The following is a 44359-nucleotide window of genomic DNA, read 5'->3' as shown; positions in this document are numbered from 1 at the left end:
CTCCACGTTCACCAGTAGCTCCAGTCACCCCAGTAGAGCCAGTAGCCCCAGTAACACCGGTAGCGCCAGTAGCTCCGGTAACTCCAGTAGCCCCAGTAGCCCCAGTAGCCCCAGTCACCCCAGTAGCTCCAGTAGCTCCAGTAGCTCCACGTTCACCAGTAGCTCCAGTCACCCCAGTAGAGCCAGTAGCCCCAGTAACACCGGTAGCGCCAGTAGCTCCGGTAACTCCAGTAGCCCCAGTCACCCCAGTCACCCCAGTAGCCCCACGTTCACCAGTAGCTCCAGTCACCCCAGTAGAGCCAGTAGCCCCAGTAACACCGGTAGCGCCAGTAGTTCCAGTAGCCCCAGTAACACCGGTAGCGCCAGTAGTTCCAGTAGCTCCGGTAACTCCAGTAGCCCCAGTAGCCCCAGTCACCCCAGTAGCTCCAGTCACCCCAGTAGAGCCAGTAGCCCCAGTAACACCGGTAGCGCCAGTAGTTCCAGTAACACCAGTCACCCCAGTAGCACCAGTAGTTCCAGTAACACCAGTAGAGCCGGTAGCGCCAGTAACACCAGTCGCACCAGTAACGCCGGTAGAGCCAGTAGAGCCAGTAGATCCAGCCACCCCAGTGGCGCCAGTAATACCGGTAGCTCCAGTAGCTCCAGTAACACCAGTAACACCAGTAACGCCGGTAGAGCCAGTAGCGCCGGTAGCCCCAGTAACACCAGTAGCCCCAGTTTCACCAGTAATGCCGGTAGCCCCAGTCACCCCAGTAGCGCCAGTAACACCAGTAGTCCCAGTAACACCAGTAACGCCGGTAGAGCCAGTAGCCCCAGTAGCCCCAGTAGCTCCAGTCGCACCAGTAACACCGGTAGCCCCAGTTTCACCAGTAGCGCCAGTTTCACCGGTAGTCCCAGTAACACCAGTAACGCCGGTAGAGCCAGTAGCCCCAGTAGCGCCAGTTTCACCAGTAGTCCCAGTAACACCAGTAACACCAGTAACACCAGTAACACCAGTAACGCCGGTAAAGCCAGTAGCGCCAGTAGCGCCAGTCGCACCAGTAACACCGGTAGCCCCAGTTTCACCAGTAGTCCCAGTAGTCCCAGTAGTCCCAGTAGTCCCAGTAGTCCCAGTAGCCCCAGTAACACCAGTAGCTCCAGTTTCACCGGTAGTCCCAGTAACACCAGTAACGCCGGTAGCGCCAGTAGCGCCAGTCGCACCAGTAACACCGGTAGCGCCGGTAGAGCCAGTAGCCCCAAGTCCACCAGTAACGCCAGTAGCGCCAGTAGAGCCAGTAGCCCCAAGTCCACCAGTAACACCAGTAACGCCGGTAAAGCCAGTAGCGCCAGTAGCGCCAGTCGCACCAGTAACACCGGTAGCCCCAGTTTCACCAGTAGTCCCAGTAGTCCCAGTAGCCCCAGTAACACCAGTAGCTCCAGTTTCACCGGTAGTCCCAGTAACACCAGTAACGCTGGTAGCGCCAGTCGCGCCAGTCGCACCAGTAACACCGGTAGCGCCGGTAGAGCCAGTAGCCCCAAGTCCACCAGTAACGCCAGTCGCGCCAGTCGCGCCAGTCGCACCAGTAACACCGGTAGTCCCAGTAACACCAGTAACGCCGGTAGCGCCGGTAGAGCCAGTAGCCCCAAGTCCACCAGTAACACCAGTAACGCCGGTAAAGCCAGTAGCGCCAGTCGCGCCAGTCGCACCAGTAACACCGGTAGCCCCAGTTTCACCAGTAGTCCCAGTAGTCCCAGTAGCGCCAGTAACACCAGTAGCTCCAGTCACCCCAGTAGCGCCAGTTTCACCGGTAGTCCCAGTAACACCAGTAACGCCGGTAGCGCCAGTCGCGCCAGTCGCACCAGTAACACCGGTAGCGCCGGTAGAGCCAGTGGCCCCAAGTCCACCAGTAACACCAGTAACGCCGGTAAAGCCAGTAGCCCCAGTCGCGCCAGTCGCACCAGTAGTCCCAGTAGCCCCAGTAACACCAGTAGCCCCAGTAACACCAGTAGCGCCAGTTTCACCGGTAGCGCCAGTAGCGCCAGTAACACCAGTAACACCAGTAACACCAGTAACACCAGTAACGCCGGTAGAGCCAGTAGAGCCGGTAGCGCCAGTAGCGCCAGTAGCGCCAGTAACACCAGTAGCGCCAGTAGAGCCGGTAGCGCCAGTCGCCCCAGTAGATCCAGTAGCCCCGGTAGCTCCTGTTGGGCCAGTTCTTCCAGGTTTAATAGGCCGAACAGGACAGCTTGGAGCACAAGGATTACAACAACACGGGAATGTATTACATTTGCTGCAAATTCTATTGTTAAATTGTCCGAAATGCATTGTTTCACCTCCTCTCTCAAATAGCGTATTCATAGAGGGAAAAGATGAAATAGACAGTTAACTACTTGTTTAATCTAAAAATATCAATAGCGATGAAAGTATTTTTTCATCACGTTTTAATAACAACCCATTAGTATAGAAGTTATTTAAGATGTTTCATTTTCTTTATTTAAAATACGATCAAAATATGTTTTATTGTGCAGTATTTTTTCGTCATTTGGTAAAAAGGATCTGGCTAATTCATTATGTGCGTTGGCAGTTTCATAGTGTTGTAACCGATCAAAGAGGACACATAGTTGTAAGTGGGGTAACCATGTTGTAAAGGATTTATTTTGAAAAGGGGCGTTAGAAATTTGTTTGATGTTAAGCGCTTGTTCATACCAAAAGATTGCTTCATAGGTTTTGGCTTGTTCCATAAAAATAAAACCAAGTCTACAACACGCTTCAGGACGTGGAATACCGTATTCAAAGCTTCTTAGAATGGAACTCAAATTATTTTCGGGATCATTTAAATGAGAATAACAGTCTGCTAATTTGAAACAGGCTGTAATATTATCTTCTACCCAGCCTAATTTTGAAGTTAAAAACGTTTCATAGTAAAATATTGCGTCCTCAAATTGTCCGTGATCTAGTAATTCATTTGCGTAATAAAATGTATCTCGTGGAGTGAGCGGTTCTCCTGAGTCAACTAATTGCTTATAGATATTAATATTTCGTGAATGATCGTGACTAAGTGGTAAATGACTGACAGCGATATTACTATCCAATAGTTTTCCACCGACTGCTAAATATTCGTGTACGGCACCTATCCATTGGAATTGTTTATCTCTTCTTACTAAGCGATATCTTCTTAATAGAGAACTTACATTTCCTTCATTATCAAAACTTAAATTATAATTCATTGAAATGGCATCTATATCAAGGGTCAGGGATTCTTTTAGTGCTTTAAATTTTTCCTGATCCTCCTCTAATAATACGTCATCTGCATCTAGCCATAAAATGTACTCCTTTGTTGCTTGTTGGAATGAAAAATTTCTTGCAGCTGCAAAATGATGAATCCACTCAAAATCAAAAATACGATCTGTAAACTCTTTAACAATTTGCTTTGTATTGTCGGTAGAGCCAGTATCGATGATATTAATCTCATCGACTAAGTCTTTTACAGATGTTAGACATCTACCGATGACAGCTTCTTCATTTTTCACAATCATACATAAGCTAATGGATACCATAAAGTTGATTCCTCCTTACCATAATCTATGTAGTATATGTGCTACTATAATTTTGGATTGGATAAATGCTCGTAAATGTAAGTATTACATAATAATAATTGTGAAATTTGCTTGTTTTCTTTGTCATAAATTTACCTCTCAAGTTTCACGTGAATTTCACAATTGTGAAGTATAGTTAAGAAACAGAGGTGATGATGTTGAAAAAATGGGCAATTTTCATTTTTTCTTTAGTACAGCTAGTATTGCTAGTAGGGTGTACGGAGAAATCGTTTGAGCCTATTGAACGCGATCAGAATTTTGTAGCATCCTTAAATATACAAGAGCCTTCTCTAGATTTTATCGATGAACAAGGTAATGTGAAAGCAACATGGTTATTAGATAAAGCTTACTCGGGGGCAATTCTCCTCGGAAACGATCGTGTGTTATTGTATGGTCATCAATTAAATGAATTTGACATCTATACATTATCAACTGGAAAGAAGCTCTATTCCAAAAAAGTACAGCTTGGCTCAACGAATGCGTATTATGCTGAAAATAGAAAACAGTTTTTTATTGCGAATAGCAAAACGAATACAGTGACAAGCTTTGATGAAGAGGGCAACGAACTGGCAACTCAGAAGCTTGGTAATTATCCTATGTCAATGGCGGCCTATAAAGATAAGCTATATGTGATTAATTATAAAGATACGAAATTATCGGTGTTAAATATTGAGAATCTAGAAATTGAACAAGAGTGGCCGATTCAAAAATCATCACATGGCATAGCAATTCTTGAAGAGAAAAATGAACTATGGATTGGTGGCCATGGAGAAGGAAGTAAACCGAATAGCTCTGTTAAAAAATATGATCTTATAACAGGCGTCAAACATGGGGAGATAGCAATGCCTTTAATGCCTGTTGGATTAACCAAAACAAAGGATGCTGTTCTCGTTGTTAGTCATGGCCGTAATGCATTATATGTTGCCGACTTTGATGGAAATGTGAGATGGCAGCAAGAGGTAGGAGCTAATCCGTTTGTCGTAAATCAGTTTAAAGATTATATTGTTGTCGCTGGTTATGATGACCATACTTTGTATTTTATAAAAGAAGGTCAGGTGAAAAAAACAGTTGATGTGGGGAAAGGTGCATTTCAATTGTTAGTGAGGGAGGAAAAAATGTGACAACTGTATTAATTGTTGATGATGAGCAAGATATGCGTAATTTAATAGAAATGATGCTCCATAATGCAAAAGTTGAGACCGTAACAGCAGCAAGTGGTACAGAAGCCTACGATATAATTGTACGCGAAAAAATTGATTTAGTTCTACTTGATGTGATGATGCCGCACGAAGATGGCTTTGCGGTTTGTCAAAGTATACGTGCGATGTCGAATATACCAATTATTTTTCTAACAGCACGTGATGCAAATGAGGATAAGGTAAAAGGCTTAACAATTGGCGGAGATGATTATATTGTAAAACCCTTTACAAATGATGAACTAGTTGCGCGAATCCATGCTGTGCTAAGAAGAAGTGGTACTAATATTGAAGACTTGCAGCAAAAATATGTGATATTTGGACCTATTAAAATAGATGAGATTGCACGCAAGGTATCTGTAGATGGAAAGAGTGTTCCACTTACGTTGAAGGAATTTGAACTATTACATTTATTTATGAATAATCCTGGAAATGCTTATACGAGGGAGCAATTACTAGAACGCATTTGGGATATTGATTATGTAGGGGGGACAAGAACTGTTGACACTCATATAAAAACCTTACGTCTAAAGCTTGGAAAGGAAGCGGCGGGGCATATTCAAACCGTCTGGGGAGTGGGCTATCGCTTTGATCCTGGCGAATGAAAAAAATTTCAACACGCATTTGGCTATTAATCTTTGCATTTTTGATCATTACCGTTGTCTTTATGTATGTCCTGACAGATTATTTATATGAAAGACTTTATGTAGAAGACACAGAAGAGATGATGGTAGAAGTAGGGACAAAGCTACAAACGATGTATACCGGTAGTAAGGTAACGGATGAATTTATTGCAGATATTGAACATTATGCCAATTATTCGAATTTGAATATTTTTGCAGTAAGAAATCCGCGAGAACTAAGTGCCTGTGTGCCGTTTGATATAGATTTCGAAACATTAATTGGTCCAGAAGAACGACAGCAATTACTTGCGGGTGAATATGTACAAAAAATTGGATATGAACCCCGATTTGATAGACAGCTAATTTCTGTAGTACTGCCGCTAGTGGATCAAAATAGGCTCGAAGGGATTATTTATATATACTTCCCTCTAGCAAAAATTAGTGAGTTAGCGAATAATGAAGTTATTTTCTTATTTGTCAGCGCCTTTATATTTTTACTTGTCATCAGCTATTTAATTTATAAAGGAATTCGACATATTATGCGACCATTAAGTAATTTACAAAGAGCTGTTGAGCAAATGTCATACGGAAACTATGGAACGCGTGTGCCAGTTCATTCGAAAGATGAAATCGGAAGGCTATCGAGCACCTTTAATCAAATGGCAGAGGCAATCCAACAAGAGGATGAGGCTCAAAAGACGTTTTTGGCGACAGTTTCACATGAATTACGGACACCTATTAGCTATGTAAAAGGTTATAGCGAAGCGATGCAGAAAGGTATTATTCCAGAACATCAAAAAGAGGAAACGATCCAGCTCATAGTACGTGAGGCAAATCGTATGGAACGTTTAACGAATGAATTGCTTCAACTTGCTCGTATGGAAAATGAACAAGCAGAAATTACTTTATATCCAATTCCTCTTGCCGAAACATTACGTGAGGTTCAAAAAATATTAACTCATCAGGCAGAGAAGAAGAACATTGTACTCCATTTAGATGCTGATGATGCATTAATCATCCAAGCGGATGAAGTAAAGCTGAAACAAATTTTTATTAATATTATTGAAAATGCCATTAATTACTCGTATGAACAGTCAAAGGTTGAAATTACTGCCTTAGAGAAGGATGCTAGTGCACAAATTATCATTAAGGATTATGGAATGGGTATTCCTCAAGAGGATTTATCGCATGTAACCGAGCGTTTTTATCGTGTTAACAAAGCGCGGAGCCGAGCAGATGGTGGTAGTGGACTAGGCTTGTCAATTGTTGAACAATTGTTGAAGCAGTTACATGGCAAGATTGAGATTGAAAGTGAAGTTGAAAAAGGCACAGTTGTAAAAATCACATTACCGTTAATGGAGGAATAAAACATGAAAAAATGGTTATTGGCATTAGTTGCAGTATCTGCACTATTAGTAGGTTGCGGAGAAAAGAAAGAGCCAGCAGCTCTACCAGAGCCTGAAGTGGCTCCAATACCAGAAGTTGAAATTTTAACACCGAAAGAAGTAGCGATCAATAAAACAATTGATCTTGCGGCGCAAGTTGTACAAGGTGGCAAAAAAGTTGATGATGCAGTTGTACAATTTGAGGTTTGGGAATCTGGTAAACGTGATCAAGGGCAAATGATTGACGGTAAATTAGAGAAAGATGGCGTTTATAAAGCGACGACTACATTTGACCACGATGGGGTATATTATATGTATGCTCATACTACTACAGGCAATGGTGTTCATAGTATGCCGAAGCAACAAATTACTGCTGGTAGCCCTGATATGACGAAAGTTTTACCAGAGGATGAAAAAGCAAATAACAATAGTATGGATCATAACATGATGAATCACGGTAATGATACTTCTGAGCATAGTGATCATGAAAAAAAGTGAAAAAAATCACAATTAATGCTTGCATTATTTTTAAAATAGGAATATGATAATGACCAGATGACCGGAATGGTTTTCTGGTCATTATCATTTTCGTGTACAAAGGCATGTACATAATATAACAGGAAAGGATGTTACTAATGGATCGTAGACAGGAAATTCTTGAAGCAGCTGCAAAATCCTTTACATTGTTTGGTTACAAGGCAACAACAATGGAGCAAGTGGCTAAAATTGCTAACGTCGGTAAAGGGACGATTTACACATTCTTTGCAAATAAAGAAATTTTATTTCAAGAGATAGCTATGTCACTTGTACGAGAGATGCAAGCTGAAGCAGATGCAGTGTTGGATGCATCCGCTAGCTTTATGGACAATGCGCATAATGCTTTAATGAAAATGCTACAGTTCCGTGAAAAACATCTTTTATTTGCGAAGTTATTAGAGGAAGAAAAGGAGCTACGAACGCCAGTAGTTAAACAAGCTTTAGTTCGCATTGAGACTGAAATTTTATCCTACGTTACAGAATTAATTCAAAGACGTATCGATAAAGGAGAAATTAGAGATTGTGATGCAGAATTAGTAAGCTTTCTGTTGTTAAAGGCGTATCTAGCATTTGTCGTTGATTGGCATGAGCTACATGGCGACATTATTCCTGAAGAAAAGATATTAAATCTTTTCAAGGAAACAATCTTCCGTGGGCTAATTCTAACTTGATTCGGCTGAGCTAAAGGTGAATCAATGATAGTCTAGTGAGGATTTAGTTTTTTTTTTGAATAAAAATGACCGACGGACGTTTTCGGTCAAATATTATAGGAGTGAAGAAAACTTATGATTAAAGCTGAGTGGCTTAAAATCTTAAAGACAAGAAAAATGCTTGTTTCAATAATCGCTGTATTATTTATCCCAGTCATGTACGCAGGCATGTTCTTATGGGCGTTCTGGGATCCGTATGAAGGCTTGCCTAATTTACCAGTAGCTGTTGTCAATGAAGATAAGGGCGCAGAAATGGAAGGGGTTAAATTAGATCTAGGGAAAGAATTAGTCGATAAGCTTGTCGATAGTAACGAGTTTAAGTTTATTGACGTTTCCAAAGAAGAAGCTGAAAAAGGCTTACATGGTCGAGACTATTATATGATTCTAGAAATTCCAACAAATTTCTCAGAGCATGCGACTACGTTATTAGATGACAAACCTTCTAAACTAGTTATGAATTATATTCCGAATGAAGGATTGAACTTCCTTGGTGCACAAATTGGTGAAACAGCAATGGACCGTGTACGTGCGGAAGTGAATTCAAAAGTATCTGCTACTTATGCAGAAAAATTATTTGATTCTATTACAACACTTGGAGATGGCTTTACAGAGGCTGCAGATGGCTCAAGTAAGCTAGATGAAGGTGCTAAAACTTTAGCGAATGGTGCAAAAGATTTAAAAGGTTATCTTGAGAAACTAGCATCAAGTACAGTTGAATTGTCAAACGGTGCAGATAAAATTACTAAAGGTGCTGGAGATGCTGCAAAAGGTGCAAATGACTTATCTACTGGTCTAGTAAAATTACAAGACGGTACAGTACAGTTACAAAATGGTGCACAGCAAGCAGCAACAGGAGCATCAAGTCTTTCACAAGGTGTATCACAATATACACAAGGTGTAGCGCAAGTTCAAGCAGGTTTAGCTACACTTAGCGATAAACAAAAACAAATTAGTACAGGCGCAGCTTCAATCGCTGATAATGCAGGTAAATTAAATGGTGCAGCAGGCCAATTAACAGCGGGTTCTGCAAAAGTAGCAGAAGGCATCACAGCTTTATCTAATCAATTACAAGGCATGATGGCTTCATTGCCTGAAGAGCAAGCGGCAGTATTAAAACAAACATTAGCAGAGCTACAAGCAGGAAGTGCAAGCGTGCATAATGGTTTAGGTTCTTTAACTGCTGGTACAGGTCAATTACAAGCTGGTGCTAATCAATTAAGTTCTGGTGCATCGCAAATTGCAGCAGGTCAATCACAAGTGTTAGCGGGCGCTAATGCATTAACATCAAAAAGTGGTGCATTAATCGAAGGAGCAAAAGGTCTCCAAGCTGGTAATGCAACACTTGCTCAAAAATTAGGTGAATTAAATGCTGGTGTTAAGACAGCCGTAACAGGTTCTAAAACATTGGCTTCAGGTTTAAATCAGCTAGCAAGTGGTTCAACAACATTGAATCAAGGTACATCAACACTTGCCTCTAAATCAGGTGAATTAGCAGAAGGTTCTAAAACGCTTGCTGATGGTACTACTGAACTTGTAGATGGTACATCAACTTTATCTAGCAAACTAGGTGAAGCAAGTGAAAAAGCAAAAGAAGTTCATTCAAGTAAAGACACATATGATATGGTAGGTAGCCCAGTAGAGGTTGATAAAGAATCTGTTAACCATGTACCTAACTATGGAACAGGATTCTCACCATACTTTATTTCTCTTGGTTTATTCGTTGGTGCGTTATTAATCTCTATCGTTTTCCCACTTGTGGAACCAGCAATTCGTCCAAAAAATGGAGCAGCTTGGTTTGCAAGTAAAGCTTCAGTTTTAGCAATAGTCGGCTTAATTCAAACTATATTAACAGTGGTTATTGTAAAATGGGGCTTAGGCCTTGAAGTAAACAATTTCGGATACTTCTTCCTAACAGCATTATTAACAAGTTATGTTTTCTTAGCTTTAATTCAAATGTTAGTATCTATTTTCGGTGATCCAGGACGCTTCATGGCGATTGTTGTATTAATTTTACAACTTACAACAAGCGCGGGTACATTCCCACTTGAGTTAATCCCATCACCATTGCAAGTATTTAATAAACTATTACCAATGACATATACTGTTTCAGCATTTAAAGCAAGTATCTCAACTGGTGATACATCATTCTTAATGCAAAACTACGGAATTCTAGCAGGCTTCCTAGTAGCATTCTTAGCTATTACTTTCGGTTATTTCATGTTACTACACACGAAACGTTACTCAAAAGTAGCTGAAGAAAACTAAAAATAGGAATTTTTTACACCCACCAATATTGGTGGGTGTTTTTTTGGTTGAATGATTGCTTTAAATAGGGGGAGGAAGAGCTACTCGGGTACGGGTGAAAATCGCTCATATGTAAAAAAATACACAAAAAACAGCAGCTGATATGAGCGTATCAGCTGCTGTTTTGTAAGTGTAAGAGATTTAATTAAGGGTTCATCAAAATATGATGAGGGTTGTCATTATTAGTACGTGTGGGGCACGTATATGACGACTTTACAGAATAGGCAAATGCTTATAGGTGGTTACAGTTTTCACAAGTGTTGCTGTAGCATTCACTTTGTTCTTCAATTTTTTCACCGCATTCTGTGCATTGCTTTGCAGGTAGGTTCTTGAAAAATTCAACTACATTTTCTAACATTGTGGACTCCTCCTTTAATTCATCTGTACTATTACTGTTTTGATATTTTATAGTGTATTATAACAGATGCTTTTCGTCAACACAAAATGCCTAATTTACGATAAAATAAATATGGATATTCTGTGAAGGAGGAAACGTAATTTATGATATTCGTTGATAATAAAGGGATTCATGACCCACGCATTAACCTTGCCATTGAGGAGTATTTATTAAAAACGATGGATGTTGAGAAGGAGCCAGTGTTACTTTTTTACATTAATCAACCTTCAATCATCATTGGTAAAAATCAAAATACTATAGAAGAGATTAATACGGATTATGTAGAGGATAATGGCATTATCGTTGTGCGACGTCTTTCTGGTGGGGGCGCGGTGTATCATGATTTAGGGAATCTTAACTTCAGTTTTATCACGAAAGACGACGGCGATAGCTTTATGAATTATAAAAAGTTTACTCAGCCTGTTGTAGATGCACTTGCAAAAATGGGCGTTCATGCTGAGCTTTCTGGCCGTAACGACATTTTAGCGGAAGGGCGTAAAGTTTCTGGTAACGCACAGTTTTCTACAAAGGGCCGTATGTTTAGCCACGGTACTTTAATGTTTGATACAGAAATTGATGCTGTTGTATCCGCATTAAAGGTGAAGAAAGATAAAATTGAATCAAAGGGCATTAAATCGATCCGTTCACGAGTAGCTAATATTTCGGAGTTCTTAAAGGACAAGTTGACAGTCGAAGAATTCCGCCTAGAAATTTTAAAATCCATTTTCGGTGGTGAAGAAAAGATTCGCTATTATGAGTTAACGGAGGAAGATTGGGCAAATATCCATAAGCTATCTGCTGAGCGTTATCAAACATGGGAATGGAACTATGGGAAATCACCACGCTTTAACATTCAAAAAACACATCGTTTCCCAACAGGAGGCATTGATATTCGCTTAGAGGTGAATCACGGAATTATTGAAGAAGTGCATATTTTTGGTGATTTCTTCGGCGTGGGCGACATGGCAGATGTTGAACAACGATTAGTTGGGACAAACTATGATCGAACTGCAATTGCTGAGGCGTTAACAAATATTGATATTCCAACATACTTTGGTGGAATTACGACAGAAGAGTTTTTACAATTAATTTATTAAGAAAAGCTTGCGTAGAAAATTGAGGATTCGAGTTTGACATAATAAAGTAAAAGGATTCACGCACAATTTTGTGGATGAATCCTTTTTGGATGTCGATAAAAATTAAAAGTTGGGCGATAAAACGTGAAAATTAGTCGATAAAATTCAAAAGTTGGGTGATAAAACGTAAAAGTGTTTCGATAAACAAAGGTAGATGACACGTATCATGCGGATAAGTTGATGGGTGTGGAAGCTAGGCGACTCATTGGGAATTAGCAATAGAGAAACGAAGGCTAAAGGCATTACATCCTGTGATGGACGGATGCATGTTTTAGCGGCGATCCTTGCTTGGTTAGCGGCGGAATTTCGTGTTTTAGCGGCGTTCCTCCTTTGGTTAGCGGCGCAACGCACACTTTTAGCGGCGAATTCCAACATAAGCTGGACAATTTGACTAAACTAAAGTCAGAGTTGAAGAACATTGTATAAAATTTTACACAATATTAAGGACTTGACTGGAAAGAGAAAGAGAATGAATCGACGGATGAAAGAGTCAAAGAAAGCGGCACACGGACGCCCGTAGCGGAAATCAGAGCCTTCTAATTGATTAGAGTGGATAAAAATGGTTAATTAGCACACCTGCTACAAAAGGTTCGCTGACAGTTATGTCATCGAACCTTTTTTTGATACAATATAGGATAGAAAGGAGTGTTGGTATGGAGAAGCATCGAATATTTATTGTCGAAGATGATGTAAAGATTGCGTCATTGCTTGCAGAAACGCTTAGAAAATATCAATACGAAGTTGAAACGATCAAAGAATTTGATCATCTTGTTGAAGAATTTACAGCATTTAATCCACATATGGTGTTGCTTGATATAAATTTACCTTCGTACGATGGCTACTATTGGTGTCGCCAGCTACGTCAACATACAACTTGTCCAATTATTTTCATTTCCGCTCGTTCTGGCGAAATGGATCAAATTTTTGCGCTTGAAAATGGGGGCGACGATTTCATTACGAAGCCATTTAATTATGAAATTGTACTGGCTAAAATCCGCAGTCACTTGCGTCGTACATATGGTGAATATGCAGCAAGACAAGAGGAGCGGACAATTAAACAAGGACAGCTTATTCTTCATTTAGAAAGAATGGAGCTTCATAAAAATGCTTTAGAGATTCCACTTCAGAAAAAAGAATGTATCATTTTAGAACTGTTAATGGGAAATGCTCCGAAAGTAGTGACACGTGAGCAATTGTTAGAAGAGCTTTGGGACGATCAGGCATTTGTCGATGAGAATACGTTGAACGTCAATATGACACGAGTGCGGAAAAAGTTGGCTGATTATCATATTGCGTCTTCTATAGAAACTGTACGTGGAGCAGGCTATCGCTTTATTTTAAGTGCAGGTGAGTTATAGTGGGCTGGAAATTATTTCTGCGTGATTACGCATCGTTCATTGTATTCCAGATCATATTAGTCGGCTTCATCATGGTCTTATATTGGTTGGACGGCTTTCGAAATGTTGATACTGCTATTTATTCCTTCTGTATTAGTTTAGTGTTATTAGCTTCGTTTTTACTTATCCGTTATTTAATGCGCCAACGTTATTTATTAAAAATATCACTGCTTCCTAAAACAATGGAGGATGTGTTGCAAAAAAATGCTAAAACACCTGAGGCGATACAGGTTGAGAAATATATGCATGAACTATATCGACAATATAAGCATGAGCTTCAAACGTTATATGCAGGCCAAAAACGGCATGATCAGTTTATTAATCAATGGGTGCATCAGATGAAAACGCCAATTTCTGTTATTGAGCTTTTATTGCAGGATGAACGTCCTCTCGATAAAAAGAATGTGCAGGAGGAAATTGACCGTTTGCGAAGAGGCTTGGATATGGTGTTGGTGAATGCTCGATTAGAAAATTTTGAAGAGGATATGCAAGTAGAACAGGTTGCTTTAAAAACGATTGTGACTGCAACTGTAAATGAAAATAAACGTTTATTTATTACAAAGCGTGTTTTCCCAGAAATTCATATTGAAGATGATATTATCGTAGCAAGTGATTCAAAATGGCTGCGCTTTATTCTCGGACAATTTGTAACGAATGCGGTTAAATATACGTTTGAATCAAATAAAAAAATAGTCATTTCCGCCATTAAAAAGGATGACTACGTACAATTAGCCATTCGTGATGAAGGCATCGGTATTCCAGCTTCCGATCTTTCTCGTGTCACTAAAGCCTTTTTTACTGGTGAGAATGGGCGTAAAACTGGGGAATCCACAGGGATGGGCTTATATTTAGCAAAAGAAATCTGTGAAAAACTCGGTCACGAATTACACATTACATCAGAGGTAGGAAAAGGAACAATTGTTACAGTGACATTTACGAATTAGGGGGATCGGAAATGATAGAAGTACGTTTGGATGAATGGGTTTTACATGTAGAGACAGAAAAAACAGAGACATTATACGAATCGCAAAACGATGTTTGTGATTGTTTATCCTGTGAAAATTTCCGTAAAGCTAGTCTTTTGTTTAATGAAGAAGTAATGCATTTTTCGAATAAGCTTGGGCTAGACTTACATAAACCAACTTTACTTAACGCTTTTCCAGTAGAAGGTGAGCAAGTGATGTACAGTGGGCATTATACGATTTGTGGAGAAATCATGGAAGGCGAAATGGATGCCTGGGATGTAATTGTTGGGTCGCATTGCTTTAGTCTAGTGGAGGAGGATGGTAATCAGTTAGCTGAATCATTAACAGGGCCGCATTTTCAAATTGGCTTTGAGGTAGTATTGCAATGGCTGTTACCAGAATCTATGGAATTAAACAAGAAATAAGGTGAACAAGGTATGCCTATTTTACAAATAAAAGACGTGACAAAGGTGTATGAAGGCAAAGTAACTCATCGTGCGTTAAATCAACTAAGCTTTGATGTTGAGGAAGGTGAGTTTTTAGCAGTCATGGGTCCATCAGGAAGTGGAAAAACAACATTATTGAATATCATTTCTACGATTGATGAACCAACGAGTGGAGAAATCATTTTAGATGGCATGAATCCTCATACGCTGAAAGCAACTGAGCTAGCTTACTTTAGAAGAAGACAGCTTGGTTTTGTTTTTCAGGATTTTAATCTTTTGCATATGCTGACAGTGGAAGAGAATATTGTGCTGCCACTTACATTAGATCAACAACCATTAGAAGTAATGGAGGAGCGTCTTGCAAGCATTGTGGAAAAGCTCGATTTAACTTCGTTCTTGCATAAACGCCCAAATGAAATATCAGGTGGACAAGCACAAAGAACTGCCATTGGGCGGGCACTTATTCATAATCCAAGTCTCATTTTAGCAGATGAGCCAACAGGAAATTTGGATTCGAATTCTTCACGTGATGTACTTGAACTTTTAACAAAAATTAATCAGGAAAAACGAACAACGATTGTAATGGTAACACATGATCCAATTGCAGCTAGTTACTGCGATCGCGTGTTATTTATTAAAGATGGTGAATTTTTCAATGAAATTTACAAAGATGATCGTCGTCAAATGTTTTTCCAACGAATATTAAATGTTTTGAGCTTACTAGGAGGAGGACAAGTAGGTGACCTTTCGACAATTCGCTTACCGTAATGTCGTACGGAACAGCCGTATATACGGTGCCTTTTTCATGGCAAGCTTTTTTTCTGTGGCTGTGTTTTTCATCTATTCAATGCTCATGTTTCATCCGGATATTGAACAAGGGATTTTAGGAGAAGCATCGTTAATTGGAATGGTAGGTGCGGAAACCGTACTCGTCCTTTTTACCTTATTCTTTTTATATTATTCGATGAGTGCTTTTTTAGAGGCTAGATCACATGAGTTTGCAATTTTATTACATTTAGGAATGGAAAAACGCCAGATGAATAGGCTTGTCTTTTTGGAGACAATGATTATTGGATCAGGTTCTATTTTTGTTGGGATTATATTTGGTTTCTCATTTTCGAAATTCTTTTTCATGATTGTTCGAGAAATTTTACATTTAGATAGTTTACCCTTATATGTTTCATGGCAGCCATTTTTACTAACGATTGGTGTCTTCACAAGTGCTTTTGTAGTGATTTCCTTTATTAGTGTGTATTTTACACGTGAAAGAAAATTACGCGATCTCCTTAAGGGGAATGACTATTTAAATAGTGTTTCAACCTATTCTAAAATTCGTGCAGTATTTGGTATTACCCTTATTTTATCAGCATATGTACTAACGTTTATCGTATCGAATACATCTTGGATTGGTTTAACATTAATAATCCCGTTTTTAGCGACCTTTGGAACATATTATTTTTTCAGTGATTCTTTACCTTGCTTTTTAGATAAAGCACGGGGCAAACGTAAATTTCATTGGCAACGCTATCGACTTCTTTCATTAGCTGAGCAAACGCATATTATGATGGACAATGTGAAAATGTTTTTTGTAGTAACGATGGTGTCAACAATGGCCTTTTTATCGGTCGGTGTATTAGCGACGATGTCATCCTATACAATACAATATGATCGTTTAAATCCATTAGGGCTTGTCTATAAGGGGGATGTCGACAATCCCTATGAGCGAAATCATATCGCCTCTTTACGAATTCAATTAGAGGAGAAGGGTTTGTCCTATCATTTATCGCGCTTTGTTGTCATCAAGCAAACATCTTCATATACTCACAATGAGGTTGAAGTTTTTAGGGAATCGGATATGAATGTATTGCTTTCTTCCTATAGTTACCCTTTACTTGATTTGGCTTCAGGGGAGGCAGTGTTTATACCATACTCGGAAGATTCTCTAAAAAGACTAAAAAATAAAGTTGTGCATACTGTATTAGAGGAAAATTCTATCCCGATAACAATTGATAGCGTATATCCTAAAATAGTATTCCCAGGGTCTATTGTTAGTGTGAATTCTATAGTGATAAGTGATGAGGATTTTAGAAAGCTTAGAAAGCCGATTGCTGATAAAAACGTTGTGCAGCCAATCTATCATTTATTTACCTTCTATATCCCTCAGTGGGTGGCAACGAAAGAGATCGGCAAGGACATAGAGGAGCTAAAAGCCTCTCAATATTTTTATAAGAAGGATAGATTCAGCCCATTTTACTTTGAAAATGCAGGGTTAAATTATTCTTATATATTAGCTACTTACTCATTATTCACATTAGTAGGGGTTTTAGTAGCAACGGTATTTTTATTAGCAGCAGGTAGCTTCGTTTACTTTAAACTGCATACTTCTCTTGAAAGAGAAAAGCGTAAATTCGATGTCTTAAAGCGAATGGGCTTAACAGATACAGAGCTCAAAAAGCTTGTGAATCGTCATTTGTTCCCACAATTTTTCTTGCCATGGGGTGTTGCAATGATGCATAGTGCCTTTGCTTTTCTTATGGTTCAAGGTATCTTGAAGGATATTGCTAATATTTCCATTGTCAAAGAAGTTGTCTTTGCTTTTGGATTTTTTGTTTTAATACAAATAGTCTATTTTTATTTGATTCGTTGGCGATACATCTCGCATATTCGTTCGTAATCAAAATGTGCAATGGAGAAAAAAATGAATTATTTGACGTAATTTATGACATGAAATAAAAAGTTTCGTTGTCTTTTAGATGTGTTTCTTATATAATATTACTGAATAATGATTCATTTTATCTTCATTCAGTAGCAGACTCCCACCTCTGAGGTGGTGTGATGGATTCGGGTGTGATTCCATTTTAAGGGATGTCCATACATCTACTGAATGAAGGTAAAGCCTCCGGCGGATGTCACGGATTTACAAAGGAATGCTTAAAGGATGTTAGCCTAAAACCTTCGCATCCTGCGAAAACGGCTAACTGACCTGTATCGGTAATAACGCCACGTCCTTGTGGCATTACCGAAATGACCGACATCGTGTCGGCCCTCGTGCAGGCCTGGGCACAATTTAAAATCCTGACCTCAATTACGCCAAGGCGAAATTGATACGATAAGGGGATGGTGTAATTGAATTTAGTTTCAAGTGTTCGTCAACAAGCATTAGAGCAACCGGATAAAATTGCGTATCATTTTATGGGGAAAGATACGACGTACGGTGAATTTGAACACACGGTAGGTCGCTTTGCAAAGGGGTTACAAGATTTAGGGGTAGAAAAAGGGGACCATGTGGCGTGTTTACTCGGCAATACACCACATTATTTAATTGCGTTATATGCAACAATGCGTTTAGGAGCAACGGCAATTCCGATTAATCCAATCTATACACCGGATGAAATTTCGTATATTTTGCATAATGGTGATGTAAAAGCTGTTATTGCACTAGATGCACTTCTTCCATTAGTAGAAATGGGTGTACATGCTTTTCCAAAAGTAAAAACATTTGTTGTTTGTGAAACAACAGAGAATGTTGCTGAAAAAGTAATGACTTTATCCGAAGAAGCAAAGGCAAAAATTCATTTATTTTCACAAGTGATTGCTAGTGCATCGGACTCTTTCCAACCAGTAGAAGTAGCTGACGATGATAATGCAATTATTTTATATACTTCAGGAACGACAGGTACTCCGAAGGGTGCAATGCTGACTCATAGAAATATCTATTCAAATGCACGAGATGTTGCGCATTATTTAGACTATAAAGCAGATGATCGTGTTATTGCCACGTTACCAGTTTTCCATGTATTTGCATTAACTGTCGTCGCCAATGCACCTTTATTGAGTGGAGCAACGATTTTACTTGTACCACGTTTTAGTCCAACTGAAATCTTTAAATTAACGAAGGAACAAAAGGCAACAGTCTTCGCTGGTGTGCCAACTATGTATAACTTCTTGTATCAATTACCTGAAAGCAACCCTGAAGATTTTTCTACAATACGTTTAGCGATTTCAGGTGGCGCGTCTTTACCGGTAGCACTATTACATAATTTCGAGAAGAAATTTAATGTGCGTGTATCAGAGGGCTTTGGCCTATCAGAAGCTTCACCAGTAACGTGCTTTAACCCTTTGGATCGTGAGCGTAAGGCAGGTTCTATTGGGACATCCATTTCCAATGTTGAAAATAAGGTGGTGGATGTTAACGGTCAGGAAGTGCCCGTTGGAGAAGTAGGGGAGCTAATTGTACGAGGGCCTAACGTTATGAAGGGCTATTATAAATTACCCGAAGAAACAGCGATGACTATACGAGATGGCTGGTTATATACAGGGGACTTAGCTAGAGTTGACGAAGAAGGGTATTTCTACATCGTTGACCGTAAAAAAGATATGATTATTGTAGGTGGATTTAATGTCTATCCAAGAGAGGTTGAAGAAGTACTCTTTGCTCATAATAATATTGTTGAAGCGGCAGTTGTAGGTTACCCAGACCCTAACTTAGGTGAAGCTGTACATGCATATGTTGTCTTAAAAGATGCAGAAGCAACTTCGACAGAAGACCTTCTAGCATACTGTGCAAAGCATATGGTGAAATACAAGGTTCCTAAAGTAATTGAGATTATGGATGAATTACCGAAAAATACGACAGGAAAAATTTTGCGTCGTACATTAAAAGAAAAAGTATAAGAAACAGTAGCTACTATTGAAAAAAATAGTAGCTTTTTTTGTATTCTTTGAAAACCCCTTGCTATGCGAGGGGTTCCGGAAAGCTTTTAGCTATGGACAAGAAAAAAACCCCAATCATACAATGAAGGTGGTCTGGTCAACCGACTTCATGCGAAAGGGGTACCCAAATGGATAATAAAAGTTTAGCCCATACGAAATGGAATTGTAAGTATCATCTGATTTATTCCGCATAAATGAACAGTCACATTCCCATTTCAAAATTTAAGAGAAGGTGGGAGATCAACTGCCCCTAAAGTTCAATTGATTAGGGGCTACAAATGTATTCTGTGAGAAAGCGCGTTAGCACATAAACGTTTGCATAGAATGTGAGATATTAGCTAGTGTTCCTCTAGTGAGGGACGCGGAACACCCACTGATTGAACCTTCACTTTAGGCCAATATTACAGCAATGTAAAAAAGCGTGGCCACTTATTTAAATAAGTTGAGTGTATATGTCTGTAAGTGATAAAATCAAACTTGTGAAATCTACATACTTTTTAAAGGCTTGTCATATAGTGAGGGAGAAGTAACATCAATAACTGTAAAGAAGAATGGAACCTTTGGTGTCTAGCTACGTCAAAGCCTTTAGAAAATTTAATTGAAAGAGAGCATACGGAAAAATGATAGAACTCATCAAGGAGTTAATTAGTTTTATTATGCATATTGATGTGCATTTAGAGGAGATCATTCGTAAGTTTGGTAATTTGAGTTATTTCGTTCTATTTGCAATTGTTTTTGTTGAAACAGGTGTCGTAATTTTCCCATTCCTGCCAGGTGATTCATTGCTTTTTGCAAGTGGAACATTAGCAGCAGCAATGGGCGCATTTAATATGTGGATATTAATTCCTGTGTTTTTAGCGGCTGCCATTTTAGGGGATACGATGAACTATCATATTGGTCATAAAGTAGGGACATCCATTCCACAAAAGAGCTTCCTTGGTAGAGTCGTAAAAAAAGAACGTATGGAAGCAGCAGAAAAGTTCTTTAATAAACACGGTGGAAAAACGATTGTCATCGCGCGTTTTATGCCTTTTATCCGTACATTCATACCATTTGTTGCAGGGGCTAGTAAAATGAAGTATGGCTACTTCATTATGTATAATATTTTAGGTGCAGTGTTATGGGTATTCAGCTGTACATTACTAGGTTATTTCTTTGGTAATATTCCAATTATTAAAGATAACTTCTCAACGGTTCTTATATTAATTATCTTAATTTCAGTTGTACCAGCCGTTATTGGTGCTATTAAATCAAAAACAAGTAGAAAATAAAACAAGGACAGTCTAAAGGTGAAAAAAATCACTGCGGACTGTCCTTGTTTTTTACTATCTAAAAAAGACCTTGGGAGTCTTCCAGAACTGTACTTCGTGGAATGTCGATAACGATGACATTTGGATTGGAATAGCTCATTACATATGATTCACGTTCTAGCTCACGATTCATATCTAAAATACCTAATGTTGCTTTTATACGAAAATAATTTACTTGTTGTCTAGAGAGAGATTCAATAAATAGCTGGTTTTGTGCCACGTATATGTTAGGTAACGGTACTTCGTCTGAAAGATCAATACCTTCTATAATGACAGGAAGTTGATAATAGGTAACAAGAGCTTTCCCAGATTCCATATTGTCATTATAGCGCACTCGAATAGTAACGCTTGAACCACTGTCACCTTCATTTACAACAACAGGTAATGTATCTCCTTTATATCTTAGCTCCCACGTTTTCTTTTTGTATTCCTCCGTTAAATAAGAAGAATCGTTTTCTTGATCGTACTTTTGTATTTGATCTGATTTTTTCTCAACTTGTTTAATTTCAGAAGGAGAAAGTATTGGTATTTTTGATTCTGAAAAAAAACTAATATAAATGAAGGCAGTAAGTCCAAGTACGATATAGCTAGTAATGCCAATTATAATACGCTTAGGGGTCCAAATATTTTTAGCTTTTTTCCCTAATTTACTTAGTAGTATATAAATAGCAATTACCAGTAGTATTGTAGTAAAAAAGAATAGTGTAGTCGCCGTCATTTGCGAGTCACCTCCGATTTATCAGCAATCCAAATAGTGAGGCTAAAGCATAGTAGAGCCATAAGCAAATAAAGAACACTAATCATAAGATTGGATAACATTATTAATGACCTAAGATTTATCAACTCTGGTGACATGAAAAATAATATAAAGCCAAGCAGCAGAAAAGTAGATACAAGTATTTTTATCACTACTGGCCCCTTGAAGCTGGTGCCTAATAGTAAGCCGATTGCGCCAAATAAACAGAGGCTACTGAAACATAATAGTAATATTGATGGTGAAATAAATAGATCTTCTATTATAAAGGATTTTTTCTCCACTAATAAAATTCCGAATACTTGTAAATAGTAAGTAGAAATCATAATGATGACCGCAATAAAACTGTAAATAATCATGACAAATATATTGGCAATAGCGCTAGATGTTCGACTAGAAATAATGGATAAGTCATCAATACGATACGCTTTTGTTGTAAAGAGAAGTGCTACAATAAATGCCCAAATTGCTGTAACAATAAGAAATGTATCGAGTGAGTAATTAGAAAAATGAACAGTTAAATTTTCTCCTCCATGACCAGAAGACCCACTCCCCGAGCTAGATGTTAAAAGCCCAAAAATGATTTGTACAATAACTAAGGAACTAAGGGCAGAAATATATAATTTTGCTTTCCATTTCACTTGTTTTTTAACAATGGTTTTCAGTGAAATATTAGTCAAAGATTGCATCAATATCACTTCCTTTTTTACTTGTTAAATACTTGCACACTTCACTTGCTGTAAGGGATGATACCGTGATGCCTTTTGCTCGAAGTATTTCTTCTGAGACGAATGGATTACTAGCATCTATTATTGCTGAGGTCATCCCTGCCATAATCTTTTGAGCGTATACTTCCGTCTCAGAGAGCAGATCTGCAAGTGCATCGCTTGGTCCACTAAGTGATATAAGCTGTTCCTTAAATTCATCCAATGGTGCGTGGGCAATGACAGAGCCTTCATCTATTAATATAATTTCTTCTAAAATAGATTCCATCTCTTGCAAATGGTGACTAGTAATTAAAAATGTTCGTGGAAAGGCTAGGTATTCCTTTAAAATCGCTCTGTAAAAATCTGTACGAATCACTTCGTCCATGCCATTCATCGGTTCGTCTAAAATAGTCAGTGCACAGCGGCTTACTAATCCGTAAACAAGGTTAAAGGTTGCTAATTGACCTTTAGATAGTTGCTGATGTTTTGCTGTGAGATCTATACCCGCATAATCGAGCATGCGATAAGCTAACTCATTTTGCCAATTAGGATAAAAATCAGCCCCCATCTTCAGAATATCCTCGAGCGACAAGTAATCAGAGAAGCTTAATCGATCATCGATAAAAATCATATTGGCAGCAGTTTGAATATTATTAAAGGGATTTTCATTAAACACTTTGCATGATCCAGTTGTAGGCTTTAGATAGCCAGCAAAAATATTAAGTAATGTCGACTTACCAGCACCGTTGCGACCAATAATGCCGATAATTTTCTCTGCATCAATAGCGCAGGTTACGCGCTGTAGTGCATTACGGCGTCCAAAGCTTTTAGATAGCTCCTCACATTGAATAATATTCATTCCAATCCCTCCTGTGTTTTTCGAATAAGCACTAGCAATTCTTCATCAGATACAAGTAAACGTTTTGCCTCTAATACGATCTCTTGTGCCATTTTCGTCAATATTTCGTTTCGACGTTTCAATAAAATTCGTTCCTTTGCATCCGTAGCGACAAACATACCTAACCCCCGTTTTTTATATAAAAGTTGCTCTTCAAGTAAAATTGTCAGCCCTTTACCAGCTGTAGCAGGATTTATATTGAATAATTCAGCTAGCTGGTATTGTGAATAGACCTTCGCGTCTGTCTGTAATCGATCGGCGATGATTTCATGCTGTAGCCATTCAGCAATTTGAATATAAATCGGTGTTGTACCATCTAGATGAACGTGCATCGAAAAACCCCCTTTCATTCCTATGTAACATAGTGCATTAGTGTTGTAATGTACTGTATATTGAAAACCGGAAAATGTCAATATGAAATGAAATTTTTGACAAAAATGTTTAGGAAGGATTAAGTGAAATTGAAAAAGATCTCTCTGGAAAAGGAATACATGAAATATGAGTAGTTAGGAGTTTTAGGTAATGATTTTTAGGGGCTAATCACCGAAAGTTGGGATTAAAGAGCATTTGAGTGAAGTGTCCTTGGGATAGCGTCATAAAAGTGATAAAATATTTTCTTGTATAGAATGTTAATTAATGTTAGGCGACTTTTAGACAGTTACTTGAATGATAAGCAGAGAGTAATGAAAGGTGCTATAATATTTATTACTAGAATATGAAGAAATGGGGGGCGACGAAATGGAAGTATTTATCGGCAGACAGCCTATTTTTAATCTTCATGAACAAGTCGTTGCGTATGAATTATTATATCGTAGCAAAAACGTAAATGCTTTTCCGATAGTCGATCCAGATGCTGCAACAATCGATGTACTAGTAAACTCATTTCTTTCAATTGGCATTGAAGAGGTAACAAAAGGTAAACCTAGTTTTGTTAATTTTACAGAAAACTTACTTATGAGTTCCTTAAATGAATTTTTAAATCCATCGCAAGTTGTTATTGAGATTTTAGAGAATGTCCCTATTACAACTCAGTTAGTCGAGAGAGTTATTGAGCTAAAATCATATGGGTTTAATATTGCATTAGATGATTTTATTTTGGATGATAAGGTACAAGTTTATGATGAGTTATTTCCTTATATCGATTTTATAAAAGTTGATTTTTTAGTATCACCGTTATTGGAGCGCATGGAAATTGAAAATAAAGTGAAAGAAAATTTCCCTCACATAAAACTACTGGCTGAGAAGGTTGAAACACGTAATCAATTTGAAGTGGCAAAGCATTCTGGCTATGAATTATTTCAAGGCTATTTTTTTGAACAACCTCAAATCATTACAGCTACCGATATACCTGCTAATACTATTCAATATTTATATATTATTACGCTATTAAAAGAAGAGGAACCGAATATACAATTATTAGCTGATAATATCGAGCGTGATATTTCTTTAACGTATAAATTATTGCAAATGGTTAATAAATCAGAGCTACGGTCTAAATCCAAGGTACGTTCGATAAAACAAGCAATTATATTACTCGGCGTTTCAAATTTACAAAAGTGGATTTATTTATTGGCAATGCGAGAAATTGATAGAAATGCTGAAAATGATCTTTTTAAAGAAGTCATGCGTACTTCTTTATTTAGAGCAAAAGTTTGTGAGAAATTAGCCAAGCTTTCCTATAAGAAAAACTTCTCTGAATATTTTTTAGTCGGGATGTTTTCGTTGATAGACACTTTGTTGCAAAGACCGCTGAATGTTATTTTACAGCAGTTACCTTTTTCAGAAGAAATAACAGAAACGATTTTAGGTAATCAAACTGAAATGACACCTTATCTGGAATTCAGTATAGCGTTAGGTAAGTTAGATTGGTCTACTTTAGAAAATTTAGCTCCTCAGCTCAATATGAATTTCACAAATATTGATCTTTTATACAATGAAGCAATGGAGTGGGCAGAAAAATCTTTATAAAACAAGGATTTGTTATCTTCAATGTCCTGTAGTGGAATTTGCAGTTAAGTATATATTTTAGTGAAAAGTCAAAAATAAGCTATCTTAAAATTCTATTTAAGGTAGCTTATTTTTTATGTTTTATACATTATTGGGCTCATCATTTATAGTAGGGGATGACATTTGTTAAAACTTATGCCTTGTGTATAGTTGATTGGAGTAGAGACTGGGAGATTTCTTGGGGTCAGATAACACCGCGAGTGAAGCGGCGCATTAGACACCCCCAGGAAGCTTTGCTCTGCGCGACAGCAGCGAATTGCCCTGTCGGAATGGAAATCAACCACACGTTATGGTGATGAACTAAAATATAAAATTACATGTTTCCTTCATCAAGACGAAGTTCTCAATGCGAATACTATTTGCTATAATCATCTCGTATTTAAAAGATTCTGATAGTTGAAGTGGGTGGGGAAATGAGTCAAATTCGTGGTGTAAGGGAAAGCATTGTAGAGTATATGTACGTTATAGTAGGAGCAGCAATTATTGCTATTGGCTTCAATGTATTTTTACTGCCAAATCAAGTAGCTTCTGGCGGAGTAAGTGGGATTAGTACAATTTTACACGGTTTATTTGGTTGGAATCCAGGCTTTATACAATATGCATTCAATATTCCATTATTTATAGCAGGTGTAGTAGTACTTGGGAAAAAATTTGGAATCAAATCGTTTATTGGAACAATAACATTACCGTTTATTGTATTACTAACGAACAGTTGGGGACCATGGACGGATAATCCTTTACTCGGTGCACTTTTTGGGGGTATTGTGGTCGGTTTAGGAATAGGACTTGTCTTTAAGGGGAATGCTTCTACTGGTGGCACTGATTTACTAGCACAAATAATTACAAAGTATACCGGCATATCGCTTGGTACAAGTGTACTTTTAATTGATGGGATTATCGCGATTAGTGCAGCAATTGTTTTTGACTTAGAGAAAGGTTTGTATGCCCTGATTGGACTTTATGTCACTACAAAAACGATTGATATTATTCAGCTCGGCTTAAGTCAGTCTAAAATGGTTTATATTATTACGATGAAACAAGATGAAGTACGTGATGCCATTTATGCCGAGATTGATCGGGGAGTGACAAAGTTGCCTGCTATAGGTGGCTATACAAGGGAAGCACGACCAGTGCTCATGGTTGTTGTTTACCAAACAGAATTCACAAAGCTGAAACAACTCATTAAAAACGTTGACCCATCAGCGTTTGTTATCGTTTCTGATGCTTATGAGGTGTTAGGAGAAGGTTTCAAACGTGCATAATTTTGGTATAATGTCGGAGAAAGATATTATTTACTTTTAGGAGGGGCCCTAATGAAAAAGGCAATGTTAACTTTAGCGATTGGTTCAGCAATCTTCTTAGCTGCTTGTGGCGGAGGTAAAACAACTTCAACTGAAGGTTCAAAAACTGCTACTCCAAATGGCGAAACAATTGCTATGAAATCTTGTATCTCTTGCCATGGTAGCGAGCTACAAGGCCAAAATAATGCACCAAAAATTAGCGATGTAGGCTCTCGTTTAACAGAAAAAGAAATTTTAAATGTTATTGAAAATGGTAAAGGTACAATGCCTCCTGGTGTTATTAAAGGTGCCGATGCAGAAGCAGTTGCCAAATGGTTAGCTACTCAAAAATAAAACAAAATGAAACTAGCGGGCTGGAGAACCGCTAGTTTTTTATATTTTGTAGATTTTTTAGTCAGGGCAGACAGAGTGTAAATACATTTCTTTTATACATAGACATGCTAAAATAAGGTGAAACTGCAATCATTAGGCTGATTGCTAGTTAACTTAGGACAAAACATATTCAATTCCTTTGAATGGAGGCTACTAAACATTGGTCGTAGTATTAACAAGAGACGTTATGGAGAAATTTAAGTTAGAACTATTAGCTGGTGAGGAAGGAATAGGAAGAACGATTGTTACTAGTGATATTTCAAGACCTGGGCTCGAGATGGCGGGCTATTTTACGCATTATCCTGCCAATCGAGTGCAATTGCTAGGAAAAACAGAACTATCCTTTTTTGAAATGCTGCCTTCAGATGTGAAACTGGAGCGCATGCATTTATTGTGCTCGCAGGATACACCAGCTATTATTATTTCTCGTGATTTAGAGGTACCTAAGGAACTTATACAGGCGTCTAATGAAAAACATGTACCTGTATTTAAAACGCATATGACAACAACGAAATTTTCGAGTAGGCTAACTAACTATTTAGAAGGTCGCTTAGCACCAATGACTGCTGCTCACGGAGTTTTAGTTGATATATACGGCATCGGTGTGCTAATTATCGGAAAAAGTGGTGTAGGGAAAAGTGAAACAGCACTGGAGCTTGTCAAGAAGGGGCACCGCTTAGTAGCTGATGATTGTGTAGAGATCCGTCAGGAATCAGAGAATTTTTTAATTGGGAGTCCACCTCCTCTTTTAGAACATTTACTCGAAATTCGAGGCATTGGTATTATCGATATTATGACACTCTTTGGAGCAAGTGCGGTACGACCGTACAAACGTATCACATTAGTTATCGAATTAGAAATATGGGATCCAGAAAAAGTATATGATCGTCTAGGTTTAGAGGAAGAAAAAATGAAAATCATTGATACGGAATTAACAAAGTTAACGATTCCTGTAAGACCTGGGCGTAACGTGTCTGTTATTATTGAAGTAGCAGCAATGAACTATCGTTTGAAAAAGATGGGTGTTAATGCAGCCGAGGAGTTTTCTAGACGATTAGATGAAGTAATCTCATCAACAGATGAATTGGACGACTAATCGTTTTTAACTTTTTCCAGCGAGTGTTTTTTGTACCGAAAGCGCAGCGACAGGTACAGAAGTTTTCGACCTTATAGGTAGTGAGATGAATGCGAGTTACTTTTCAGTGGGTGTACAAATATCATGCTGAAATAGAGGAACGAACTTCACATCCTGTGAAAACGCCTAAGTGACCAACATCGTGTTGGCCTAAGCCTCCGGCGGATGTCACGGAAATCGGAAAGTTCTTTGTACAAGCACAAAGTCGATTCCGGACGCAATTATGCCGAGGCATTAGAATTTTTTTGCAAATGTAATGAATTGAGAGGAGTATAAGATGGACTTGTTATTATTAGAAATTAATCCGATTGCTTTCCATTTAGGACCTATCCCTGTTCGTTGGTATGGGTTACTAATCGTATCGGGTATTATTTTAGCTTATATTGTAGGACAAAGAGAGGCTGTGAAGAGAGGCTTACCCGAGGATTTTCTTGCGGACTTATTACTATGGGCTGTTCCTATATCCATAATTTGTGCACGTATTTACTATGTTACGATGCGTTGGGATTATTATAGTGAAAACCCTGGGAAAATTATTGAAATTTGGAATGGTGGTATCGCTATTCACGGTGCTCTTATTGGTGCCTTTTTGACAGCTTACATATTCACTCGTAGAAGAAATATTAGCTTTTTACAAGTAGCGGATATTGCGGCACCGAGTATTTTAATTGGGCAAATAATTGGCCGATGGGGAAATTTTATGAACCAGGAAGCTTATGGTGGTCCAGTATCACGTGGATTTTTAGAACATCTAATGCTACCGGATTGGATTATTAATCAAATGTATGTTGAAGAATTAGGGACATATGTACATCCTACTTTTTTATATGAATCCGTCTGGAACTTTATTGGGCTCATTATTTTATTAGTTTTACGCAAAGTAAATTTAAATCGTGGGGAAATATTCTTCGGCTATTTAATTTGGTATTCAATCGGTCGCTTCTATATAGAAGGTATGCGTACAGATAGTCTATATTTAGTAGGAGATTTACGCTCTGCTCAGATTGTTTCAATCATAGGTATTGTAGTAGGGCTTGGCGCGATTATTTACCGTCGTATAAAAGTAAAACCTGCAGTAAAGTATTTAGATCATAAATAAGGGGTGCAAAGCATGACTGTAAAGGCATTACTATTTGATTTTGATGGTACATTACTAAATACAAATGATTTAATCATTCAAACATTTATGCATGTTTTAAACGAGCGATTTCCCGGGCAATATTCGCCAAAAGATTGCCTGAAATTCCTCGGGCCATCCTTGAAACAGACATTTTCTGACATTGCTCCTGGTGAAGAGGAAGCAATGATTACTAAATATCGTGAATATAATGAATTACATCACGATGAGCTTGTCACTCAATATCCTGAAGTTGTATCTACTTTAGAGCAATTAAAGGCTATGGGCATCAAGTTAGCGATTGTATCTACAAAACGTAATAAGATGATAGATCGGGGTCTATCTGTACTAGGTGCAAGTCATTTATTTGACATCCGTATTGGCACGGATGATGTGAAAAATGTAAAGCCTGACCCAGAACCAGTTTTGCTTGCGCTTGAACGTCTTGGTGTAAACAAAGAAGATGCCATTATGATTGGCGACAATTCTCATGATATTGTGGCCGGGCACAACGCTGGAGTTAGAGCAGCTGGTGTCGCATGGGCTTTTAAAGGTGAGGAATACTTACAGCAATTCAAGCCGGAATATATGTTGCATCATATGACGGATTTATTTGAAATTGTGAAAGCGGGGTAAGTAAATGGCACGTAAAACAGAACGCTACCGTGTCAAAGGAGCAAACTCGCTTTGGAATATTTATGATACGGTGTCCTTTTGGAAAGTGATGAAGTGTTTCGTTGTCATTCAAATTGGACGCTTCACACCATTTTTACGTGTGAAAAACTGGCTGTATCGATCTTTTTTAAAGATGGAGATTGGTGACCAAACTTCCATAGCTTTAATGGTGATGCCAGATACAATGTTTCCAGAACGTATTCATATCGGTGATAATACCGTTATAGGCTTCAGTACGACTATTTTGGCGCATGAATATTTAATAGAGGAATATCGCCTTGGAGATGTTCATATTGGCAATGAAGTGATGGTTGGCGCCAATTCAACGATACTACCAGGTGTTACGATAGGTGACGGTGCGATTGTGTCAGCTGCAACCCTTGTGCATAAGGATGTGCCAGCTGGCTGTCTAGCAGGCGGTAATCCTATGCAAATAATTTATACAGCTGAACAAATGGCGGAGCGCAAACGCAATGAAGTAGTGGAATGGTGCACGCCGAAAAAATAATAACATCTAAACTGTGCATGCTTTACTGTGCACAGTTTTTTTGTTGAAAACAATTGTAATAATGAAATTTAAGTAGGACTCTCCGGCAAAAAGAGGGGTTGAATTTCCGTTCCGACTGGGCGCTTTATCGCTGCCGCTTCGCTTTCGCACAGATAAAACATTTGTCGCTGCCGCTTCCTTTCGCGCAGATAAAACATTTGTCGCTGCCGCTTCCTTTCGCGCAGATAAAACATTTGTCGCTGCCGCTTCGCTTTCGCGCAGATAAAACATTTGTCGCTGCCGCTTCGCTTTCGCACAGAGCAAAGCTTCCTGAGGGCGTCCTTTTAGTTTATCGGAACACTTTTAGAATTTATCACCCAACTTTTGAATTTTATCGACTAACTTTCACGTTTTATCACTCAACTTCTAAATTTTATCGACATCCGTCTTTTACTTTATTATGTCGTTAAGTTCACTCAAATCAACCTACCATAAAAATACCAATGTACATTTTTGCTAGTCTAATCATGTCTACTTTCGCTGACTAACTACGTTTCTATACAAGTGCGTGAATAATTACAACTTGACACGGAGCCTTTACTCGCATGATTTGCTAGCCTAGAACCCAGTTATATCAATGGCTGGTTAACCGAACGAGGGTATCATGCTCGCCACTCCCTGTATACTTGGTTATTTATTTCAACGTTTATACCAACTTTTTAGTTTTATTGCCCAACTTCTAAATTTTATCAACATCCACCTCCCGAAGAGCAAAAAAGATTTTTTGTCTAAAGGTTTACAAGTTTAAAGAGAGAAAAACTTGCTCTGCTGAATACGTTTCAATTTATTTATTTTCGAGTATAATTAACAGAATAATCAGTATTGAAATTATTCGATAATTCAAACGGAGTTGCATTGACTAGCAAGAAGAAATAAGTTAGAATTCTTTCATAATCTAATTCTCTAATACTCTAGTGAATTAAAGTGAAACGTGAGGAAGTGTCAAAATTGTCGTCGATTAAAATGTTTGAAAAACCACTTGGAATGCGCGATACATTTCCGCAAATTTTTGAAAAGGTAGAGGCTGTAAGAAATACAGGGCGAGAGTTTTTATGCAGAAGAGGCTATGAATTTATTAAAACACCTGCAGTAGAGTATTTTGATACAGTCGGCAAAGCATCAGCGATAGCCAATGCGCAATTATTTAAATTAGTAGATGGCCAGGGCAACACGTTAGTACTACGACCTGATATGACAACACCGATTGCACGAGTAGCAACATCAAAATTATTAAAAGAGATGATTCCCTTACGCCTTGCTTATTTTGCTAGTGTCTTTCGCGCACAGGAAGCGGAAGGTGGACGCCCAGCAGAATTTGATCAGATGGGGATTGAGTTAATTGGAGACAATTCCGTATATGCCGATGCTGAGGTTATTGTGACAGCAATGGAGTTATTAAAGCAATTGGGATTAACGAAATTTAAAGTGACGATCGGACATGCTGGTATATTAAATTGCATTTTACAAGATTATACAGAAAGTATTGAACAACAAAATATACTTCGGACGCTACTTGTACAACGCAATTACGTAGGGTTTGAAGACGCAGTAGAATCATTTGATTTACCTAAAACAAAATCCGATGCATTATTGCAATTTATTGAAGAAGCAATGCATTTAAAAGAAATTCAAGATATTGAAAAATATGTGCGAAAAAATGACGCATTAGAATATATGCAACAGCTCGCTAAGCTACTTGAAATGGCAAACTTGGCGGATTATGTAGCCTTTGATTTTACACTTTCTAGTCACATGAGTTATTACACAGGCATGTTATTTGAAGTGTTTGCAACCGGCAGTGGTTTTCCATTAGGCAATGGGGGACGCTATGACGGATTGCTGGAGGTATTTGGCTCAAAAGTAGGTGCTACAGGATTTAGTATTCGTGTTGACCGCCTATTAGAAACAATTGATGCGCAATCTCATGAACGACAAGAAGCTACAGTCGTGCTATTTGAGGAAGAACAATTTGAAGCGGCTCTTACCAAGGTACAGACGCTACGTGTACCCGGTAAACAGGTTACCTTACAGTTAAGGAGTAGCCTTGTCGATGAAGAAGCTTTTTTAGCACACTTTACAGAAGTAGTTGTGGTGGGACAGGAGGACGTTGACGGTGAATGAATTAACGATTGCTATGCCGAAGGGACGCATTTTTGACGAGGCATATCAGATGCTTTTAGAAGCTGGCTTTAATTTACCAGAAGAAGTCGAAATGTCTCGTAAATTAATGCTTGAGATTCCAGAAGAGAAAATACGTTTTATATTAGCAAAGCCGATGGATGTTCCTGTTTATGTTGAGCACGGTGTAGCTGACATTGGTATTGCCGGGAAGGATGTTTTGTTAGAACAGCAACGAGAAGTGCATGAATTGCTGGATTTAAAAATAAGTACTTGTTATATCGCATCAGCAGGCTTACCTGATACGACGATGAATGAAATTGCACCAAGAATAGCGACGAAATATCCTAATATTGCAATGAAATATTATAAGGGTATTGGAGAGCAGGTTGAAATTATTGAGCTAAATGGATCGATTGAATTGGCGCCTATGATTGGCTTGGCAGATCGAATTGTTGATATTGTTTCAACGGGCCGGACATTGAAAGAAAATGGCTTAGTGAAGTATGAATTTATTACAGACGTATCATCACGATTAATTGCCAACCCAGTAAGCTATCGCATGAAGAGCGATCGTATTATCGATCTCGTGAAACGTTTGAAAAAATGCGTTAAATAAAAATGTCTACTGTCTGAAAGAGGCACATCCCTAGATTTAAAGGAGATTAATCCTATGAAAATAGTAAAGCTAGAAAAAGGTATTTCCTTAAAACGACCACTGGAAGGTGGAAATGAAGAACAGTTAAAGGTTGTACGTCAAGTATTGAAAGATGTTCGTGCACAAGGTGATGCAGCCATACGTTTTTATACAGAAAAATGGGATGGTTTTGCCCCTGACTATTTACGCGTCACGAAGGAAGAGTTAGAAGAGGGCGCTAATACAATTGATCAACAGCTTTATGCTGATTTAACAGAAGCTGCTCAAAACATTCGCCTTTATCACGAGCAGCAAAAACGTTTAGGTTATCGCTTGGAACTTACAGATGGTTCATGGCTTGGACAACGAATTACTGCTCTCGATGCAGTAGGTCTTTATGTTCCTGGTGGTACAGCAGCATACCCTTCTTCTGTCTTGATGAACGTTATCCCTGCACAAGTTGCTGGTGTCCAGCGCATTGTTATAACATCACCAGCAGGTCGCGATGGAAAATTACCTCCAGGTGTGCTTGCTGCAGCGCATATTTTAGGAGTAGAAGAAATATACAAAATCGGTGGAGCTCAGGCGATTGCAGCTCTTGCGTATGGTACAGAGACAATTTCTCCAGTTGATAAAATTACGGGCCCAGGAAATATTTTTGTAGCATTAGCAAAACGTGAAGTGTTTGGTGAGGTAGCAATTGACATGATTGCAGGCCCAAGTGAAATTGCCGTGTTAGCAGACGACACAGCATTTGCTGATGAAATCGCGGCCGATCTTTTATCACAAGCTGAACACGATAAATTAGCTTGTGCCATTTTAGTAACGACTTCTGAACAATTGGCTATAAAAGTAGCTGATGAAGTGGAGAAGCAATTAACGACTTTACCGCGTGAAGAGGTAGCACGTGCATCTATAGAAAACTTCGGTGTCATTTATGTGGCTGAAACAATGGTAGATGCCGTAGATGCCATTAATTCGCTAGCGCCTGAGCATTTAGAAATTGTCACAAAAAATGCTGAGGCTGTAGCTGAGCAAGTACGACATGCAGGGGGTATTTTCATTGGCCGTTATAGCTCTGAACCAGTTGGTGATTACTTTGCAGGGACAAATCATGTGCTGCCAACGAATAGTACTGCACGCTTTGCAAGCGGCTTAAACGTCGATGATTTTGTGAAAAAATCGAGCGTCGTCTTTTATAGTGAAAAAACTTGGGCAGAAAACGCACCGAAAATTGCACGTCTAGCACGTATGGAAGGCTTAGAGGGTCATGCGCGTGCAGTGGAATCGCGTGGTTGGGAAAAGGGGTAATACAATGACTGAAAAGAAACGATATGCAAAAGTTGAACGTACAACAAATGAAACTCAAATTTCTGTAGCTATCGATTTAGATGGTGAAGGGAAGGCAAATATTAAAACGGGTGTTGGCTTTATGGATCACATGCTTGACCTATTTATTAAACATGGGCTTTTTGATGGGACGATAGAAGCGAATGGTGATACATATATAGACGATCATCATACAACAGAAGATCTAGGAATTGTATTAGGCCAAGCTATTCGTGAAGCGCTCGGAGATAAAAAAGGAATAAAGCGTTACGGCACAGCATTTGTGCCAATGGATGATGCACTTGCACAGGTCGTTGTAGATTGCTCGAATCGTCCACACTTAGAATATCGTGTGCCACAGTTGAAGGAAAAGGTCGGTAGCTTCGATACTGAATTAGTACATGAATTTTTGTGGAAGTTTGCACTTGAGGCACGGATGAATGTTCATGTGATCGTACCTTATGGCCATAATACCCATCATATTATCGAAGCTATTTTTAAAGCGTTAGCACGTGCCATTGACGCAGCAGTGGAAATTGATCCACGTGTTAAAGGTGTACCATCGACTAAGGGGCTGTTAACGTGAAAATTGGTGTTATTGATTATGGAATGGGAAATTTATTTAGCGTTGAACAAGCATTAAAACGACTTGGCTGTGAGGTTGTTGTGACGGCTAACGAGACAGTGCTAGATGCAACAGATGCACTGTTACTTCCTGGTGTTGGAGCGTTTCCAGATGCCATTAAACGTTTAGCTGAAACGAATTTAGATCAATATTTACACAAGGTGAAAGCAGAAAATCGACCACTTCTCGGAATATGCTTAGGCATGCAATTGTTATTTGAACAAAGTGAAGAAGTGTCTCCGACGAAGGGGCTGGGCTTTTTTAAAGGAAGCATTAAACGATTTACTGGTGACAAAGCTGCACAGAAGTATCGAGTGCCGCATATGGGATGGAATGAGCTCGTAGTGACAAAGCATCCTTCTTGGTTAAATGGTGAAGTAACGGCAAAGCATGTTTATTTTGTGCACTCATTTTATGCAACTGATATCGATGAAACGGAGCTTGTCGCTTATGCGGATTATCATGGTATTAAAGTTCCTGGCATTGTGGCAAATGGCTCTATTACGGGCATGCAGTTCCATCCTGAAAAGTCAGGTGAACTAGGTGTGCATTTATTAGAGCAATGGTTGAAGGGGGTGGCATCATGTTAACAAAGCGCATTATTCCATGTCTTGATGTGAAAGAGGGACGTGTTGTAAAAGGTGTACAGTTTGTGTCATTACGTGATGCGGGTAACCCAGTTGAACTTGCTAAGTTTTATGATGAGCAAGGGGCAGATGAGCTTGTGTTTCTAGATATTTCGGCATCACATGAAGGTCGTGAAACAATGGTGGATGTCGTACGACAAACTGCAGCTACATTAGCTATTCCATTCACAGTAGGTGGTGGAATTCGAACGTTAGATGATATGAAACGTATTTTACGTGCAGGTGCCGATAAAGTATCAGTGAATACTTCTGCTTTAGAGCGTCCAGAGCTTATTAAAGAAGGTTCTGACTTTTTTGGCGCACAATGTATTGTTGTAGCTATTGATGCCCGCTATAGCGAAGAAGATGCCACGTGGATGGTTTATACGCATGGGGGCCGAAACAAAACAACATGGCGAGCAACTGAATGGGCGAAGGAAGCGGTTCGCTTAGGTGCAGGTGAAATTTTATTAACGAGTATGAATCAGGACGGTGAGAAATCCGGTTTTGATTTAGCGTTAACAAAAGCTGTGAGAGAGGCTGTGACAGTTCCTGTTATTGCAAGCGGCGGTGCAGGGAATGCCGAACATTTTTACGAGGTATTAGCTGAAGGTATCGATGCAGATGCAGCACTTGCAGCATCCATCTTCCATTATAAAGAAACGAGCGTAGCACAAGTAAAAGAATACTTACGTGAAAAAGGAGTGACAGTGAGATGATTGACAGCATTAAATTTGATGAAAAAGGTCTTGTCACTGCGGTTGTACAAGATGCTAATACAAAAGAAGTACTAACTGTAGCGTATATGAATAAAGAATCTCTAGAAAAAACGCTTGAATCGGGAGAAACATGGTTCTTCTCACGTTCACGTCAAGAGCTCTGGCACAAAGGGGCAACGAGTGGTCATACGCAAAAAGTTGTATCTATCAAGGCGGACTGTGATGGTGACGCATTAATTGTGGAAGTAATTCCTGCTGGACCGGCTTGTCATAATGAAACAACTTCTTGCTTTACGGAGATTATTCAGCACAATGCCAAGGTCGGATCTGTTGAGATTATTTCTAAACTCGTAAAGGTCATTGAAAAGCGTGAGCAAGAAATGCCAGAAGGGACGTATACTACATATTTGTTCGATAAAGGAATCGATAAAATTTGTAAAAAAGTTGGAGAAGAAGCAACTGAAGTTGTCATAGGTGCAAAAAATCGCGATGCAGAAGAAGTGAAGTGGGAGGCCGCCGATTTAATTTATCACTTACTAGTATTACTGCAAGAGCAAAAAGTAAGTATTTATGACGTGTTACATGTGTTAGAAAAACGTCACGAGGAGAAATAACGGCATATTGCTTATTGTATGTTATAATAGAAGTTACTGTGTAAAGGAACGTATAATACGTTCCTTATTTCTTGTTTCGGAGGAAATATTTTGGAAAAGAAACGTCAAAAAGAGAATCAAACGAATATAGTGTCGTTCATTCCAACAGGCGACTATTATTATAAAAAATCAATTCAAGCAATGAATAGCGGACAAATGAATAAAGCCTATAAATATTTACAGCGAGCAGTTGATTTAAGCCCTGATGATCCGATGATTTTATTACAATTAGCGATAATAGAGTTAGAGGGTCAACGTTTCGAGGAAGCGTATGATCTACTTCGTCGTGCCTATCAAATAGATAAAGACAATCCAGAAATTATTTTTTACATGGCAGAGGTTTCAGGATGTATCGGCATCCTACATGATGCTAAGCGCTTTGCAGAGCAATATTTACAAATAGAGCCAGAAGGTGCCTATGCAGATGAAGCTGCTGAAATATTAGAGTTTGTTGATTTTGAGCAGGATGATTTTGAGGAGCTTGAAGGTTCAGCTGAAGATTTATATCGTCAAGAACAGGCGAGACGTTGTATGGAAAAGGGAGATTTCCCTGAAGCTATTAAAATGCTAGAAGACTTAATTGAAGATAGACCAGATTTTTGGTCAGCTTATAATAACTTAGCCCTTGCCTATTTTTATGTAGGTGAAGCAGAACAAGCGAAAGCTCTGCTAAACACTGTATTACGTGAAAATAAAGGGAATTTACATGCACTATGTAATTTAACGGTTATCGCATACTATGAAAAAAATGAAGAAGATTTAAAGGGTCTTTTAGAAATACTTGTGAAAATTCAACCATACTTATGGGAACATCGCTACAAACTGGGTGCAACATTAGCGCTCGTTGGACAATATGATTTAGCATTTAAATGGTTGCGTAGCATGCAGAAAAGAGGCTATGTAGGCGATGCTGGCTTTTACTTTTGGTTATCACATGCCGCTTATTTCTCAGGACATGAAGAAATTTCAAAGAGTATATGGGAGCAGCTACTTGAGCTAGATCCCGATAAAGAAGGCTTTGAACCTTGGCGTCAAGAAGAAAGCGATTATTCACTTGATGCATTAGAACATGACCGTGATTATATTGTAGAAAAGCTAGAGAGCGAATATACAAGTGAACGCATATTTGGTTTGTTTTTATTAAGCTGTACAGCACATAAACAGGAAATTATTGCGCATCCAAAATGGATAGATGTTGACCAATTTAACGCGTATGAAAAGCTATTCCTCGCCTATGCATTAGGACATCAATTTGATATGAAAAACAAAGTAGAGGCTAGCTTTATACGAGCAGTTAGTGTGCCAGAAATTTTACTAGAACAGTATGAAAAGTTAACGACATTAATTGCACCAATGTTCCAAATGTGGTTTGTACTTTGTGAGCAAGCATTGATGAACAATTATCGTTTTACAAATCCAGCAGCTATTGCAGGAGCAAATGATTATTTATTTCGTTCTTCCCGAATGCTTAAAGTTACAAAAAAAGAAATCGCTCAGCAATACGGAGTGTCAGTGTCAACTTTGTCGAAGTATATTGAAGAGATTTTAATGTTTTTACCAGACACTCATAATTAGACGTGAGCAACATAGTTGAATAACTTTTTACTTTCACATACGATGAACATACTAACATTATTATAAAAAAGTAAAAAATCTGTTTAGGGGGAAGTATTTATGTCAGAAGAAAAAATTTATGATGTAGTAATAATTGGTGCAGGTCCTGCTGGGATGACTGCTGCTGTTTACACATCACGTGCCAACCTTTCAACTTTAATGATTGAACGTGGGATCCCTGGCGGACAAATGGCAAATACAGAAGAAGTAGAAAACTATCCTGGGTTTGATACAATACTAGGGCCTGAGCTATCTACAAAAATGTTCGATCATGCTAAGAAATTCGGTGCAGAGTATGCATATGGCGACGTAACTGAAATTATTGATGGTGAGGAATATAAAACAATAAAATCAGGTACTAAAGAATATAAAACGCGAGCAATTATTCTCTCTACAGGTGCCGAGTATAAAAAAATGGGCGTGCCTGGCGAAAAAGAACTTGGAGGCCGTGGTGTCAGCTATTGTGCAGTATGTGATGGTGCATTCTTCAAGCAAAAAAATCTTGTTGTCGTAGGTGGCGGGGATTCTGCTGTTGAAGAAGGCGTTTATTTAACTCGCTTCGCTGATAAAGTAACAATTGTGCACCGACGTGATAAATTACGTGCACAAAAAATTCTCCAAGATCGTGCCTTTGCTAATGAAAAAATTGATTTCATTTGGAATGCAACAGTGAAAGAAATTAATGAGGCTAACGGTAAAGTTGGAAGTGTAACATTACAATCAACTGTAGATGGTACAGAATCTGATTTTGCTACTGATGGCGTATTCGTATATATTGGTATGCTTCCGTTAACAAAACTATTTGAGTCTCTAGGTATTTTAAATGATGCTGGTTATATTTTGACAAATGATAATATGGAAACGACAGTACCAGGTATTTTCGCAGCTGGAGATGTACGTGAAAAATCACTTCGTCAAATCGTTACAGCGACAGGGGACGGAAGTATTGCAGCACAAGCAGTACAGCACTATGTGGAAGAATTATTAGAAAAAATTAATGCTTAAAATGGATCATTGATAAGGGCAGTCTCCTCCCAAAATGGGTGTGCAGTCAAGTGAATATTTTAGTAGAATGCCCAAGATCAGGTTCATCACCAAAAGTTATGGATGACTTTTGTTAAAACGTCTACTATGTAAATAGTTGATTGGAGTGGAGACTGGGCGAATCCTCGGGGATCAGCAATAGAGGAACGAAGGCTAAAAGCATCACATCCTGTGATAACGCCTTCGTGACCAACATCGTGTTGGCCCGAGACCCTGCAGCGCAGCGGATGTTTTCTGTGCGAAAGCGTAGCGTTAATGTAGCGGCAGCAAATGTTTTGACTGTGCGAAAGCGAAGCGTCAGCTACAAAGCGCCCAGTCGGAACGAAAAACAACCACACGTTTTGGTGATGATCCCAAGATCAATATTTTGAGGAAAAAAATACAATTTTAATACGCTCTTAATATAGTTGTAACTTGAATGACATATAAAAGGTGTAATATATATATTGTAATTAGCAATCCCCCTTTTATTTTGTTGAGTAGGTTGTTTCCACCAAATTAGGTGGAGCAGCCTATTTTTGTTGTGAACGGAAATTTTTATGACTGAGTTTCATATGTTTGAGTAAAGGTTAAAAACAGCATCGATGAAGTTACCATTGCAAATGACGTAAAGTTTAGAATTGAGGACAAACCTTGTCTGGTCTTGCTATAATAAAAGGTAGAATGCAAAAGAGATTAGAGGTGTGCCTATGCAAAGAATTGCAAATTTAATAGCCGTAAAAGACGGTCAAGTGTTATTACTTCAGAAGCCGAGACGTGGCTGGTACGTAGCTCCTGGCGGTAAAATGGAGAGCGGTGAATCGATTTATGAGGCTGCAGTACGCGAGTTTAAAGAAGAAACAAATGTCACACCAATAAATGCTCATTTAAAGGGTGTTTATACAATGGTTATTAAAGAAAATAATGAGGTAGTGGACGAATGGATGCTTTATACATTTGTTGCAAAGGATGTAGAAGGAGTACCGTTTAAAGAAACTAGAGAAGGCGAACTTGCATGGCACCCAGTAGAGGATTTGAAACATTTGCCAATGGCTGAAGGTGATCGAACAAACTTACAATTTGCTATCTCACAATCAGGCATTCAGTACGGTACATTTGAATACACAACTGATTTTGAATTACTGCATGAGAAAATACAAATATCAATCGAACAATAAAGGAGCTGCATGACAGTGGTGGTTGAAGGACCAAAAGGTACACATGAATTGGTTATTATTACAGGAATGTCTGGAGCTGGGAAAACAGTAGCTATTCAAAGCTTTGAGGATTTAGGGTATTACTGTATTGATAATTTACCACCAGCGTTACTCACAACATTTTTAACCTTGCTAAGGGATTCGGGTAAAAATATTACACGTATAGCAGCTGTCATGGATATGCGTGGTGGCGACTTTTTTGATTCCCTTATCGGCGCTCTCGACCATATTCTTAAAGAAGGTGACATCGTTGCACGAATTTTATTTTTAGATGCAGATGATGCAGCTTTAGTTAGACGTTATAAAGAGACAAGACGTGCACATCCATTGGCTGTAAATGGTTTACCATTAGATGGCATTAAACAAGAACGTAAGCTTTTATCCGAAGTAAAAGGTCGCGCTAAATTTGTCTATAATACATCTAATATGAAGCCTAAAGAGCTACGAGAAAAAATCGCTAAAGAATTTGCCAGCGATGCTGATAATATTTTCTCGGTAAATATCATGTCTTTCGGATTTAAACATGGTATGCCGATAGATGCCGACTTAGTATTTGATGTCCGCTTTTTGAAAAATCCATATTATGTAGAAGAGTTACGCCATAAAACAGGTTTACAAACTGAGGTATCTTCTTATGTTCTGGCACTTGAAGATACGCAAACACTTATTCAAAAACTAACGGATTTGTTTGAATTTATGATTCCGCTCTATAGACAAGAGGGCAAATCACAACTTGTCATTGCCTTTGGATGTACTGGAGGACAGCATCGTTCAGTAACATTAGCAGAGTATTTTGGGGCATATTTAGCCGGAAAGGAAAACACTGTTATTACACATCGTGACATCAATCGTAGAAAGGATTGAGTGAATGGGAAAGAAGCGAACAAAGCTTGTTGTAATTGGTGGTGGTACGGGGCTTTCTACGTTACTACGAGGGCTCAAGCACCACCCATTTGATATTACTGCAATTGTGACAGTAGCAGATGATGGTGGTTCTTCAGGACGTTTACGAGATGACTATGATATTCCACCACCTGGTGATGTCCGTAATGTGATCGCGGCGTTATCGGATGTTGAGCCGCTTGTAGAGCAAATGTTTCAATACCGATTTTCTGCATCAGAAGATTTACGTGGGCATTCATTAGGTAATTTAATGCTGACTGCTTTAACAGATATTACTGGGGATTTTAACCATGCTATTAGCGAAATGGGAAAGGTTTTAAAGGTCCATGGTCGCGTCATACCAGCTGCCAACAAAAAGATAAACTTACATGCTGAGCTTGAGGACGGTTCAATCATTGAAGGGGAATCTAAAATTCCAAAGGCAAAAAAACGAATTAGTCGAGTTTTTTTAGTGCCTGAAAATGTGAAACCGTTACCAGAGGCTATTCGAGCAATATATCGTGCTGACTATATTTTAATTGGTCCAGGAAGTTTATATACAAGCATAATTCCAAACCTCCTTGTAAAAGGAATAGGAGAAGCTGTTGTAAAGGCTAAAGGAAGAAAAATTTATGTTTGTAATTTAATGACTCAAAAAGGTGAAACCATTTCATATACAGCAGGTGATCATGTTAAAGCTATATATAAACATGTTGGAGACTCCTTCATTGATTCTATATTAGTAAATGATGTAAAACTCCCTCATCCTGTAAAAGAGCTTTATAAGGAAGAGTGTGCTGAGCCAGTAACATTCGACGTTGCAAAGCTTGAAAGCATGGGATTAGAGGTTATTAAACGGGATATTGCCACGATTCGCCCAGATGGGACGGTGCGTCATAATGCTACAAACGTTGCGAAATGGCTTGTAGATTACGCAAATATCTATGAACAAGAAGTTAGTGAATCATAAAGCGCTTATTGTATATGATAAGATGAACATATACATAGAACAAAAAGTTGAAAGGAGGGCGTGATATGTCTTTTGCTTCTGAAACGAAAAAAGAGTTAACTCAAATAGAAGCGGACAATCATTGTATGAAAGCAGAAGTATCTGCCCTAATTCGTATGAATGGTTCATTATCCTTTGCTAATAAACAGTTAAGCTTAGACGTACAAACTGAAAACGCTGCAATCGCAAGAAGACTTTATACGATTATGAAGAAGCTGTATCCGTATAATGTAGAGTTACTTGTTAGAAAAAAAATGCGTTTGAAAAAAAATAACGTATACATTTGCCGCGTAAGAGAAGGTGCGCGTGAGCTACTGATTGATTTAGAAATCATCTCAGACGACTTTCAATTTAATCATACTATTTCTCGGAAGCTCATTAAAAAGAATGGTCAAAAAAGAGCATACTTACGGGGTGCATTTTTAGCTGGTGGCTCTGTCAACAATCCAGAAACATCCGCCTACCATTTAGAAATTTATTCATTATATAAAGAGCACGGCGAGGCTTTAATGGATTTAATGAATGAATTTGAGCTAAATGCAAAAACAATTGAACGAAAAAAAGGCTTTGTAACTTATTTAAAAGAAGCGGAAAAAATTTCAGATTTCCTTAACATTGCTGGAGCGCATCAAGCAATGATGAAATTCGAAGACGTCCGTATATTGCGAGACATGAGAAATAGTGTCAATCGCATAGTCAACTGTGAAACAGCGAACTTGAATAAAACAATAGGCGCAGCATTACGTCAAGTAGAAAATATCCGATTTATTGAAAATTCAATAGGTCTAGATCAATTGCCAGAAAAACTACGTGAAATTGCACGATTACGCGTAGAATACCAAGACGTCACACTAAAAGAACTTGGTGAAATGGTATCAAGTGGAACGGTTAGTAAATCCGGTGTCAATCATCGATTACGGAAAATAGATGAAATAGCCGATGCATTAAGAAGCGGAGAAAAAATTGGTGGTTAAATTTTCATACTTTTCAGGTATGAATGTGAAAAGCCTAATCGCGTATTGTTCTTTTGCTAGTAAGTAAGGTAAGATAAAAATAATAGATGAACGGTAGTAAAGGGGAGTTTTAAGAATGACCGAGAGAAGAGTCCATGTAAAATTAAAATTAGGACTACAAGCTAGACAAGCAGCACTATTTGTACAAGAAGCAAATCGTTTTAGCGCAGATATCTTTCTGGAAAAAGACGAGAAAAAAGTAAATGCTAAATCCATTATGGGTGTTATGAGCTTAGCGATTGCAAAAGGAACAGAGGTTGTACTTAGTGGCGATGGCAACGATGCTGAGCAAGCGGTTACAGCATTAGCAGCACTAATCGAAAAAGAAGATTAAAAAACTATGATGCAAAAACTGTCCAAACAGTAAAACTTACATGTTGGACAGTTTTTTTTGCGCTTTTGCACAGAAAGTAGAGCTAAAGCTTTACGGAAATAAAAGGATGCGATAGAAAGAATAGTAAAAGAGGTGGAGAGAAAAGGCTACGACGGAAAGAAGAGTCTAAGCGGCGGAAAGAAAGGGCGAAGCGACGGAAAGAAGAGCCAAAGCGACGGAAAGAAAGGCTGAAGCGACGGAAAGAAAGGTCTGCGGCGGAAAGAAGAGCCAAAGCGACGGAAAGAAAGGCTGAAGCGACGGAAAGAAAGGTCTGCGGCGGAAAGAAGAGTCAGAGCGACGGAAAGAAAGGCTG

General features: G+C 38.6%; 45 protein-coding genes. 36 read left to right on the top strand and 9 right to left on the bottom strand.

Going from position 1 to position 44359, the window contains the following annotated elements; translation table 11 throughout:
• Both ACIPKN_RS16270 and ACIPKN_RS16265 read right to left on the bottom strand, forming a co-directional pair.
• Nucleotides 1-2305 (bottom strand): collagen-like protein (locus ACIPKN_RS16270; protein ID WP_400937849.1); only part of this gene is annotated, 2305 nt, incomplete at its 3' end.
• Between the two features lie 146 nt (nucleotides 2306-2451).
• Complete coding sequence (locus ACIPKN_RS16265; protein ID WP_400937846.1) at nucleotides 2452-3537, bottom strand: glycosyltransferase; 1086 nt, start codon at nucleotides 3535-3537, stop codon at nucleotides 2452-2454.
• A gap of 191 nt (nucleotides 3538-3728) precedes the next feature.
• Between ACIPKN_RS16265 and ACIPKN_RS16260 the strand changes: the two genes are divergently transcribed.
• From ACIPKN_RS16260 to ACIPKN_RS16235, 6 genes are all read left to right on the top strand, one after another.
• On the top strand, nucleotides 3729-4697 hold the full coding sequence (locus ACIPKN_RS16260; RefSeq protein WP_400937844.1) for a YncE family protein: 969 nt from the start codon (nucleotides 3729-3731) through the stop codon (nucleotides 4695-4697).
• A complete protein-coding gene (locus tag ACIPKN_RS16255; RefSeq protein ID WP_400937841.1) occupies nucleotides 4694-5377 on the top strand; it encodes a response regulator transcription factor in 684 nt (227 codons plus the stop codon). Before ACIPKN_RS16260 ends, ACIPKN_RS16255 begins: the two co-directional genes overlap by 4 nt.
• Complete coding sequence (locus ACIPKN_RS16250) at nucleotides 5374-6762, top strand: sensor histidine kinase (protein WP_400937839.1); 1389 nt, start codon at nucleotides 5374-5376, stop codon at nucleotides 6760-6762. Before ACIPKN_RS16255 ends, ACIPKN_RS16250 begins: the two co-directional genes overlap by 4 nt.
• A 3-nt stretch (nucleotides 6763-6765) precedes the next feature.
• Nucleotides 6766-7278, top strand: a complete 513-nt coding sequence (locus tag ACIPKN_RS16245) for a FixH family protein (RefSeq protein ID WP_400937836.1) — start codon at nucleotides 6766-6768, stop codon at nucleotides 7276-7278.
• Nucleotides 7279-7415: 137 nt separating this feature from the next.
• Nucleotides 7416-7988, top strand: coding sequence for a TetR/AcrR family transcriptional regulator (locus ACIPKN_RS16240; RefSeq protein ID WP_400937834.1), 573 nt, complete (start codon nucleotides 7416-7418; stop codon nucleotides 7986-7988).
• 114 nt (nucleotides 7989-8102) lie between these two features.
• Nucleotides 8103-10292, top strand: coding sequence for a YhgE/Pip family protein (locus tag ACIPKN_RS16235; protein ID WP_400937831.1), 2190 nt, complete (start codon nucleotides 8103-8105; stop codon nucleotides 10290-10292).
• Nucleotides 10293-10563: 271 nt separating this feature from the next.
• Here the strand turns inward: ACIPKN_RS16235 and yhfH are convergent, their stop codons facing one another.
• A complete protein-coding gene (gene yhfH, locus ACIPKN_RS16230) occupies nucleotides 10564-10689 on the bottom strand; it encodes a protein YhfH (RefSeq protein WP_132362068.1) in 126 nt (41 codons plus the stop codon).
• A 143-nt stretch (nucleotides 10690-10832) separates the two neighbouring features.
• Here yhfH and lplA point away from each other — a divergent pair, with 143 nt between their 5' ends.
• From lplA to ACIPKN_RS16195, 7 genes are all read left to right on the top strand, one after another.
• Nucleotides 10833-11825: a lipoate--protein ligase gene (gene lplA, locus ACIPKN_RS16225; protein ID WP_400937828.1), complete on the top strand. Its 993-nt coding sequence runs from the start codon at nucleotides 10833-10835 to the stop codon at nucleotides 11823-11825.
• Nucleotides 11826-12048: 223 nt separating this feature from the next.
• Nucleotides 12049-12255: a hypothetical protein gene (locus ACIPKN_RS16220; RefSeq protein WP_400937826.1), complete on the top strand. Its 207-nt coding sequence runs from the start codon at nucleotides 12049-12051 to the stop codon at nucleotides 12253-12255.
• A 262-nt stretch (nucleotides 12256-12517) separates the two neighbouring features.
• Nucleotides 12518-13222: a response regulator transcription factor gene (locus ACIPKN_RS16215; RefSeq protein ID WP_400937824.1), complete on the top strand. Its 705-nt coding sequence runs from the start codon at nucleotides 12518-12520 to the stop codon at nucleotides 13220-13222.
• Nucleotides 13222-14205: a sensor histidine kinase gene (locus ACIPKN_RS16210; RefSeq protein WP_400937821.1), complete on the top strand. Its 984-nt coding sequence runs from the start codon at nucleotides 13222-13224 to the stop codon at nucleotides 14203-14205. Before ACIPKN_RS16215 ends, ACIPKN_RS16210 begins: the two co-directional genes overlap by 1 nt.
• A gap of 11 nt (nucleotides 14206-14216) precedes the next feature.
• A complete protein-coding gene (locus ACIPKN_RS16205) occupies nucleotides 14217-14651 on the top strand; it encodes a hypothetical protein (RefSeq protein ID WP_400937818.1) in 435 nt (144 codons plus the stop codon).
• Nucleotides 14652-14663: 12 nt separating this feature from the next.
• A complete protein-coding gene (locus ACIPKN_RS16200) occupies nucleotides 14664-15440 on the top strand; it encodes an ABC transporter ATP-binding protein (RefSeq protein ID WP_142509261.1) in 777 nt (258 codons plus the stop codon).
• Nucleotides 15412-17346: an FtsX-like permease family protein gene (locus tag ACIPKN_RS16195; protein WP_400937815.1), complete on the top strand. Its 1935-nt coding sequence runs from the start codon at nucleotides 15412-15414 to the stop codon at nucleotides 17344-17346. The genes ACIPKN_RS16200 and ACIPKN_RS16195 overlap by 29 nt, the downstream gene beginning before the upstream one ends.
• A gap of 235 nt (nucleotides 17347-17581) precedes the next feature.
• On the opposite strand, the gene ACIPKN_RS16190 is transcribed toward ACIPKN_RS16195, so the two are convergent.
• On the bottom strand, nucleotides 17582-17707 hold the full coding sequence (locus ACIPKN_RS16190) for a hypothetical protein (RefSeq protein WP_400937812.1): 126 nt from the start codon (nucleotides 17705-17707) through the stop codon (nucleotides 17582-17584).
• A gap of 91 nt (nucleotides 17708-17798) precedes the next feature.
• Between ACIPKN_RS16190 and ACIPKN_RS16185 the strand changes: the two genes are divergently transcribed.
• Together ACIPKN_RS16185 and ACIPKN_RS16180 are read left to right on the top strand one after the other, a co-directional pair.
• A complete protein-coding gene (locus ACIPKN_RS16185) occupies nucleotides 17799-19346 on the top strand; it encodes a fatty acid--CoA ligase family protein (protein ID WP_142509263.1) in 1548 nt (515 codons plus the stop codon).
• A gap of 662 nt (nucleotides 19347-20008) precedes the next feature.
• Nucleotides 20009-20656, top strand: coding sequence for a VTT domain-containing protein (locus tag ACIPKN_RS16180; RefSeq protein WP_255505182.1), 648 nt, complete (start codon nucleotides 20009-20011; stop codon nucleotides 20654-20656).
• Nucleotides 20657-20714: 58 nt separating this feature from the next.
• Here ACIPKN_RS16180 and ACIPKN_RS16175 read toward each other — a convergent pair whose 3' ends face one another.
• The 4 genes from ACIPKN_RS16175 to ACIPKN_RS16160 are packed head-to-tail and all read right to left on the bottom strand — an operon-like array spanning nucleotide 20715 to nucleotide 23386.
• The gene (locus ACIPKN_RS16175) at nucleotides 20715-21413 is read right to left on the bottom strand and encodes a hypothetical protein (RefSeq protein WP_142509265.1); all 699 of its coding nucleotides are present in this window, start codon (nucleotides 21411-21413) and stop codon (nucleotides 20715-20717) included.
• Nucleotides 21410-22138, bottom strand: coding sequence for a hypothetical protein (locus tag ACIPKN_RS16170; RefSeq protein ID WP_400937809.1), 729 nt, complete (start codon nucleotides 22136-22138; stop codon nucleotides 21410-21412). Before ACIPKN_RS16170 ends, ACIPKN_RS16175 begins: the two co-directional genes overlap by 4 nt.
• On the bottom strand, nucleotides 22122-23015 hold the full coding sequence (locus ACIPKN_RS16165; RefSeq protein WP_400937806.1) for an ATP-binding cassette domain-containing protein: 894 nt from the start codon (nucleotides 23013-23015) through the stop codon (nucleotides 22122-22124). The genes ACIPKN_RS16170 and ACIPKN_RS16165 overlap by 17 nt, the downstream gene beginning before the upstream one ends.
• Nucleotides 23012-23386 carry a GntR family transcriptional regulator gene (locus ACIPKN_RS16160; protein ID WP_132362042.1) on the bottom strand — a complete coding sequence of 125 codons (375 nt, stop codon included), beginning with the start codon at nucleotides 23384-23386 and terminating at the stop codon, nucleotides 23012-23014. Before ACIPKN_RS16160 ends, ACIPKN_RS16165 begins: the two co-directional genes overlap by 4 nt.
• Before the next feature lie 406 nt (nucleotides 23387-23792).
• On the opposite strand from ACIPKN_RS16160, the gene ACIPKN_RS16155 reads away from it, so the two are divergent.
• The 21 genes from ACIPKN_RS16155 (at nucleotide 23793) to ACIPKN_RS16055 (ending at nucleotide 44007) form a co-directional block, all read left to right on the top strand.
• Complete coding sequence (locus ACIPKN_RS16155; RefSeq protein ID WP_400937802.1) at nucleotides 23793-25022, top strand: EAL and HDOD domain-containing protein; 1230 nt, start codon at nucleotides 23793-23795, stop codon at nucleotides 25020-25022.
• A 452-nt stretch (nucleotides 25023-25474) separates the two neighbouring features.
• The gene (locus tag ACIPKN_RS16150; protein ID WP_142509269.1) at nucleotides 25475-26323 is read left to right on the top strand and encodes a YitT family protein; all 849 of its coding nucleotides are present in this window, start codon (nucleotides 25475-25477) and stop codon (nucleotides 26321-26323) included.
• Nucleotides 26324-26374: 51 nt separating this feature from the next.
• On the top strand, nucleotides 26375-26695 hold the full coding sequence (gene cccB / locus ACIPKN_RS16145; RefSeq protein ID WP_400937800.1) for a cytochrome c551: 321 nt from the start codon (nucleotides 26375-26377) through the stop codon (nucleotides 26693-26695).
• Nucleotides 26696-26894: 199 nt separating this feature from the next.
• Entirely contained in the window at nucleotides 26895-27830 is a 936-nt protein-coding gene (hprK, locus tag ACIPKN_RS16140) for an HPr(Ser) kinase/phosphatase (protein ID WP_400937797.1), read from the top strand.
• A 316-nt stretch (nucleotides 27831-28146) separates the two neighbouring features.
• Nucleotides 28147-28968, top strand: coding sequence for a prolipoprotein diacylglyceryl transferase (gene lgt / locus ACIPKN_RS16135; RefSeq protein ID WP_142509272.1), 822 nt, complete (start codon nucleotides 28147-28149; stop codon nucleotides 28966-28968).
• Between the two features lie 12 nt (nucleotides 28969-28980).
• Entirely contained in the window at nucleotides 28981-29622 is a 642-nt protein-coding gene (ppaX, locus tag ACIPKN_RS16130) for a pyrophosphatase PpaX (protein WP_142509273.1), read from the top strand.
• A gap of 4 nt (nucleotides 29623-29626) precedes the next feature.
• Nucleotides 29627-30169 carry an acyltransferase gene (locus tag ACIPKN_RS16125; RefSeq protein ID WP_400937794.1) on the top strand — a complete coding sequence of 181 codons (543 nt, stop codon included), beginning with the start codon at nucleotides 29627-29629 and terminating at the stop codon, nucleotides 30167-30169.
• A 987-nt stretch (nucleotides 30170-31156) separates the two neighbouring features.
• Entirely contained in the window at nucleotides 31157-32329 is a 1173-nt protein-coding gene (locus ACIPKN_RS16120; RefSeq protein ID WP_400937791.1) for an ATP phosphoribosyltransferase regulatory subunit, read from the top strand.
• Nucleotides 32322-32945 (top strand): ATP phosphoribosyltransferase, encoded by a 624-nt coding sequence (gene hisG, locus ACIPKN_RS16115; RefSeq protein WP_142509275.1) that lies wholly within the window; start codon nucleotides 32322-32324, stop codon nucleotides 32943-32945. Before ACIPKN_RS16120 ends, hisG begins: the two co-directional genes overlap by 8 nt.
• Before the next feature lie 54 nt (nucleotides 32946-32999).
• Entirely contained in the window at nucleotides 33000-34274 is a 1275-nt protein-coding gene (gene hisD / locus ACIPKN_RS16110; RefSeq protein WP_400937787.1) for a histidinol dehydrogenase, read from the top strand.
• A 4-nt stretch (nucleotides 34275-34278) separates the two neighbouring features.
• Nucleotides 34279-34878 (top strand): imidazoleglycerol-phosphate dehydratase HisB, encoded by a 600-nt coding sequence (hisB, locus tag ACIPKN_RS16105; RefSeq protein ID WP_100544051.1) that lies wholly within the window; start codon nucleotides 34279-34281, stop codon nucleotides 34876-34878.
• A complete protein-coding gene (hisH, locus tag ACIPKN_RS16100; RefSeq protein WP_400937785.1) occupies nucleotides 34875-35507 on the top strand; it encodes an imidazole glycerol phosphate synthase subunit HisH in 633 nt (210 codons plus the stop codon). Before hisB ends, hisH begins: the two co-directional genes overlap by 4 nt.
• Entirely contained in the window at nucleotides 35501-36262 is a 762-nt protein-coding gene (gene hisF, locus ACIPKN_RS16095; RefSeq protein ID WP_400937783.1) for an imidazole glycerol phosphate synthase subunit HisF, read from the top strand. Before hisH ends, hisF begins: the two co-directional genes overlap by 7 nt.
• Complete coding sequence (gene hisIE, locus ACIPKN_RS16090) at nucleotides 36259-36876, top strand: bifunctional phosphoribosyl-AMP cyclohydrolase/phosphoribosyl-ATP diphosphatase HisIE (protein WP_400937780.1); 618 nt, start codon at nucleotides 36259-36261, stop codon at nucleotides 36874-36876. The genes hisF and hisIE overlap by 4 nt, the downstream gene beginning before the upstream one ends.
• 90 nt (nucleotides 36877-36966) lie before the next feature.
• Complete coding sequence (locus ACIPKN_RS16085) at nucleotides 36967-38490, top strand: tetratricopeptide repeat protein (protein ID WP_400937777.1); 1524 nt, start codon at nucleotides 36967-36969, stop codon at nucleotides 38488-38490.
• Nucleotides 38491-38589: 99 nt separating this feature from the next.
• Nucleotides 38590-39534, top strand: coding sequence for a thioredoxin-disulfide reductase (gene trxB / locus ACIPKN_RS16080; RefSeq protein WP_400937775.1), 945 nt, complete (start codon nucleotides 38590-38592; stop codon nucleotides 39532-39534).
• 728 nt (nucleotides 39535-40262) lie between these two features.
• Complete coding sequence (locus ACIPKN_RS16075) at nucleotides 40263-40730, top strand: 8-oxo-dGTP diphosphatase (RefSeq protein WP_400937773.1); 468 nt, start codon at nucleotides 40263-40265, stop codon at nucleotides 40728-40730.
• Between the two features lie 9 nt (nucleotides 40731-40739).
• Nucleotides 40740-41633: an RNase adapter RapZ gene (rapZ, locus tag ACIPKN_RS16070; protein WP_370083598.1), complete on the top strand. Its 894-nt coding sequence runs from the start codon at nucleotides 40740-40742 to the stop codon at nucleotides 41631-41633.
• Nucleotides 41634-41637: 4 nt separating this feature from the next.
• Nucleotides 41638-42621, top strand: coding sequence for a gluconeogenesis factor YvcK family protein (locus ACIPKN_RS16065; RefSeq protein ID WP_400937770.1), 984 nt, complete (start codon nucleotides 41638-41640; stop codon nucleotides 42619-42621).
• 65 nt (nucleotides 42622-42686) lie between these two features.
• Complete coding sequence (gene whiA, locus ACIPKN_RS16060) at nucleotides 42687-43634, top strand: DNA-binding protein WhiA (protein WP_400937767.1); 948 nt, start codon at nucleotides 42687-42689, stop codon at nucleotides 43632-43634.
• A gap of 115 nt (nucleotides 43635-43749) precedes the next feature.
• A complete protein-coding gene (locus tag ACIPKN_RS16055; RefSeq protein ID WP_053485816.1) occupies nucleotides 43750-44007 on the top strand; it encodes an HPr family phosphocarrier protein in 258 nt (85 codons plus the stop codon).
• 165 nt (nucleotides 44008-44172) lie between these two features.
• Here ACIPKN_RS16055 and ACIPKN_RS16050 read toward each other — a convergent pair.
• Nucleotides 44173-44359: hypothetical protein (locus tag ACIPKN_RS16050; RefSeq protein ID WP_400937764.1), on the bottom strand; the 187-nt coding region annotated here is incomplete at its 5' end.

This window comes from Lysinibacillus sp. NPDC086135 (assembly GCF_044746345.1).
Classification (GTDB): domain Bacteria; phylum Bacillota; class Bacilli; order Bacillales_A; family Planococcaceae; genus Lysinibacillus.
This window is presented reverse-complemented; position numbering and strand designations above follow the sequence as displayed.

Bases quoted from the DNA above. Each gene is read 5' to 3' on its own strand.
- ACIPKN_RS16265 (WP_400937846.1), bottom strand. From the start codon at position 3,537: ATGGTATCCATTAGCTTATGTATGATTGTGAAAAATGAAGAAGCTGTC.
- ACIPKN_RS16260 (WP_400937844.1), top strand. From the start codon at position 3,729: ATGATGTTGAAAAAATGGGCAATTTTCATTTTTTCTTTAGTACAGCTA.
- ACIPKN_RS16250 (WP_400937839.1), top strand. From the start codon at position 5,374: ATGAAAAAAATTTCAACACGCATTTGGCTATTAATCTTTGCATTTTTG.
- ACIPKN_RS16245 (WP_400937836.1), top strand. From the start codon at position 6,766: ATGAAAAAATGGTTATTGGCATTAGTTGCAGTATCTGCACTATTAGTA.
- ACIPKN_RS16240 (WP_400937834.1), top strand. From the start codon at position 7,416: ATGGATCGTAGACAGGAAATTCTTGAAGCAGCTGCAAAATCCTTTACA.
- ACIPKN_RS16235 (WP_400937831.1), top strand. From the start codon at position 8,103: ATGATTAAAGCTGAGTGGCTTAAAATCTTAAAGACAAGAAAAATGCTT.
- yhfH (WP_132362068.1), bottom strand. From the start codon at position 10,689: ATGTTAGAAAATGTAGTTGAATTTTTCAAGAACCTACCTGCAAAGCAA.
- lplA (WP_400937828.1), top strand. From the start codon at position 10,833: ATGATATTCGTTGATAATAAAGGGATTCATGACCCACGCATTAACCTT.
- ACIPKN_RS16215 (WP_400937824.1), top strand. From the start codon at position 12,518: ATGGAGAAGCATCGAATATTTATTGTCGAAGATGATGTAAAGATTGCG.
- ACIPKN_RS16205 (WP_400937818.1), top strand. From the start codon at position 14,217: ATGATAGAAGTACGTTTGGATGAATGGGTTTTACATGTAGAGACAGAA.
- ACIPKN_RS16200 (WP_142509261.1), top strand. From the start codon at position 14,664: ATGCCTATTTTACAAATAAAAGACGTGACAAAGGTGTATGAAGGCAAA.
- ACIPKN_RS16190 (WP_400937812.1), bottom strand. From the start codon at position 17,707: ATGTCGGTCATTTCGGTAATGCCACAAGGACGTGGCGTTATTACCGAT.
- ACIPKN_RS16175 (WP_142509265.1), bottom strand. From the start codon at position 21,413: ATGACGGCGACTACACTATTCTTTTTTACTACAATACTACTGGTAATT.
- ACIPKN_RS16170 (WP_400937809.1), bottom strand. From the start codon at position 22,138: ATGCAATCTTTGACTAATATTTCACTGAAAACCATTGTTAAAAAACAA.
- ACIPKN_RS16165 (WP_400937806.1), bottom strand. From the start codon at position 23,015: ATGAATATTATTCAATGTGAGGAGCTATCTAAAAGCTTTGGACGCCGT.
- ACIPKN_RS16160 (WP_132362042.1), bottom strand. From the start codon at position 23,386: ATGCACGTTCATCTAGATGGTACAACACCGATTTATATTCAAATTGCT.
- ACIPKN_RS16155 (WP_400937802.1), top strand. From the start codon at position 23,793: ATGGAAGTATTTATCGGCAGACAGCCTATTTTTAATCTTCATGAACAA.
- ACIPKN_RS16150 (WP_142509269.1), top strand. From the start codon at position 25,475: ATGAGTCAAATTCGTGGTGTAAGGGAAAGCATTGTAGAGTATATGTAC.
- cccB (WP_400937800.1), top strand. From the start codon at position 26,375: ATGAAAAAGGCAATGTTAACTTTAGCGATTGGTTCAGCAATCTTCTTA.
- lgt (WP_142509272.1), top strand. From the start codon at position 28,147: ATGGACTTGTTATTATTAGAAATTAATCCGATTGCTTTCCATTTAGGA.
- ppaX (WP_142509273.1), top strand. From the start codon at position 28,981: ATGACTGTAAAGGCATTACTATTTGATTTTGATGGTACATTACTAAAT.
- ACIPKN_RS16125 (WP_400937794.1), top strand. From the start codon at position 29,627: ATGGCACGTAAAACAGAACGCTACCGTGTCAAAGGAGCAAACTCGCTT.
- hisD (WP_400937787.1), top strand. From the start codon at position 33,000: ATGAAAATAGTAAAGCTAGAAAAAGGTATTTCCTTAAAACGACCACTG.
- hisB (WP_100544051.1), top strand. From the start codon at position 34,279: ATGACTGAAAAGAAACGATATGCAAAAGTTGAACGTACAACAAATGAA.
- hisF (WP_400937783.1), top strand. From the start codon at position 35,501: ATGTTAACAAAGCGCATTATTCCATGTCTTGATGTGAAAGAGGGACGT.
- hisIE (WP_400937780.1), top strand. From the start codon at position 36,259: ATGATTGACAGCATTAAATTTGATGAAAAAGGTCTTGTCACTGCGGTT.
- trxB (WP_400937775.1), top strand. From the start codon at position 38,590: ATGTCAGAAGAAAAAATTTATGATGTAGTAATAATTGGTGCAGGTCCT.
- ACIPKN_RS16075 (WP_400937773.1), top strand. From the start codon at position 40,263: ATGCAAAGAATTGCAAATTTAATAGCCGTAAAAGACGGTCAAGTGTTA.
- rapZ (WP_370083598.1), top strand. From the start codon at position 40,740: ATGACAGTGGTGGTTGAAGGACCAAAAGGTACACATGAATTGGTTATT.
- ACIPKN_RS16065 (WP_400937770.1), top strand. From the start codon at position 41,638: ATGGGAAAGAAGCGAACAAAGCTTGTTGTAATTGGTGGTGGTACGGGG.
- whiA (WP_400937767.1), top strand. From the start codon at position 42,687: ATGTCTTTTGCTTCTGAAACGAAAAAAGAGTTAACTCAAATAGAAGCG.
- ACIPKN_RS16055 (WP_053485816.1), top strand. From the start codon at position 43,750: ATGACCGAGAGAAGAGTCCATGTAAAATTAAAATTAGGACTACAAGCT.